The organism is Cupriavidus sp. YAF13 (assembly GCF_052113425.1).
Classification (GTDB): domain Bacteria; phylum Pseudomonadota; class Gammaproteobacteria; order Burkholderiales; family Burkholderiaceae; genus Cupriavidus.
Genome location: NZ_JBFRDD010000027.1, coordinates 1 through 57,232 on the forward strand (window position 1 = coordinate 1; position 57,232 = coordinate 57,232).

General features: G+C 66.4%; 50 protein-coding genes and 3 pseudogenes (1 of these 53 cut by a window edge). 25 read left to right on the plus strand and 28 right to left on the minus strand.

The features are described 5' to 3' along the window. A partial coding sequence (locus AB4061_RS21235) for an acyl-CoA dehydrogenase family protein (RefSeq protein ID WP_441637212.1) occupies positions 1-353 on the minus strand: 353 nt, incomplete at its 3' end. A 323-nt stretch (positions 354-676) separates the two neighbouring features. Between AB4061_RS21235 and AB4061_RS21240 the strand changes: the two genes are divergently transcribed. Then, entirely contained in the window at positions 677-2,308 is a 1,632-nt protein-coding gene (locus AB4061_RS21240; RefSeq protein ID WP_441637214.1) for a 3-(methylthio)propionyl-CoA ligase, read from the plus strand. Between the two features lie 9 nt (positions 2,309-2,317). Here AB4061_RS21240 and AB4061_RS21245 read toward each other — a convergent pair whose 3' ends face one another. From AB4061_RS21245 to AB4061_RS21285, 9 genes are all read right to left on the minus strand, one after another. Next, positions 2,318-3,289, minus strand: coding sequence for an AraC family transcriptional regulator (locus tag AB4061_RS21245; RefSeq protein WP_441637374.1), 972 nt, complete (start codon positions 3,287-3,289; stop codon positions 2,318-2,320). 402 nt (positions 3,290-3,691) lie between these two features. Beyond that, positions 3,692-4,030, minus strand: coding sequence for a hypothetical protein (locus AB4061_RS21250; RefSeq protein WP_441637216.1), 339 nt, complete (start codon positions 4,028-4,030; stop codon positions 3,692-3,694). A 360-nt stretch (positions 4,031-4,390) separates the two neighbouring features. Then, a complete protein-coding gene (locus AB4061_RS21255; RefSeq protein ID WP_441637376.1) occupies positions 4,391-5,143 on the minus strand; it encodes an ABC transporter permease in 753 nt (250 codons plus the stop codon). 38 nt (positions 5,144-5,181) lie between these two features. Beyond that, entirely contained in the window at positions 5,182-6,372 is a 1,191-nt protein-coding gene (locus tag AB4061_RS21260) for an ABC transporter substrate-binding protein (RefSeq protein ID WP_441637218.1), read from the minus strand. Positions 6,373-6,415: 43 nt separating this feature from the next. Next, positions 6,416-7,258 carry an ABC transporter ATP-binding protein gene (locus AB4061_RS21265; RefSeq protein WP_441637220.1) on the minus strand — a complete coding sequence of 281 codons (843 nt, stop codon included), beginning with the start codon at positions 7,256-7,258 and terminating at the stop codon, positions 6,416-6,418. Further along, positions 7,255-8,364 (minus strand): acyl-CoA dehydrogenase family protein, encoded by a 1,110-nt coding sequence (locus AB4061_RS21270; RefSeq protein WP_441637223.1) that lies wholly within the window; start codon positions 8,362-8,364, stop codon positions 7,255-7,257. The genes AB4061_RS21265 and AB4061_RS21270 overlap by 4 nt, the downstream gene beginning before the upstream one ends. Before the next feature lie 26 nt (positions 8,365-8,390). Then, a complete protein-coding gene (locus tag AB4061_RS21275) occupies positions 8,391-8,951 on the minus strand; it encodes a carboxymuconolactone decarboxylase family protein (protein ID WP_441637225.1) in 561 nt (186 codons plus the stop codon). A 139-nt stretch (positions 8,952-9,090) separates the two neighbouring features. Then, positions 9,091-10,035, minus strand: a complete 945-nt coding sequence (locus tag AB4061_RS21280; protein WP_441637227.1) for a cupin domain-containing protein — start codon at positions 10,033-10,035, stop codon at positions 9,091-9,093. Between the two features lie 656 nt (positions 10,036-10,691). Then, on the minus strand, positions 10,692-11,618 hold the full coding sequence (locus AB4061_RS21285; RefSeq protein WP_441637229.1) for a LysR family transcriptional regulator: 927 nt from the start codon (positions 11,616-11,618) through the stop codon (positions 10,692-10,694). A 114-nt stretch (positions 11,619-11,732) separates the two neighbouring features. Here AB4061_RS21285 and AB4061_RS21290 point away from each other — a divergent pair, with 114 nt between their 5' ends. Genes AB4061_RS21290 through AB4061_RS21305 form a run of 4 tightly spaced genes read left to right on the plus strand, consistent with a single transcriptional unit; the run spans position 11,733 to position 15,271 of the window. Beyond that, positions 11,733-12,203: a hypothetical protein gene (locus tag AB4061_RS21290; RefSeq protein WP_441637231.1), complete on the plus strand. Its 471-nt coding sequence runs from the start codon at positions 11,733-11,735 to the stop codon at positions 12,201-12,203. Continuing rightward, positions 12,200-12,649, plus strand: a complete 450-nt coding sequence (locus AB4061_RS21295; protein WP_441637233.1) for a hypothetical protein — start codon at positions 12,200-12,202, stop codon at positions 12,647-12,649. The genes AB4061_RS21290 and AB4061_RS21295 overlap by 4 nt, the downstream gene beginning before the upstream one ends. Positions 12,650-12,692: 43 nt before the next feature. Then, positions 12,693-13,643 (plus strand): Bug family tripartite tricarboxylate transporter substrate binding protein, encoded by a 951-nt coding sequence (locus AB4061_RS21300; RefSeq protein WP_441637235.1) that lies wholly within the window; start codon positions 12,693-12,695, stop codon positions 13,641-13,643. A 32-nt stretch (positions 13,644-13,675) separates the two neighbouring features. Next, the gene (locus tag AB4061_RS21305) at positions 13,676-15,271 is read left to right on the plus strand and encodes a gamma-glutamyltransferase family protein (RefSeq protein ID WP_441637237.1); all 1,596 of its coding nucleotides are present in this window, start codon (positions 13,676-13,678) and stop codon (positions 15,269-15,271) included. A gap of 808 nt (positions 15,272-16,079) precedes the next feature. On the opposite strand, the gene AB4061_RS21310 is transcribed toward AB4061_RS21305, so the two are convergent. Then, positions 16,080-17,690 (minus strand): IclR family transcriptional regulator domain-containing protein, encoded by a 1,611-nt coding sequence (locus tag AB4061_RS21310; RefSeq protein ID WP_441637239.1) that lies wholly within the window; start codon positions 17,688-17,690, stop codon positions 16,080-16,082. A gap of 187 nt (positions 17,691-17,877) precedes the next feature. Here AB4061_RS21310 and AB4061_RS21315 point away from each other — a divergent pair, with 187 nt between their 5' ends. The 5 genes from AB4061_RS21315 to AB4061_RS21335 all read left to right on the plus strand — a co-directional run bounded on the left by AB4061_RS21315 (position 17,878) and on the right by AB4061_RS21335 (position 22,225). Beyond that, a complete protein-coding gene (locus AB4061_RS21315; protein WP_441637241.1) occupies positions 17,878-18,699 on the plus strand; it encodes a ribonuclease activity regulator RraA in 822 nt (273 codons plus the stop codon). Between the two features lie 27 nt (positions 18,700-18,726). After that, positions 18,727-19,179, plus strand: coding sequence for a nuclear transport factor 2 family protein (locus tag AB4061_RS21320; protein ID WP_441637243.1), 453 nt, complete (start codon positions 18,727-18,729; stop codon positions 19,177-19,179). After that, positions 19,176-20,681 carry an aldehyde dehydrogenase (NADP(+)) gene (locus tag AB4061_RS21325; RefSeq protein WP_441637245.1) on the plus strand — a complete coding sequence of 502 codons (1,506 nt, stop codon included), beginning with the start codon at positions 19,176-19,178 and terminating at the stop codon, positions 20,679-20,681. Before AB4061_RS21320 ends, AB4061_RS21325 begins: the two co-directional genes overlap by 4 nt. Further along, the gene (locus tag AB4061_RS21330) at positions 20,675-20,980 is read left to right on the plus strand and encodes a Dabb family protein (RefSeq protein ID WP_441637247.1); all 306 of its coding nucleotides are present in this window, start codon (positions 20,675-20,677) and stop codon (positions 20,978-20,980) included. The genes AB4061_RS21325 and AB4061_RS21330 overlap by 7 nt, the downstream gene beginning before the upstream one ends. Before the next feature lie 231 nt (positions 20,981-21,211). Beyond that, entirely contained in the window at positions 21,212-22,225 is a 1,014-nt protein-coding gene (locus AB4061_RS21335) for an SMP-30/gluconolactonase/LRE family protein (RefSeq protein ID WP_441637249.1), read from the plus strand. Between the two features lie 83 nt (positions 22,226-22,308). Here the strand turns inward: AB4061_RS21335 and AB4061_RS21340 are convergent, their stop codons facing one another. The 4 genes from AB4061_RS21340 to AB4061_RS21355 are packed head-to-tail and all read right to left on the minus strand — an operon-like array spanning position 22,309 to position 27,690. After that, positions 22,309-23,490, minus strand: a complete 1,182-nt coding sequence (locus tag AB4061_RS21340; RefSeq protein ID WP_441637251.1) for an L-talarate/galactarate dehydratase — start codon at positions 23,488-23,490, stop codon at positions 22,309-22,311. Positions 23,491-23,542: 52 nt separating this feature from the next. After that, positions 23,543-24,526: a Bug family tripartite tricarboxylate transporter substrate binding protein gene (locus AB4061_RS21345; protein ID WP_441637253.1), complete on the minus strand. Its 984-nt coding sequence runs from the start codon at positions 24,524-24,526 to the stop codon at positions 23,543-23,545. 57 nt (positions 24,527-24,583) lie between these two features. Beyond that, positions 24,584-26,128, minus strand: a complete 1,545-nt coding sequence (locus AB4061_RS21350; RefSeq protein ID WP_441637255.1) for a UxaA family hydrolase — start codon at positions 26,126-26,128, stop codon at positions 24,584-24,586. Positions 26,129-26,151: 23 nt separating this feature from the next. After that, entirely contained in the window at positions 26,152-27,690 is a 1,539-nt protein-coding gene (locus tag AB4061_RS21355; protein WP_441637257.1) for a UxaA family hydrolase, read from the minus strand. Positions 27,691-27,940: 250 nt separating this feature from the next. On the opposite strand from AB4061_RS21355, the gene AB4061_RS21360 reads away from it, so the two are divergent. Both AB4061_RS21360 and AB4061_RS21365 read left to right on the plus strand, forming a co-directional pair. Beyond that, positions 27,941-28,987 (plus strand): LacI family DNA-binding transcriptional regulator, encoded by a 1,047-nt coding sequence (locus AB4061_RS21360; protein ID WP_441637259.1) that lies wholly within the window; start codon positions 27,941-27,943, stop codon positions 28,985-28,987. A gap of 8 nt (positions 28,988-28,995) precedes the next feature. Next, the gene (locus tag AB4061_RS21365) at positions 28,996-30,039 is read left to right on the plus strand and encodes a LacI family DNA-binding transcriptional regulator (RefSeq protein WP_441637261.1); all 1,044 of its coding nucleotides are present in this window, start codon (positions 28,996-28,998) and stop codon (positions 30,037-30,039) included. 151 nt (positions 30,040-30,190) lie between these two features. Here the strand turns inward: AB4061_RS21365 and araD are convergent, their stop codons facing one another. Together araD and AB4061_RS21375 are read right to left on the minus strand one after the other, a co-directional pair. Further along, entirely contained in the window at positions 30,191-31,933 is a 1,743-nt protein-coding gene (gene araD / locus AB4061_RS21370; RefSeq protein ID WP_441637263.1) for an L-arabinonate dehydratase, read from the minus strand. An 18-nt stretch (positions 31,934-31,951) separates the two neighbouring features. Further along, positions 31,952-33,040, minus strand: a complete 1,089-nt coding sequence (locus AB4061_RS21375; RefSeq protein ID WP_441637265.1) for a mannonate dehydratase — start codon at positions 33,038-33,040, stop codon at positions 31,952-31,954. Between the two features lie 432 nt (positions 33,041-33,472). Between AB4061_RS21375 and AB4061_RS21380 the strand changes: the two genes are divergently transcribed. Beyond that, a complete protein-coding gene (locus AB4061_RS21380; protein ID WP_441637267.1) occupies positions 33,473-34,873 on the plus strand; it encodes an MFS transporter in 1,401 nt (466 codons plus the stop codon). A gap of 80 nt (positions 34,874-34,953) precedes the next feature. On the opposite strand, the gene AB4061_RS21385 is transcribed toward AB4061_RS21380, so the two are convergent. Both AB4061_RS21385 and AB4061_RS21390 read right to left on the minus strand, forming a co-directional pair. Further along, positions 34,954-35,556 carry a nitroreductase family protein gene (locus tag AB4061_RS21385; protein WP_441637269.1) on the minus strand — a complete coding sequence of 201 codons (603 nt, stop codon included), beginning with the start codon at positions 35,554-35,556 and terminating at the stop codon, positions 34,954-34,956. A 329-nt stretch (positions 35,557-35,885) separates the two neighbouring features. Continuing rightward, positions 35,886-36,335 carry a thiolase C-terminal domain-containing protein gene (locus tag AB4061_RS21390; protein ID WP_441637271.1) on the minus strand — a complete coding sequence of 150 codons (450 nt, stop codon included), beginning with the start codon at positions 36,333-36,335 and terminating at the stop codon, positions 35,886-35,888. 284 nt (positions 36,336-36,619) lie between these two features. On the opposite strand from AB4061_RS21390, the pseudogene AB4061_RS21395 reads away from it, so the two are divergent. Beyond that, positions 36,620-37,312, plus strand: a pseudogene (locus AB4061_RS21395) (zinc-binding dehydrogenase); the annotation flags it as partial. Positions 37,313-37,410: 98 nt separating this feature from the next. Then, positions 37,411-38,358 carry a PDR/VanB family oxidoreductase gene (locus tag AB4061_RS21400; protein WP_441637273.1) on the plus strand — a complete coding sequence of 316 codons (948 nt, stop codon included), beginning with the start codon at positions 37,411-37,413 and terminating at the stop codon, positions 38,356-38,358. Positions 38,359-38,648: 290 nt separating this feature from the next. On the opposite strand, the pseudogene AB4061_RS21405 reads toward AB4061_RS21400, so the two are convergent. The 6 genes and pseudogenes from AB4061_RS21405 to AB4061_RS21430 form a co-directional block, all read right to left on the minus strand. Beyond that, positions 38,649-39,549: pseudogene (locus AB4061_RS21405) on the minus strand (Ldh family oxidoreductase). Between the two features lie 71 nt (positions 39,550-39,620). After that, positions 39,621-40,496, minus strand: coding sequence for a transporter substrate-binding domain-containing protein (locus tag AB4061_RS21410; RefSeq protein ID WP_441637275.1), 876 nt, complete (start codon positions 40,494-40,496; stop codon positions 39,621-39,623). Between the two features lie 203 nt (positions 40,497-40,699). Continuing rightward, positions 40,700-41,512 (minus strand): ABC transporter ATP-binding protein, encoded by an 813-nt coding sequence (locus AB4061_RS21415; RefSeq protein WP_441637277.1) that lies wholly within the window; start codon positions 41,510-41,512, stop codon positions 40,700-40,702. An 11-nt stretch (positions 41,513-41,523) separates the two neighbouring features. Further along, positions 41,524-42,390 (minus strand): ABC transporter permease, encoded by an 867-nt coding sequence (locus AB4061_RS21420; protein WP_441637279.1) that lies wholly within the window; start codon positions 42,388-42,390, stop codon positions 41,524-41,526. A gap of 2 nt (positions 42,391-42,392) precedes the next feature. Then, positions 42,393-43,412: an aliphatic sulfonate ABC transporter substrate-binding protein gene (locus tag AB4061_RS21425; protein ID WP_441637281.1), complete on the minus strand. Its 1,020-nt coding sequence runs from the start codon at positions 43,410-43,412 to the stop codon at positions 42,393-42,395. A gap of 2 nt (positions 43,413-43,414) precedes the next feature. Further along, the gene (locus tag AB4061_RS21430; protein ID WP_441637283.1) at positions 43,415-43,885 is read right to left on the minus strand and encodes a hypothetical protein; all 471 of its coding nucleotides are present in this window, start codon (positions 43,883-43,885) and stop codon (positions 43,415-43,417) included. Between the two features lie 282 nt (positions 43,886-44,167). Here AB4061_RS21430 and AB4061_RS21435 point away from each other — a divergent pair, with 282 nt between their 5' ends. Genes AB4061_RS21435 through AB4061_RS21480 form a run of 10 tightly spaced genes read left to right on the plus strand, consistent with a single transcriptional unit; the run spans position 44,168 to position 56,125 of the window. Then, a complete protein-coding gene (locus tag AB4061_RS21435; protein WP_441637285.1) occupies positions 44,168-45,922 on the plus strand; it encodes an ABC transporter ATP-binding protein in 1,755 nt (584 codons plus the stop codon). Positions 45,923-45,974: 52 nt separating this feature from the next. Beyond that, positions 45,975-47,672, plus strand: a complete 1,698-nt coding sequence (locus tag AB4061_RS21440) for an ABC transporter substrate-binding protein (protein WP_441637287.1) — start codon at positions 45,975-45,977, stop codon at positions 47,670-47,672. A gap of 13 nt (positions 47,673-47,685) precedes the next feature. Then, positions 47,686-48,693 carry an ABC transporter permease gene (locus AB4061_RS21445; RefSeq protein ID WP_441637289.1) on the plus strand — a complete coding sequence of 336 codons (1,008 nt, stop codon included), beginning with the start codon at positions 47,686-47,688 and terminating at the stop codon, positions 48,691-48,693. Next, entirely contained in the window at positions 48,690-49,532 is an 843-nt protein-coding gene (locus AB4061_RS21450; protein WP_441637291.1) for an ABC transporter permease, read from the plus strand. Before AB4061_RS21445 ends, AB4061_RS21450 begins: the two co-directional genes overlap by 4 nt. A gap of 53 nt (positions 49,533-49,585) precedes the next feature. Then, positions 49,586-50,845 (plus strand): SfnB family sulfur acquisition oxidoreductase, encoded by a 1,260-nt coding sequence (locus tag AB4061_RS21455; RefSeq protein WP_441637293.1) that lies wholly within the window; start codon positions 49,586-49,588, stop codon positions 50,843-50,845. 1 nt (position 50,846) lies between these two features. After that, positions 50,847-52,097 (plus strand): SfnB family sulfur acquisition oxidoreductase, encoded by a 1,251-nt coding sequence (locus AB4061_RS21460; RefSeq protein WP_441637295.1) that lies wholly within the window; start codon positions 50,847-50,849, stop codon positions 52,095-52,097. Then, complete coding sequence (locus tag AB4061_RS21465; protein ID WP_441637297.1) at positions 52,098-53,459, plus strand: LLM class flavin-dependent oxidoreductase; 1,362 nt, start codon at positions 52,098-52,100, stop codon at positions 53,457-53,459. A gap of 39 nt (positions 53,460-53,498) precedes the next feature. Next, on the plus strand, positions 53,499-54,308 hold the full coding sequence (locus AB4061_RS21470; protein ID WP_441637299.1) for a MetQ/NlpA family ABC transporter substrate-binding protein: 810 nt from the start codon (positions 53,499-53,501) through the stop codon (positions 54,306-54,308). A gap of 4 nt (positions 54,309-54,312) precedes the next feature. Continuing rightward, complete coding sequence (locus AB4061_RS21475) at positions 54,313-55,488, plus strand: methionine ABC transporter ATP-binding protein (RefSeq protein ID WP_441637301.1); 1,176 nt, start codon at positions 54,313-54,315, stop codon at positions 55,486-55,488. Then, a complete protein-coding gene (locus AB4061_RS21480; RefSeq protein ID WP_441637303.1) occupies positions 55,469-56,125 on the plus strand; it encodes a methionine ABC transporter permease in 657 nt (218 codons plus the stop codon). The genes AB4061_RS21475 and AB4061_RS21480 overlap by 20 nt, the downstream gene beginning before the upstream one ends. Before the next feature lie 42 nt (positions 56,126-56,167). Here the strand turns inward: AB4061_RS21480 and AB4061_RS21485 are convergent. The 3 genes and pseudogenes from AB4061_RS21485 to ssuD all read right to left on the minus strand — a co-directional run. Beyond that, positions 56,168-56,572 (minus strand): annotated as a pseudogene (locus AB4061_RS21485) (acyl-CoA dehydrogenase); the annotation flags it as partial. 24 nt (positions 56,573-56,596) lie between these two features. Next, positions 56,597-56,848: a hypothetical protein gene (locus AB4061_RS21490; protein WP_441637305.1), complete on the minus strand. Its 252-nt coding sequence runs from the start codon at positions 56,846-56,848 to the stop codon at positions 56,597-56,599. Positions 56,849-57,202: 354 nt separating this feature from the next. Next, positions 57,203-57,232 carry the final stretch of an FMNH2-dependent alkanesulfonate monooxygenase gene (gene ssuD / locus AB4061_RS21495; RefSeq protein ID WP_441637307.1) on the minus strand. 1,119 nt of this gene lie beyond the right edge of the window, so 30 of the gene's 1,149 nt are visible here — the last part of the coding sequence; its start codon lies off the right edge, out of view — the gene reads right to left on this strand; it ends in the stop codon at positions 57,203-57,205.

The window sequence follows — 57,232 nt, forward strand, 5'->3', positions numbered from 1 at the left end:
GCCGTGTTCAGCATCTCGTTGCAGGCGGTGGCGATCAACTTGGGCAAGCCCTGGCCGCCAAATTCCTGCGGATGCAGCACGCCCTGCCAGCCACCTTCGCCAAACTGGCGGAACGCGTCCTTGAAACCGGGCGTGGTGGTAACCACGCCGTCCTTCCAGCTGCTGGGATCGGTGTCGCCAATGCGGTTGAGCGGCGCCACCACTTGCTCGTTGAATTTGGCTGCCTCGTCGAGCACCGCCTGCGCCGTCTCCGGCGTGGCGTCCTCGAAGCCGGGCAGCTTGCTGACTGCGTCAAGATCAGCCAGTTCGTTCATCACGAACAGCATGTCCTTGAGCGGGGCACGGTAGGTCATTTTTTGGGGACTCCATTTTGGGGACAGGGCGCGGTGCATCTGGCCGGATGCCGGCACCGCATGGTCTGGGTACCGGATCGTAGCGCCCGCCGCGTCATGCGGGAATAACCAAACCTGCCCATTCATTGACAAAACCTGCCGCTTTGCGTCGCGCGGGTCGCCTGCCATGCACCCCAGTTCGATTGGCCGGATTTGTCACTAGTTCGGCCATTCCTGTCAGTGCCGGAGGTGGCGGGCACCTCTAGAATGCCTCGCAGCCGGCGTCGCCATGACCGTTGAATGCAACCGGCATAACGACAAACCGCCTGTCAGGAGACAAGACTATGGACCTGCTCGGTCAGATGATGTATGCGCCTTTGCAATTGTCCACGCTGCTGGAGCAGGCAGCGCGGCACTCCGGCACGGTGGAAATCGTATCCCGGCGCGTCGAGGGCGACATTCACCGCTATACCTACGGGGACTGCCATGTCCGCGCCATGCAACTGGCCAATGCGCTGACGGGCCGCGGCATCGTGGCGGGAGACCGCGTCGGCACGCTGGCGTGGAACGGCTATCGCCATATGGAGCTGTACTATGGCGTGACCGGCATTGGCGCGGTTTGTCATACCATCAACCCCCGCCTGTTCCCCGAACAGATCGCCTACATCATCAATCATGCCCGCGACCGCGTGGTCTGCTTTGATGCCTCGTTCCTGGGCTTGGTCGAGCAGATCGCGCCGCGATGTCCTCATGTCGAGTCATGGGTCATGCTGTGCGAGGCCACCAGCCTGCCTCAAGCACCGGCGCTGCCGCTCGAAAGCTATGAGGCCCTGATCGGCGGGCAGCCCGGCCATTTCAACTGGCCCCGCCTGGATGAGCAGCTGGCGGCGGTGCTTTGCTACACCTCCGGCACCACCGGCAACCCGAAGGGCGTCTTGTACTCGCACCGTTCGCTTTGCCTGATGGCCTATGCCTCGGCGCTGCCAGACGCGCTTTGCCTGCGTGCGTCGGACTCCGTGGTGCCTGTCGTGCCGATGTTCCACGTCAATGCCTGGGGGCTACCGTTCTCCGCGGCGCTGGTCGGGGCGAAACTGGTGCTTCCGGGTCCGGCGCTCGACGGCGCGTCCCTGTCGGCATTGTTCGACCAGGAAGGCGTGACGGTGTCGGCCGGCGTGCCCACGGTCTGGCTCGGCCTGGCCGACCATATGCGCCGCACGGGCAAGCGCTGCAACAGCCTGGAGCGTGTCATCGTGGGCGGCGCGGCATGCCCGCCGCAACTGGCCAGGGCGCTGGGCGAACTGGGCATCAAGTCGGTACACGCCTGGGGCATGACCGAGCTGTCGCCGGTTGGCACTGTGTTTTCGCCCTCGCAGGGCTTCGCGCAAAAGCCGGAGCAGGAGCGCGCGCAGCTCGAGGCCAAGCAAGGCAGGGTCGTGCCGGGTGTCGAGATGAAGGTCGTCGACGCCGATGGTGCCGAGTTACCGTGGGACGGGCGCTCGGCGGGCGACCTGATGGTGCGCGGCCATTGGGTCGTGGAGCGCTACTTCGGCATGGAGGAAACCTGCCTGGAGAAAGATGGCTGGTTCGCCACCGGCGATGTCGCCACGATCGACGCCGACGGCTATATGCAGATCACGGATCGCAGCAAGGATGTGATCAAGTCCGGCGGCGAATGGATTTCCTCGATCGAACTGGAAGGCATCGCCGTTGCGCATCCGGAAATCGAACTGGCGGCCTGTATCGCCTGTGCCCATCCCAAGTGGGACGAACGCCCCCTGCTGGTCGCGGTAAGGCGCGCCGGCAGCACGCTCGATGCGCAACAACTACTAGCCTTCTATGAAGGCAAGGTGGCCAAATGGTGGATCCCGGACGATGTGGTGTTCGTGCCGGAACTGCCACTGACCGCGACCGGCAAGCTGCATAAGCTGGTGCTCAGGCAGCGTTTCAGCACCCATTACAGCGGTGCCGCCGCCTAGCCGGGCCGCTCAGGCCATGCCGCGGTAGGCCTTTGGCGTGCTGCCGGTCCAGTGCCGGAAGGCGCGGTGGAACGCGGTCGGGTTGTCAAAGCCGACGTCATAAGCGATTGCCGCGATGGCGTCGGGCGAACGCGTGAGCCGCTGGATCGCGATATCGCGCCGGACGTCGTCCTTGATCGCCTGGAACGTCGTGCCTTCGTCCGCAAGCCGGCGGCAAAGCGTGCGCACGGAATAGTGCAGGTCCTGGGCAACCACTTCCAGCGTCGGCATGGCGGGAAGGCAATCGGCGAGGAATTGCCTGACCCGGTGGCAAACCATCTGGTCGGCAAAGGAGACGAAGATCCAATCTTCCGGGGCGCGCGCCAGGAATCTCTGCAGGTCGGCCTTGCGTTGCCGCACGGGCATATCCAGGTAGGCCGCCTCGAAACGCATGCGTGTCTGTGCGCTACCGAACTGAACCGGCCCCGGAAAGAGAAAGAGGTAGTCCGTTGCGTGCGCGGGACGCGCAAAATCGAACTCCGCCGCGATCAGCGGGATCCGCTTCCCAACCAGCCATGACGCGATGCCGTGCACCAGCTTCATGATAAGTTCGCGACCGAGTTCGGTCACGCTGGGGCCCGCCGGATCCACCACCATGGCAACCCAGGCGCCTTCGCCGTCGCGGCCCGAATCCAGCCGGAAATCATCCAGGATCAGGTGGAAGAACTGGCCGAACCGGTGCAGCGCGACTTCCAGCCGCGGGGCGTCGAGCAGGCTCAGGCAAAGGTATTTCAGCGTGCCGTTGCGCAAGGGGCGGCTGAAGATGCCCGGCATTTCGTCGTCCAGTTCGGTCGCGAGCAGGCGATATAGCGTGGAGAACTGCTCCTCGGTCACGCGGGAGCCAGGGCGGCGCAGCAAGCCGTGGGGGATGCCAGAGCACTCCGCCAGCCGCTCAATGGCGGCGGGATCGGCACCCGACAGGAAGCCGTTGACCAGCGAAATGGGAACCGTGCCAGAAATATGACTCAAGGGTGCGTCGACGTCCGGACCGCAACGTCATTTCCGGTGTGACCAGGGGGCATTTATTTTGTCATAAGCTGGACTGGCTCGTCACTTTTTTGGCTTTCCGACGATGAGGGCTCTGTCGCAGTCAGGGAGCGAGGCAAGCAGCGCCCCTGGGGTACAGCTGGCTTATGCTGCCAGTGATTAAAATTGCTCTGCAGCGGACGGATTGGTCCCTTCGCTGCGCCACAGTATCAGCACCGAATCGGATGGACCCGTTAAGGCGGCCCCGCCCTCCTGCCAGCGGGTCAAATTTGCTTGATTATCACCGCAAGTGATTAATTGCATCCCTTGAGAGCGGATATGGATTGCGAACACCGTCGCGCGGGCTCAAATCCTGGCTCAATCTAGCGCAGCGCGAATGAGTTTCTGCACAAGCAATTCATGTTGCTCCAACGCCTCATCAAGCGTGCAGGCTCCATAGCTCTCGTTTTCGTCCGCCACCTTCCCGACAACACGAGTCACGAACAGTGGCGTGTCCCTATGTGCTCGCTCAGACACTCCGCGGAAGCGGGTGGTGACCACGACGCCGCAGTCTTCCAACAGCGTGCGGCGGAAGATCAGTTCGTTTTCAGCCATCCAGCGCGACCACTCGCCCTGGTCCAACACCTGGACAGGCCGGTTCTTCGCATCCAGGATATAGAAACGACTCCATCTGGGTGGTACCGATCGGGATCTCATAGGAAAATGATCGGGGGCGTCGCAGCCCGTCGATACTGAATGATCTTCCTAAAGGGTAGTGGAGAACATGCCCCCACCGAACACTCACAGAGGATATTCGGCACGCTCCCGTGCATCTTATTCGATAGGCGCATGGCTCGGGACAAGTGACCATCATCGAAGCGGATGTGCTGCGAGCACGGGTCCGTACAGGATGTGCCTAGCAACCCGAGCCCGAGGGAAGCCACCGGAGCGCTAGCTTGCGCACCTTCCCCGGCTGCGCGAGGATTTCCTGGCGCCCCTTGATAGTTGATCTGTCACTGATTGAGATGGCGGCCACCACGAGGCAGCGGGGCTCCTCCCCCGCCCCGCACTGGTCTGCTATGCAGGAGCCCACCAACGCTGCAGCCAGCGCGCGCAGCTATCGAGTAGGAAACCCAGCAGCCCGATCATCAGCACGGTGGCAAGCAACTCCGAGTACGCCAGCCGATCGCGCGTATCAAGGATGAAGTAGCCCAGGCCGGCATTCACCCCCAGCATTTCAGCCGGCACCAGCACAATCCATACGACGCCGATCGACAGCCGCAGCCCGGTCAACACGCTGCCCACTACGCCCGGTAGCACCACCCGCATCAGCATCTCCCAGCGCGTGGCGGCCAGGCTGCGGGCGAGCGTGATCCAGCGGGGGTCAAGGTTGCGCACCCCGGCGGCGGTATTGAGCAGAATGGGCCAGACTCCGGCGAAGGCCAGCAGGAACAGCACCGGGCGGTCGCCCACGCCCAGCACCATCACGACCACGGGCATCCAGGATAGCGGCGAGATCATGCGCAGGAACTGGAATGCCGGCGACACGGCGGCATCCACCAGCGCCGCTCCGCCAACCAGCAAGCCCAGCGGCACGCCCACGGCAAGTGCCATCCCCAGTCCCAGCAACACGCGCCGCAGGCTCACCAACGTATTCTGGGCAAAATCGGGCTGGCACAGTAGTTCCGCCACGCTGGCCAACGTGGCGCCCGGCGTGAAGCGCGTGGCCAGCCCTTGTGCCTGCCCGGCACCAGTGGTCAGCCACCACAGCAGGAGCAGCACCGCCAGGCCGGCCAGTCCCGGCCACAGCCGCGCCGCCACCGAGCGCATCATGCCGCTGGCGGACCAGGCATCGTTGGCAGGCTCGTTCACGCTGCAATCTCCTCCTGCCGCAAGAAGCCCTCGCCGAAGCCGAAGGCCTTGAGCCCACCCACCTCGGCCAGGCTGCGGCGCACGAAGCGATCGTCCACCAGCTCACGCGCGGCGCGCTGCGGCTCCAGCCCGGCCAGGAAGGCACTATTGCCCTCGATCAGCGTGCCCTTGAGCCGGCGCACGAGTTCTTCCGTGTAACTGGGGTAGGGATAGGGCTGGAAATCGATGCGCTTGTCGTTCCAGTCGGCATGATGAATGGCGCCGCTGGCCAGATAGCGGGCACGCTCGCCCGCATCGGGAACCAGCACCCGGCGCAACGCGTCCAGCGTGTGTGGCGTGTAGCGGTTGGCGCCATCCTTGGACAGGAGCGCGGCCGCCTCGGCGCGGTTGTCCTGAGTCCAGCGCTGCGCCTTGACAATGGCATTGACAACCTTCTGCGCCCACACCGGGCGCCGCTCCAGATCCTGCTGGTGCATGAACACCACGCAGCAGGCATGATTGCGCCACACGTCGCCAGTGAAGCGCAGTATCTTGCCGATCTTCATCGTCTCCGCTGCGGCGTTGAACGGCTCGGCTACGATATAGCCCTCGATCTGGCGTGAGGCCAACGCGGGCGGCATATCGGATGGCGCCATCACCACCAAGTTGACCTCATTGGACGCCAGCGCCCCGCTCTTGCGGCTCACCGGCACCAGGCCGTCCTTCTTCAGCATCGTCTGCAGCACGACGTTGTGAATCGAATACCAGAACGGGATCGCTACCGTCTTGCCACCCAGGTCGCGCAGCGATCCGACCTGCGGCGCCACCGTCAACCCGGAGCCTCCGACGTGATTCCACGCCACCACCTTGGCGGGAACCTGGCTGCCAAAGCGCGCCCAGACGGTCATCGGCGACAGCAGATGCACCACATTGACCTGGCCGGAAATGAAGGCCTCCACCAACTGTGCCCAGCTGCGCAGCAGCGTGGGCTTCTCGGCTTGAATGCCTTCCTTGTCGAAATAGCCATTGTTGTGCGCCACCAGCAGTGGCGTAGCATCGGTAATCGGCAGGTAGCCGATGCGCACAGGTGCATCCGGCTCGCTGGCCGCGCGTGCGTTCAGTGCATTGAGCAGCGGCAGAGCACCGCCAGCGGTAAAAAGCGCGGAGAGCTTCAGCAGCTCGCGCCGGGACATCGGAACCTGGCACATCGTTGACCTCGTCTTGGTGTTTCGTGGTGTGTGTCGCGCTGCCTCAAATGGTGGCGGTCTGGTGCTGCGGCGCTGGATGCGCTGCCAACGCGGTGGAAGTCCTGCCGCCGGGCCGCAGCAGGCTGCGCAGTGCCCGTACGATCTCCACGCGTAGGGCACCCAGGGCCTCGACCTCCGCCTCCCGCGGATGGGGCAACGCGATGCGCCATTCGCGCAGCACGCTGGCCGGCTCGCCGGGCGCGGCCCCCAATAGGACGATGCGGTCGGACAACAGCAGCGCCTCGTCAATGTCGTGGGTGATCAGTAGCGTCGCCGGGCCGTACTCGCGTACCATGCGCAGCAGCAGCGCCTGCATGTCGGAGCGCGTGATCTCGTCCAGCGCGCCGAAAGGTTCGTCGAGCAGCAGTGCCAGCGGTTGGCGCGCCAGACAGCGCGCCAGGGCCACCCGCTGCGCCATGCCGCCGGACAATTGCGCGGGAAAGAGGTGCTGCGCATGGCTCAGCCCGACGGCAGCCAATGTGCGCGCCACACGCTGATGACGCCCTGCGCACGCCAAGGCTGGCTGATGCCGAAAGTCCAGGCCGAACCCCACGTTGCGCGCCACGGAAAGCCATGGCAGCAGGCAGGCATCCTGGAATGCCACGGCAATGCGTGGATGCGGTGCGTCCAGCACCTCCCCCTGCATGCGCACCCAGCCTCGCGTGGCCGGCTGCAGGCCGGCCAACAGGCGCAGCACACTGGACTTGCCGGCGCCGCTTGGGCCGATCACCGACACCACCTCGCCGGCTGCCAGCCGCAGGTCCACCCCACGCAGCACCGTGCGCGACGCCGCGCCGCTGCCGTAGACCAGCGTCAGGCCCTGCCCTTCCAGCAGCGCTCCGCTCATGCCGCCACCCGGGGGCCTAGCACCGCTTGCCTCGCCAGCTCGGTCTTCAGTTGCACCAGGCTGGGCGTGACGATGGGCAGGAACGCCGCCTCGCGCCAGCGCCGCGCAAAGCCATTGGTACGCGCGTGCAGGTAGGCTGCACCGCCGCGCGCTTGCAACTCCAGTTGCATCGCCGACGCGGCCAGCTCCACCAGGCGAATACGGATGCCAAACAGCGTGCGGGGAGCAGCGAGGAAGTCGCCGACTCCCAGTCCATCATGCAGCGTGCGTGTCTCGCCGACGAGCGCGGCGGCAAGCGCATCGAGTTCTTCATCCAGTACGGAACGACCGCTTTCGACACCGTCGCGTGCCGCCGCAATGCCGCGCCGGGCCAGACCGATCGCCAGGCCGCACTGCAGGCCCAGGAAGGCCGGCCGTACACGCGGCAAGAACTGGTGCGCGTCTTCATGCAGCAACCAGCCGGCATCCAGTGCGACGCCGTCGAAGCGCACCGACGCGGTATGACTGCTGCGCAGGCCGATCAGGTCCAGGTCTTCGCTGCGCGCCACACCCGGCAGGCCCGAAGGAATGGCATAGACGGCGGCACATCCGCCGGATGCGCTGGCCGCAGTCACTGCCACCGCAAAGCCCGCGGGATGCAGATTGGTGGCCCAAGGCACCACGCCATCGATCAGCCAGACGTTGCCCGCCTCGCCGCCGCGCGCGGTCACCTGTAGCGATTCGATGCCGCCAAGGAACTTCATGGCATTGGATAGCCCGGTGGCGCCGGCAAGGCGGCCATCCAGCAGCGCGCGCAGGCAGCGCTGCGCCAGTGCGCGGTTGGGTGTCTGCAGCAGGTATTCGACGAAAGCGCGCTGGCCCCACAACACGAATGCCGCCGTCTGCGAATACTCGGCCACTGCCGCCACTGCCTCGACAGCATCCGAGAGGGTGCCACCATTGCCGCCCAGGATCTGCGGCACGCCGACGCCGAATAGGCCGGCCTGAGCCAGGCGTGGCAGTACCTCGCCCGGGTCGACGGTGCCGTTGTCCAGCCCGTCGGCATGGGCGGCCAGCCATTGCGCCAGATCCGGCGGCAGCACGCTTGAGAATGTGGAGAAAGTCATCGGCGTTCCTCTGCGATTCAGTGACGTCAGGCCGCGGCAGGTGTCCACCGGTACGCTTCCAACTCGGGGTTCAAGGGTGTCTGCGCCAGGCTGTTGCCGAAGTTGCACAGCGTGGCCAGGCTCACGCCCAGCACCACATCCAGTGTCTGCGCCGCGGTGAAGCCTGCTGCCAGGAAGGCATCGAACGCGTCCTGCGGCACCGCGCCGCGCATGCTGATCACGGCGCGGGTGAAGTCGGCCAGTGCCTCCAGCCGGGCTTCGGGCAACGCGGCCTGGGCGCGCAATGCGCCCACCGTGTCAGCATCCAGCTTGGCCTTCTTCACCGCGATTGCCGTATGGCCGGCCACGCAGAAGCCGCAGCCATGCGTGGTGGCAGCGGTGAGCTGCACCACCTCTCGCTCGGCCAGTGTCAGTGAGCCGCGGCTATTGATCTCCGACACGGTCAGGTAGGCCTCCAGCGCCGCCGGCGCGTTGGACAGTGCGGCGATCAGGTTGGGCAGGTAGCCGTTGTTGGCGATGGCGCGCGCCACCAGAGGGCGGCTGGCTTCGGGGGCGGTCTCGGCGGATTGCAGCGGGATACGGTTCATGGCGTCACGTTGGGATTAGGTGGAACACCAGCCGATTTTGCGACGAGTGGCTGCCAGGCGCCATGCGCGAGCGTCGCGATTCCCTGCCATTTCGTCTGCGTTTCGCTGGCCGGTGCGCCATGCCCGCCCAGGGGGAGTGCTACGACAGCGACAGCCGCTGCCCCTGTCGCCGCATGGCTCCCGGCTGCAAGCCGGTTACCTTCTTGAAAGCGCGCGCGAAGGCCGCCTCCGAGCGATAACCAACACGCTCGGCCGCCTGGGCGATGCTGCATCGGCTGCCCAACAGCTGCTCGGCCACTTTCATCCGCAGCAACAGCAGGAAGGCAGCCGGCGACTGCCCGCTAGCCTCGACAAAGCGTTTGCAGAAGGTGGCGCGGGACATATGCACCAACGCCGCCATGGCCTCCACCGTCCACGCCCGTTCAGGATGCCGGATCAGCGCCAGCATCAGGCCCGAGAACTCAGCGCTGCGCAACAGCGGCCACAGCCCCTGCGCCACGTCGTCGCGCGCGGCGAGGTGGCGCACCACATAAAAGAACAGCAGATCGATCAGCCGCGCGATCAGCGGCGAAGGCTCGCTGCCGCCACGCCGTGCCTCGGCGAGGATCAGATCAAACAAGGCGCGGGTGGCAGCCAATCCGTCATCGGCATCGTCACGCTCGCCGCCCTCGCCTCGTAATACCAAGTAGTCGGGGAACGGTGCCAGCAGCACCTCGCTCAGGCCGGGGCGGAAATCGAAGAAGCCGCAGGCGAGTCCGGTCGAGGACAGCGATGGCGGCAAGAGCGCATCCAATGACAACATCTCGCTGTCTGCCACGCAGGCCTGCGGCTCGGCGTGTGGCCCCAGATGGTGTGGCACGTCGCGTAGGAAAAACACTGCATCGCCTGCCCGCAGCTGCACGGGGGCCATATCGCCGGGCAGGTGCAACCAGCAGTCGCCATGCAGCACCAGATGAAACCCTGCACGCAAGCGTCCAGCAACCGAGGCGCGCCAGTTGCCACAATACTGCCCTAAGTGAAAGAGGGTGGTCTCGAGTTCGAGGCTGCTCAGAACCCAATGGACCACGCGATCCGTGTGGTTCATGACGTGCTACAAAGTTTGCCGCGAAGACGAGCGCAGCATGCCTGCCGAACATAACGCAGGCGCCGTGCGGCACGGAAGGTACTTATACGTATTTGCTTATGCGGACTAGCGATAAGGCCAGCTTCGAATTCGAAATCAGAGTTGGCTAGAGAGCCGAAGCCCGGTGTATTCCATACTCCGCCCCTAGTACACACCCGTCCGAGTAAGCGTCTACACAAGTATTCGTAGGAACGTCGTGGGGAGGCCATGCTGGAATCGGCGCTGGAGCGCTTTCCGATTCCAATCGCTCGCGGCGCTGGACGATGCGATCGTTGCTTAGGCGGCGCCGCTAACACTCGGCGTTTCCCTGAGCAGTATCGTGATTCCGAGTGATCCTGCTGGCGGTGAGATTGAGCTGCCGACGTTGCTTGCCGGCGCGCTGCCATTCTCGCCGGGGAAGGAAGAGCCAAGGAAGAAACTATGAGCAGCAAAAATCGCCACTACTTCATGTTCCACTGTGGGTCGATCGGGCCGTGCCGCGCGCCTGTACCTCGACGACACCGTCCCCACCGAACCGCTGCTCTCCCCGCCCTACGCCGACCTGGTCGCGCTGGCCGCGAGCCGAGTTGCACGTCAGACGCGGCGTGCCGCATGCGTGGCGGCGCGCTCTGCCATCATCACGTTGCCATAGGCGCATGCAGAGAACACTCTCCCGCAAGTGACCGCTTAGCCACCGCCCCGAACGCCCCCACCAGTGCATTCTCCGTGTTGGTCAGCGAGGCCATCACCAGGGGATATCGCAACGAAGTACGGGATTCCGTCACGTCGATATAGACCACGCCCAGTGCCTGCACCCTTGTCATGGCCCTGGGCACAATGGCAATGCCCAAGTTCCCGGCAACCAGCGTGATGATGGTCTGCATCTGTGACGCTTCCTGAACCACGCGCGGAAAAAATCCCGCGCGCTGGCAAGCCGCCAGAATTACCCCCGAGTAGCCCGGCCCTTCCGCGAAGGGGAACGCGACGAAGGCTTCGGCCTTCAGCTCTTCCAGTCGCAGGCGCTTGCGCCTGGCCAGCGCATGCGCCGCCGGAACGGCGACCACCAGTGTTTCCTCGCACAGGATATCCAGGCTCAGGTCCCTGGGCTCATACACCGGCGGCACCACGATGGCGACATCCGTATCGCCGCGCCGCAGCAGCTCCAGCTGTTTGCCGCTGCTCTCGCCTGTCAGGATCAGCTTGACCGCGGGGTACTCCTGCTGGAATCGCCTGAGGATGTCCGGCAGCACGTCAAGCGCCGCGCTCGGTACGAACGAAAGCCGCAAGGTCCCGAACATGCCGCTAGCCGCACGCCGCGCCGATTCGACCGCGATCTCGGCCTGGGCAATCGTCCTGCGCGCCTCCACCAGGAAGACTTCCCCGGCCGGGGTCAACCGCACCATATGCCGGTTCCTCTCAAGCAGTTCGGTGCCAATGGTTTCTTCCAGCTTCTTGATGGCCACTGTCAGGGGCGGCTGGGACATGTGCAACGCCTCGGCCGCGCGCCGGAAGCTCAGCAGCTCGGCCACGGCGACAAACTGTTGAAACTGGCGCAAGTCGGTCACGGTGATTCACTTTATGTATCAAGGACAGCTTTGAATAGTATTTGGAATATCAGGGCTTTGCAAACTACAGTGAGCCCATAGAGCAAAAACGCAATAGCCCCACAGGACCACACAATGCGCCCCTCCCTGCTTGAAGAACTCACTCCCGTTCCAAACCCGTACCCCATCGTCTCCACCCTGGCCTACGAAGATGTCTGGGGCCTTTGCGAGCAGGCCCGTGCGCTGGCGTGGGACCCGACGCAGATCGACTACTCGGACTTGGAGCAGGCCGACATTCCTGCGGAAGTGCGCGAGGCTGGCGGCGAGTGGTGGAGCCTGCGCGCCTGGATGGAGCACGGCGCCATTCCCTACGGCGCCGAGCGCTTGCGCGATGCGATCTTCGAGCACCAGCCGTTCGAGGTGAAGCAGCACGTCGTCAACTTCATCGCCGAGGAACTGCGCCACCACGAGGCCTCGTTCCGCGTAGCGCGTGCCATATCCGGCTACCAGGAGTCGCCGCGTTCGGACTACTTCCGCGCCATCATCCCCCGCTTCCACGATGAGCGCGATGAGAAGCAGATGAGCTTTTCGCCGGCCTGGCGGTGAACACCTTGTTCGAGCAGCTATCCGGCGAACTGCTGCAGGCCCGCTACGAGAACGCGCGCTTTACGTCCATTAGGACGGCCTGCAAGCTGATCCTGCGCGACGAGGCGCGGCATATCCAATTCGGACGCATCATCATGCGGCGTTTCTTCTCGGAAATATCGGCGGACGACAAGGCGCTGCTCGGGCAGAAATTCGCCAAGAAGCTGCGCGGCAGCCTGCTCAATGGGGTCTACGCTGTCGTCAACCTGCCAGAGGACGAGCAGCGGCGCGCGGGCCGGGCACGCGCCCTCGCTGCCGAATACGGCCTGGGCGCCACGCATCCCGAGCAAGAGATGGCGATCATTAAGCGCTCGCTGGATGAGATCCGCGAAGACGTCGGCTGCCATGGCGTGGAGATCCCGGCGATTGCCGAAGTCGACGAAGGCAAAGCCCCGCTGCTGTCCTGAGCGTTCCGCGCCGACCGCGCGTCATTCTTCCTCTGCCTTGCTTATGCTGACATCTCTTTACCGGCTGCTTGCACTCGCCGTAGCAAGCACCACACTGGCCTTGCCAGTGCCCGCCGTCGCGCAAGTTTTTCCGGACCGCGCCATTCACCTCGTCGTGCCCTATCCGCCTGGCGGCACCGCCGATATCCTGGCCAGGTTGCTCGCGCAGCGGCTCGCCGAACGGGTGGGCAAACCTGTGGTGGTGGACAACCGCGCGGGTGCCGGCACCGCCATCGGGAGCAAGTTCGTGGCCCAGGCAGCACCCGACGGCTATACGCTTCTGATGGGCACGGTCAGCTCACATGCGATGAACCCCGCGCTCAATCGTGGCGTGGGCTATGATCCGCTCAAGGACTTCACGCCGATCTCCCGCGTGGCATCCGTGCCGTTTGTCGTGCTGGAGAACCCGTCCGTGCCGGCAAAAACCATGGGCGAACTGATCGCACTGGCGAAAGCCCGCCCCGGCCAGATCACCTATGCATCGGCTGGCGCCGGCACTTCGAACCACCTCGCGGGCGAGCTGTTGGCCAAGGCCGCCAACATCCAGCTGCTCCACGTCCCATACAAGGGTAGCGCGCCTGCCCTGGCCGACCTGCTTGGCGGCCAGGTCAACCTGATGTTCGACCTTCAGGTCACCGCCAAGGCCCAGATCCAGGCCGGCACCGTCCGCGCCCTGGCCGTCACAGGAGCGCACCGCAGCAGCTTGCTGCCGGGCTTGCCCACGGTCGCCGAGTCTGGCGTGCAGGGCTTCGATGTGACCGCCTGGTTTGGAATCTTCGGGCCGGCCGCCATGCCCGCCCCCGTTGTGGAGTCCTCAACCGCCATCTCGTCGCTGTCCTCAAGTCCCCTGAGGTGCGCCAGCAGTTCGCCGCGCAGGGTGCCGAAATCGAATGGAGCAGCCCCGAGGCGTTCAATATCTTCGTGCAAAGCGAGTACACCAAATGGGGCGGCTTGATCCAGAGCAAGCACCTGGCGGCGCAGTAGCCCATGCACGCCCCATCCGCCTCCGCCCCCGAGCGTTACCCATCCTTCAAGGCTGCCGTGCATGGCAGCGAGATGGTCATCGCATCCCAACCGCTGGCCGCGCAAGCGGGGCTCGACATCCTCGCGTGCGGTGGCAATGCGGTGGACGCCGCCATCGCTGCGGCAGCCGCCATCGCGGTGGTCGAGCCTACCAACAACTCGATCGGTGGCGACGCATTCGCCCAGGTCTTCGCTGGCGGCAAGCTGTATGGCCTCAATGCCAGCGGCCGGGCACCGATGGGTATCGACGTCGCTCGTCTTGCCAGGCTGCCCGCGATGCCGCAGCGCGGATGGGATAGCGTCACCGTTCCCGGCGCCGTCTCGGCCTGGACCGCGCTGGTCATGCGCTTTGGCCGGCTCGATCTCGCTACCGTGCTGGAGCCCGCGATGCGCTACGCACGAGCCGGCTTCCACGTCTCTCCCGGTGTCGCGCAGAAGTGGCGGGAACAGGTGCCCAAGCTGCGCAGCCAGCCGGGCTTCGAGGCGGTGTTTCTCCCCGGCGGCGCAGCGCCCGTGGCCGGGGCGCTGTTCCTGCAGCCGACGCTTGCGCAGACGCTCGAACGCGTGGCGCGCACCAATGGCAAGGACTTCTACACCGGCGAGACCGCCAGGCGAATCGCCACGTTCGCCCGCGAAACAGGCGGTGCCCTTAGCGCCGAGGACTTACGCCTGCACGCACCCGAGTGGGTCGATGCCATACAGGCGCCCTACGGCACGCTACAGGTAAGCGAGCTGCCGCCAAACGGCCAGGGCGCGGTGGCACTGTTTGCGCTGGGCGTGCTCGCGCATCACGATGTCGCGCGCTTGCCGGCCGACTCGGCGGCCTCGCTGCATCTCCAGATCGAGGCCATCAAACTGGCGTTTGCCGAAGTCGGGCCGTTGATCGGCGATACGGACTACGCAATCGGGCAGGTACGCGACCGCTTGCAAGCCCCCTGCCTTCAGGCCGCCGCGGCACGCATCAATATGCGGCAAGCTTCGGATTTCGGCCACACGTTCGGACCACTGGCGGGCACGGTCTACCTTGCGGCAGGCGACCGCGATGGCATGATGGTCTCGCTGATCCAGTCTAACTACATGGGATTCGGCTCGGGGATCGTGGTGCCCGACGCCGGTGTTTCGCTGCAGAATCGCGGCGCATGCTTTTCCACCGATGCCGGTTCCCCGTCTTTCCTCAGGCCCGGCAAGCGGCCCTTCCATACCATCCTGCCGGGATTCGCCTTTGCCGGCGACGGCGAGCCGATTGCCTTCGGCGCGACCGGCGGCACATTCCAGCCGCAGGGCCACGTCCAGATGATGGTGCGCCTGGACGATTACGCGCAGAGCCCGCAGGCCATTGTCGATGCACCGCGCTTCAAGGTCGGGCCGGGGCGGCAGGTGGTGCTGGAACCCGGTTTTCCTGCCGATACCGTCTCGGGCCTCGCCGCCCTGGGCCACCACGTGGTCGCCAGAACCGAGAGCACCTGGGACTTCGGGGGCATGCAGATCCTGCTCAGGAAGCGTGGCTCGTATGTCGGCGCCAGCGATTCCCGCAGGGATAGCCATATCGCGGTCAGATAGGGGCTGCTGTCTGGTGGGAGGTGCCCCACGTGGATCTGGCGGGTCAGCATGCGGGACACATTACACAGGCCGGTGCGAAACGGGCACAGGGACTACAAGCCCAACGTGCGGCGCGCGCGTTATCTCAGCCAGCGACTGCGCCGAATCCCAACTGATTTGTCGTGGGGTGCGTGCACCTGCGCGCGTGTAGTGCGCTGCCGAAGCGCGATCCGGGCATCGCATCCCTGCACTCGACGACTGGAATCCATTGCTCCTTGTTGAGCTGCCGCGGACACCATCGCAGCTACCGCCGTCGCGCTCTGCGCTTCCTGCTCCAGGCCTTGCCCTACGCGYCTCTGGCCGCCGACATTTCCTGTTACGGGTTGGGGTGCGATTAATTGCATTTAAGCTGAAGGCAGCACTGTCATCGTAAAACAACCCCTTCAATTCGCCTGCCGCCTTTGTACTCATCGTTGATGGATTGAGCCACGTGCGCGCTGTTGATCGCGGATAGAGGTCTCGGGTGCGTGAACAAGCCCAGATCGGATGCCTGTGCGAAATCGGCTTCGCGCGCGAACACACTGGCCATGATGACAAGTGGGCCGTGTTTCCCTGCCCTTCAACCCATGCCTGGATCAAGATGCGCATAGAACCTCTTCGCGAGAGTCTGTCGACAGATTCCCTTTCGCGACGGATTTCCCCATGCTTTTTGCTCATTCGCCAGCATGGACCTGGAACAAATAAAAAAACAACGCTCACATGGGAAGTGGGGAATGCGGCTATGAGATCCACCACTACAAGTTAGAAGGCACGCATGGTTTCGAGCCGCTCAGACCTTTACTTCAAACAAGCAGCCGGACTGCGGCGCCTTGGCCAGCGTCTCCAGCGGCACCTGCTGACGCGAGGAGGTGATATAGAGCGTGTCCAGGTTCGCGCCGCCGAGCGCCACATCGCTGGGACACGGCACGGGCATGCCCACCACGCGATCGAGCGTGCCGTCACGCGTGAAGCGCACCACGCTCCAGCCTTCGCTCAGCGCCGTCCAGATACCGCCGCTGGCGTCCAGCGCAAGCCCGCTCAGCTTGCCCGCGCCCGGTGGCATGCTGGCCAGCCGGCGCACCGCTGCGGAGCCGGGTTGCAGCATCAGGATGGCGCCGGAGGCGGGCGTGGTGGCGTAGAGCGTGTCGTCCGCCGCGCTCCAGCACAGCGCCTGCACGGCCTCGCCAATATGCCAGCGCACCTCGAGGCTGCCGTTGGCGTGCAGCAGGCCGACCGACGATCCGCCTTCAGCGGACGCCATGGCAGCCCACACCGCTTGCGCAGCTTGCGCGTCGTTGCCAGCATCGCCGCCATCGCAAAACGCCTGCAGTGGCGCGCGGGGCCAGCCCTCCAGCGGGCGGCGGCTGCCATCCGCCGCGATGGCGACCGCGCCATCGTCGTGCATGGCCCATACCTCCTCGCCGCGCAGCAGCATGCCCGTGATGGGCGCTTCCAGCCGCAGCAATTGTTCATCGCGCGCGGGGACTTGCATGGTGTCCAGCACGCGCACCGACGGGGCCAGCACGTCGGCCCAGTACAGCCGCTGGCGCCGCGCGCACCACAGCGGATGCCCGCCCTGGAAGGCCCACGGCCCAGGCACGGCAGTCACCGCGGCGTCTCCTGCCGGGGCGCGTACGCCTTCGAGCTGCGCGCCGATGCGGCGGGCGGCCTGCGCCACCTCGGGGCCGAGCAGCTCCAGCCGCGCGCGCGTGAGGCGATAGGCCGGGCCGGCCACGCTGATGGCGCCGCGCACCACGCCTTCGGGGTCGACGATGGGCGCGCCCACGCAGCGCACGCCCATCACGATTTCCTCGTCGTCGATGGCGTAGCCGCGCGCCGCGGTGATATTGAGCTCCGCGTTGAGGCGGCGGCGATCGGTGATGGTGAGCGGCGTGAGCGCCTTCAATGTCAGGTCGCGCACGATGGCATCGCGCGCCGGGCCTTCCATGGCCGACAGGATGGCCTTGCCCTGGCTGGTGCAGTGCATAGGCTTGCGCTGGCCCAGCACCGCTGCCGAGCGTTCACTGTGGGCGCCGTCGCAGCGCTCCAGCGAGATCACCTCCAGCCCGTCAAGCGTGGCGAGGTAGCAGGTCTCGCCGGTCAGGTCGCGCAGGCCGCGCATCTCGTGCGCGGCGGCGGCCACCAGGTCCGGCATGGTGTAGGCCTGGCGCGCCATCTCGAAGCAGCGAAAGCCCAGCCGGTACACCTTGCGCAGCGGATCGCGGCGCAGCATGCCGCGCGCCACCAGCGTGGCCAGCAGGCGGTACACCGTAGTGCGCGGCAGCGCGAGTTGCGCGGCCAGGTCGCTCTGGCTGACGCCGCCGGGGGTGGCGCCCACCGCTTCGAGCACGTCGATGGCTTTCTCGATTGCGCCGGTACCGTCACCGGGATTCACGGACATGGTGGCTTGTCTCAATATATGGAAAAAACGAAGGAGTCTGGCCGCGCCGCCCCTCTGGTGAGCATTTTAAGTTCTCGGGAAGTTCAATACCATGTAATCAGCCAGCACAGCTGACACGCGGCCAGGTTTGTCCCACCGATTGGGACAAGGGCCGCCCCGACCACTTGCAACCTGGACCGCGCGCATCATGAGCACCAACCCCACCCTCACGCCTCCCCCGCCCCTGGCCAATATCCCGCAACGCGCGCCCGCGCCGTTCGTGCCGGATTCGGTACTTGACCGCCTGGCCAAGGTGACCAGCGGCTCGCTGACCACGCAGCTCTACATCAAGGGCTTTCGCCAGCCGGTATTGCACGGCCTGACGCCGCTCAACCCCAAGGTCAAGCCCTTTGCCGGGCGCGCGTACACCATGCGCTTCATCCCGGCGCGCGAAGACATCGACATCTATGGCAACCTCACCACCGAGCCTTCCGCCGACAACCTGCAATGGGTGGGCGTGGAGCAGATTGAACCGGGCCATGTGCTGGTGATCGACAGCAACCGCGACGGCCGCGCCGCCTCCATGGGCAATATGCTGATCACGCGGATGATGATGYGCGGCGCCCGTGCGGTCATCACCGACGGCAGCTTCCGCGATGGCACCGAGCTCAGCCAGATGGATTTCCCGGTGTGGAGCACGGGCGTGACCGCCACTACGCGGCTGTCCTACCATCACGTGGCAGACCTGCAAGTCCCGATCGGCTGCGCCGGCGTGGCGATCTATCCTGGCGACGTAATCCACGGCGACGGCGACAACATCACCGTGATCCCCGCCCACCTGGCCGAGGAAATGGCCAGCCTGTGCGAGAAGCGCGACGACATCGAAGCCTACCTGGCGCTGCGCGTGCAGGCTGGCGAAGCGCTGTGGGGCCTCTACCCGCCTAGCGAAGCTACGCGCGCCCAGCATCGCGAATGGGTTGCCGCTGGCCGCCCGCCGATCGCGGCAGCCAAGCCCGCCGGCAGCCGCTGAATCCGCCCAACCGGATACCTAACCAAGATGACCAGCAAATTCACCCCTGAACAACACGCCGCGCTGATCCGCCGCTACTTCGACGCCTGCAACGCGGCCGACTACGACGCACTGATGGACTGCTTCACGCCGGACGCGGTGCACTACTTCCCCGCCGGCCTGCCCGAAGTGCCCTGGCGCACCGCTGACACCATCGCCAAAAAATGGATCTGGTGCGTGGAAACGCTCGGCTCGCAATGGACCATCGAGCGCCTCATCGTCAGCCATGACAGCCCGGAGGCGATGATCGAATGGACGCACTGGAAGAACAAGAGCGGCACCGCACTGCGCGGCGCCGAGTGGTACGACTTCGATCCGGAAACCGGCAAGATCGCCGAAATCCGTGCCTACTACGCTTCGCCCGCCGACAAGGCGACGCCCATCAATGAACTGGTGGCGTTCGACTACGCGGGCCGCGGCTATCACCTGAAGAGCGTATGACCATGTCCTCCCTGCTGCAATCCATCGACGCGCGCAGTGGCCAGCCCACCGGCGCAAGCTGGCCGGCCTCCACGCCGGCGCAGATCGACGCCACTGTCGCCGCCGCCGCTGCCGTGGCCGGCCAATGGGGCGCCAGCCCCGCCGCGCAACGCGCCGCCCTGCTGCGCGCGCTGGCCGCCGCGCTCGAAGCGGATCGCGAAACCCTGGTGCCGCTGGCCGACCGCGAGAGCGGTCTCGGCCTGCCACGCCTGAATGGCGAACTGGACCGCACCGCCTTCCAGCTGCGCGGCTTTGCCGATGTGCTGGAGCGCGGCGACGCGCACGCCAGCCTTGACGATCCCGCCGTCGCCGGCGCGCCACCCGCAGGGCGTCCGCGCCTGACGCGCGTGCGTGTGCCCGTGGGCCCGGTGGCGATGTTCTCCGCCAGCAATTTTCCGTTTGCGTTCTCGGTGCTCGGAGGCGACACCGCCGCCGCGCTAGCGGCTGGCTGCCCGGTGGTAGTGAAGGCGCATCCGGCGCATCCGGAACTGTCGCGCAAGACCGCTGCACTGGCGCAACGCGTGGTGGCCGGGCAAGGCCTGCCAGCCAGCATCTTCGGCTTTGTCGAAGGCGCTGGCATCGAGACCGGCGTGCGCCTGGTGCAAGCGGAGGCCATCGCAGCTGTGGCATTCACCGGCTCGTTCAAGGGCGGCACCGCGCTGGCCAAGGTGGCGGCTGAGCGAGCGCATCCGGTTCCGTTCTACGGCGAACTCGGCTCCGTCAATCCGCTCGTGGTATTGCCGGCCGCGCTGAGCGGCAACGGCGCCGCGCTGGCGCAAAACCTGGCCAGCTCGATCTGCCTGGGCAGCGGCCAGTTCTGCACCAGCCCCGGCGTGATCGTGGTCGGCAAGGACGCGGCCGCCGACGCCTTCGTCGGCGCGCTGGCCGGCGCCCTGCACGCGCTCGCGCCGCATGCCATGCTCAGTGCCGGCATTCGCGCCGCGTTTGACCAGGGCGTAGCGCGCTGGCGCGCGTCCGACAAGCTCAAGCCACTGCTTGGTGAAGTGGCGCGAGCGGACGCCGGCGGCCTGCCGCGCCCCTACCTCGCCGAGGTCGACGCCGCGGACTTTATCGCCGACCACAGCCTGCACGAAGAAGTCTTCGGCGCCGCCGCGCTGGTGGTGCGGATCGACTCGCCCGAGCAGGTGCAGCAAGTGCTGCGCGCCGTAGGCGGCTCGCTCACGGTAACGCTGTGGGGCGTGGATGCCGGCAGCGAAGCGCCGGACGCCGCCACGCTGGAACTCGTGCGCGCCGCCACCCAGGTGGCTGGGCGCGTGCTGTTTGCGGGCGTGCCCACCGGCGTGGCCGTGACCGCCGCCCAGCACCACGGCGGCCCCTTCCCCGCGTCGACGCAACCGTTTTCCACCTCGGTGGGCTACGCCGCGCTCGATCGCTTCCTGCGTCCGGTGGCGCTGCAAGATGCTCCAGCCTGGCTGATTGCGCGCGAGGGGGTGCCATGCTGAAGGCAAGAATGCGGCATATCGTGTTGTTCCGGCGCAAGCCGGATGTGCCCAAGGACGCCACGCTGGAAGCCGCGCTCGCCGCGCGCATGGCGGCCCTGGGCGCGCTGATCCCTGCCATACGGAGCTGGCGCTTTGCCGCAAATGAACTGGATCGCGCGATCTGCTGGGACTATGTGCTGGAGTCCGAGGTAGACGACAAGGCGGCGCTGGATGCTTATCTCTTCCATCCCTTGCACCAGGCGCTGGTGGCGGATCTGAAGCCCTATTTCGAGTGGGCTGCGGTGGATTACACGATTTGAGGCGGCGGGGTTTTCCCGCGCATCGGGCGCGACCGTCCCATTGGCTGGGAGTGCGCTGTCGATCCCGCCCCGCGAGCATCGCCAGCGCACCCAAAGCTTCCTATTGTATTGATTCCCGCAAGATCAACACAAAGGAGCCCGGGCATGGAGACACAAGCCGATTCGCACCAACCTGAGGAGCATCCGCTTCCGCTTCAGCAAGCCACTTCGCCTCGGCGTCGCGGCTTCCTGATGGGTAGCCTCGCACTGGCCGCCAGCGCTACCGCCGCTAATGCCACCGCGCAGTGGACGCCATCGCTGCGCTACCCTGACCCCAGCGTCGTCATCCTCGATCCGTCTTTCGCGAAGTACCGCCTGTTCAACGCCAGCGTGGAACAGCTCGCCACTGGCCTGCGCTGGGCCGAGGGCCCGGTGTGGATCGGCGACGGCGGCTACCTGCTTGTCAGCGACGTGGCGTCCAACCGCATCATGCGCTGGGACGAGGCCAGCGGCCAGCTCACGAGCTTCCGCGCGCCCGCCAACTATCCCAACGGCAACACGCGCGACCGCCAGGGCCGGCTGATCACCTGCGAAGGTGCCATCACGCGGCGCATCAGCCGTACCGAGCACAGTGGCAAAGTGGTCACGCTGGCCGACAACTTCGTAGGCAAGCCCTTCAACTCGCCGAACGACATTGTCTGCAAGTCCGATGGCTCCATCTGGTTCACCGACCCGCCCTTCCAGCTCAGCAACAACTACGAAGGCCGCATCGGCAAGCCAGAGCTGCCGCACGCGGTGTATCGCATCGACGGCGAGACCGGCAAGCTCACCCAGGTCATCAACGACGTGGCCGGGCCGAACGGCCTGTGCTTCTCGCCGGACGAGAAAACGCTCTATGTGATCGAAGGCCGTGCCCAGCCCAACCGGCTGGTGTGGGCCTACAGCGTCGGGCCCGATGGACGCCTGGCGAACCGCACCAAGCATATCGACGCCGACGGCCCCAGCGCGCTGGACGGCATCAAGTGCGACGAGGACGGCAACATCTGGGCTGGCTGGGGCAGCGGCGGCGCGCCTGGCGTGGACCCGGCACCGCTGGACGGCGTGATGGTGTTCAACCCCAAGGGCAAGCCCATTGGCCATGTCCGCCTACCGGAGCGCTGTGCCAACCTGTGCTTCGGCGGCTTGGAGAACAACCGGCTGTTCATGGCCAGCAGCCATTCCATTTACGCGCTGTACGTCAACACGCGTGGCGCTGGCGCGGCGTGACGCGAAGCGGGCGTTAAACGCAAGCGGCGCGCCCTGGAGCGCGCCGCTTGCGTATGGCTTAGTGCGCTATCGCTAACGACCGCCTACGGCCTCGCCCCAAACTCCACCTTGTCCGCCGTCCACGCCAGCGCCTGGTCGCTCAAGCTAAACCCAAGACCCGGCCGGCTCGGCACGATCATCCTGCCGTCGCGCAGTTCCAGCCGTTCGTTGAACATCGGCTCCAGCCATTCGAAATGCTCCAGCCACGGCTCCTGCGGATAGGCGGCAGCCAGGTGCAGGTGGATCTCCATGGCGAAGTGCGGCGCCAGCTTCAGGCCCTTGAAGTCCGCCAGGCTCATGATCTGCAGGAAGGGCGTGATACCGCCAACGCGCGGCGCGTCGGGCTGCACGAAATCGCTAGCATGCGCGGTGATGAGCTGTGCATGCTCGCCGAAGCTGGTGAGCATTTCGCCAGTGGCGACCGGCGTATCGAGCGAGGCGGCGAGCGCGGCGTGGCCCTCTATGTCGTAGGCGTCCAGCGGCTCTTCGATCCACGTCAGGTTGAACTGCTCGAGCACGCGGCCGAAGCGCTGCGCGGTGGTGCGGTCCCATTGCTGGTTGGCGTCCACCATGAAGGGGAAGTCGTCGCCCAGCAGTTCGCGCACCGCTTTGACGCGCTTGAGGTCGGTGGCGGTATCGGGCTGGCCGACCTTGATCTTGATGCCGCCGATGCCGTTGGCGCGGGAGGCGTCGACGTTCCTCAGCACCTGGTCCAGCGGCATCGACAGGTAGCCGCCCGAGGTGTTGTAGCAGCGCACGGAATCCCGGTGCGCGCCCAGCAGCTTGGCCAGCGGCAAGCCGGCACGCTTGGCCTTGAGATCCCATAGCGCGATATCGAACGGGGCGATGGCCTGGGTGGTCAGGCCGCTGCGGCCCATCGACGCGCCGGCCCACAGCAGCTTGTTCCAGATGCGGGCGATATCGTTTGGGTCCTCGCCGATCAGCTCCGGCGCGATCTCCCTGGCGTGGGCGTACATGCCGGGGCCGCCGGCACGCTTGGAATAGCCGAAGCCGATGCCTTCGTGTCCGTCGCGGGTACGGATCTCGGCGAAGATGAAGGCAATTTCGGTCAGCGGGCGCTGCCGCCCGGTCAGCACCTTGGCGTCGCTGATCGGGGCGGCCAGCGGCAGGTAGACCAGCGAGACCTTTACCCACGCGATACGGTCGCCCGAGGCTTGTGCCGACGGTACCAGCGCGGCGGTTGCTTGATGTGAAACATTGCTCATGAGTCGTCCTTGTCTGTCTCGAAGTCTGTCTTGCGGCCAGGCGCGTGCGCCATCATTCCGGCTTGATGCCGGCCTCCTTGATCACCTTGCCCCAGCGCTCGGTCTCGGACCGCACGAAGCGCGTGTAGTCCTGCGAACTGGATGCCACCACCACGAAGCCGTTGGCCTCCAGCTTGGCTCGGACTTCCGGCTGGCGGAACGCCTTCATCATCTCCGCCTCCAGCTTGTCGACGATGGCCTTTGGCGTGCCCTTGGGCGCGGACAGGCCAACCCACGACACCGCCGAAAAACCGGGATAGCCGGACTCCGCCACGGTCGGCACATCCGGGAACAGCGCGTTGCGCTGCGCGCTGGTGACCGCCAGCGCGCGCAGCTTGCCGGCTTTCACATAGGGCAGCACCGCGTCCTGGTTCACGAACATGGTGGGGATCTGGTTGGCCAGCACATCGGTCAGGGCCGGGCCACCGCCGCGGTAAGGAATGCCGACCATGTTCAGGCCCGCCGTCTGCTTGAGCAGCTCCATCGCCAGGTGGCCGGACGACGCGTTGGTCACGCCGTAGTTGACCTTGCCCGGGTTGGCCTTGACGTAGTCGACGAATTCCTTGAAGGTCTTGGCCGGAAAGGCGGGGTTGACCACCAGCACGTTGGGACCGGCAATCAGCTGCGAGATCTGGATGAAGTCGCGGCTGGAGTCATAGTTGGGCTTGGGCGACATGCCGTGCGCGATGGCGTTGCTGCCAATGCCGGAGAGCAGCAGCGTGTAGCCATCCGCGGGTGCCTTGGCAGCCTGCTCGGCACCGATGGTGCCGCCCGCGCCGCCCTTGTTCTCCACGATAAAAGGCTGCTTGAGCGCTTTGCCGAGTTGCTCGGCGATCAGCCGGCCCATGATATCGCTGGTGCCGCCGGCAGGGAACGGCACGATCATGCGCACGGGCTTGGTCGGCCAGGTGTCGCCCTGCGCGTTCGCGGTGGCCATGATGCCTGCGAGCGCCAGTGCGCAACCGGCTAGAAACGTTCTTTTGCTGATGCTGGTCATGCTGTGTCTCCTGGATTTCTTTTAATGAGATGCGCAAAAAGCAAGAACTGCAGGGGATCAATCCACCACCCCGATCGGCCAGGGCACGAACTCGTTCAGCCCGACCCCGAGCGCTTCGCTGCAGGTCTTCTCGCCGGAGGCGTGGCGCAGGATCTGCGCGAAGATCCGCTGGCCCATCTGTTCGATGGTGGCATCGCCGTCGATCACCACGCCGCAGTTGATATCCATGTCCTTGACCATGCGCTGGTACATCGGCGTGTTGCTGGCCAGCTTGATGGTGGGCGCGGGCACCGAGCCGAAGCAGGAGCCGCGCCCGGTGGTGAAGCAGATCAGGTTGGCGCCGCCGGCGATCTGGCCGGTAGCGGAGACCGGGTCGTAGCCCGGCGTGTCCATGAACACCAGGCCGTGCTGCGTCACCGGCTCGGCGTATTTGTAGACCTCCATCAGCGGCGCGTTGCCGCCCTTCTTGGCGCCCCYGAGGCTTTTCTCCAGCACGTTGGCCAGGCCGCCCGCGTTGTTGCCGGGGCTAACGCGGCCGTTGATCTGCGTGTCGCGGCCCTTGTTGTACTCGAGCCACCAGTTGATGCGGTCCACCAGCTTCTGGCCTACCTCGGGCGTGACCGCGCGCGCAGTCAGGGTCTGCTCCACGCCGAAGATCTCCGAGGTTTCCGAGAGGATCGCGGTGCCGCCGTGGCGCACCAGGATCTCCATCGCCGCACCCAGCGCGGGATTGGCCGAGAGGCCGGAGAAGCCATCGGAGCCGCCGCATTGCAGGCCGACGGTGATGTGCTCCGCCGAAGCCGGCTCGCGCATGACGGCGTTGGCCGTGGCGAGCATCTGCTGCACCAGCGCGATACCGGCCTCGATGGCGCGGCGCGTGCCGCCGGCGTCTTCGATCACCAACGTCTTCAGCATCGGGCCGGGCTGCAAGCCCTGGTCGGCCAGGAAGGCGGGCAACGCGTTGTGCTCGTGCCCCAGCGCAATCACCAGCGCGCCCGCGGTGTTGGGATGGCGGATATAGCCGCCGAGCGTGCGGCGCAGCAGGTCCATCGGCTCGCCGCTCATTTCCATGCCGCTGCCCTGCTCGTGCACATAAGGCACCACGCCATCGACATTGGGAAAATCCACCATGCGCTGGCCGTCGAACCAGTTGGCGATCTTGCGCGCCACCGTGGCGCCGCTATGGCACACCAGGAACACGCCGATGTAATTGCGCGTGGCCACGCGGCCGTCCGCGCGCACGATGCCCATGAACTGCGCGCGCTGCGCCGGCGGCACGTATTCCGTGGGCTGGTAGTCCTGGCCGTGGCGATAGTCCTTTACCAGGTCGCCGAAGGCGATGTTATGGCTGTGCATCCAGGTGCCGGGCGGCAGGTCCTCGGCCGCGAAGCCGATCACCGTGTTGTACTTGAGCACCGGCTCACCCTTGGCGATAAAGCGCGCGGCCACCTTGTGGCCGGACGGCACGAGCTGCAGCGTGACGAGGCTTTCGCTGGGTACGGTGGTGCCTGCCGGCACTTCCATGCGCGCCACCACCACATTGTCCTTGGGGTCAAGGCGGATAAAGGGATTGCGCGCGTTGTCCTGCATGGTGGGATTCATCTTGTTGTCCTTTGCGAGTTCGTTCAGGCGAGCACGCCGATGGGCCAGGGCACGAACTCGTTCTCGCCCACCCCCAGCGCTTCGCTGCAGGTCTTCTCGCCGGAGGCATGGCGCAGCATCTGCGCGAAGATGCGTTGCCCCATCTGCGCCACCGTGGCCTCGCCGTCCGCCACCGGGCCGCAATCGATATCGAGGTCATCCTCCATGCGTGTGAAGGTGCGCGTGTTGGAGGCCAGCTTGATGGTGGGCGCAGGCAGCGCGCCAAAGCCGGAGCCGGTGCCGGTGGTCAGGCAGATCAGGTTGGCGCCGCCGGCGATCTGGCCGGTAGCGGAAACGGCTTCATAGCTGGGCGCATCCATGAACACCAGGCCGCGCGCCGTGACAGGACGCGCGTACTCGTAGACCGCCGTCACCGGCGAGCTGCCGGCGCGGCGCACGCCGCTGGCGGCCTTCTCCAGCGCGTTGCTCAAGCCGCTGGCGCCGCCGTCGGCCCGCACGCGGCGGTTGAGCTGGGTATCGCGCCCCGCGTGGTACTGGCGCCACCAGGCGATGCGCTGCGCGAGCTGGCCAGCCACCTCGGGCGTGGCGGCACGGGACGTGAAGCGCTGCCCCAGGCTCACCAGATCCACGGTTTCCGACAGGATCGCGGTGCCGCCCTGCGCTACCAGCAGGTCCACCGCCGCGCCCAGCGCGGGGTTGGCCGAAACGGCACAAAAGCCGTCCGGCCCGGCGGATTGCAGGCCCACCACCAAGTGCTCCGCCGAAACCGGCTGGCGCACATGCGCGTTGGCCGCCGGCAGCATCTGCTGGACGATGGCGATGCCCGCCTCGATGGTGTTGGCGGTGCCGCCGATCTCCTGCATCACCAATGTCTTCAGGGCGGGGCCAACGGCAAGTTGCTCCTGCTCCAGGAAGCCGTAGATATTGTTGCGCTCGCAGCCCAGCGCGATCACCAGCGCGCCGGCGATGTTGGGATGACGGATGGTGCCCGACAAGGTGCGGCGCAGCAGGTCCATCGGCTCGCCGGTCATCTCCATGCCGCAGCCGATTTCGTGCACGAAGGGCACCACGCCGTCGACGTTGGGATACGCGGCCAGGCGCGGCACGGTGAACCAGTCGGCCACTCTGCGCGCGGCGGTGGCGCCACAATTGCCCACCACGAACACACCGATGTAGTTGCGCGTGGCAACGCGCCCGTCGGCACGCACGAAGCCCTGGAAGGTGGCGCCCTGCGCGGCGGGCACGGCTTGCAGCGATGGGGTCGCGCGGACGACCTCGCCTTGCGCACCGCTGGCAGCAGCATCCACCGCCAGATTGTGCGCATGCACCCAGGCGCCGGCGGGCACGTCTTCGGCGGCGCGCCCGATGGCGATGCCGCCCTTGATCACCAGCTCGCCTTTGCGGATGGCACGCGCGGCGAGCTTGTGGCCTGCGGGGATGTCCTGCAATGCGTTGGCGCCGGCTTCCGGCAGGGCCGTGCCTGCGGCGATCTGCGTACGCGCCAGCACGACGTTGTCGGGCTCGGCCAGCCGGACGGTGAGCTTGGATTGGGACTGGTTCATGGTGTCTCGATGAGGCTTGGCGCAGCGTTTTGCCGAACGATGGCGGGCGGCGGCGCGCTCTTATGGATGCGCTTCCATTTTTCGGGATGGTGGCCGACAATACAAGCCTGCCCGGCGCCACCGGGACAGCGGTTTCCCATGATCTGGGACAAAGCCGCAGGTGAATGCGCACTGAAGTGATTCGCACCGATCAAATCAGGGAAAACGCGTAGCGGACGGCGCCGCCCCACCCAACACCGATACCAAGGCAATGGCAACCAGCAAGCCCGCGTCCTCACGGCAAGATGACCCTGCCCCGGGCGGCGGCCGCATGGTCGACGTGGCCCGCATGGCCGGCGTATCGCGCGTGACGGTCTCGCGCGCCATCAGCCATCCACACCAGGTCTCTCCCGCCACACTGGCCGCAGTGCGGGACGCCATCGCCAAGCTGGGATACGTGCCCAACCTGAACGCCGGCAGCCTGGCCTCGCGGCGCTCGCGCATCGTCGGCGCCATTGTGCCGACGCTGTCCAACGCGTGGTTTGCCGAGACCATGGACGGGCTGGGCGAAGTGCTGGAGGACGGCGGCTACCAGTTGCTGCTGGGCCAGACACGCTACCGGCAAACGCAGGAGGAGAACCTGATCGACGCCTTTATCGGCCGGCAAGTGGACGCAATGGTGCTGACGGGCGTGAGCCACACTGGCACGGTGCGCGCCAAGCTGCGCCGCTGCGCAATGCCGGTGGTGGAAACGTGGGATCTCACCGACGACCCCATCGACATGGTGGCGGGCTTCTCCAACCGGGCAGCGGGCGCCGCCGTAGCCGGGCACCTGCTGGCGCGCGGGCACCGCCATCTCGCCTTTATCGGCGCCGAGGAAGATCGGGCGCTCAAGCGGCTGGCAGGCTACAGGGAGACGATCGCCGCGCAAGGCCTGCCCGATGTGGTGGTGCGCACGGTCGAGCCACCCTCCACCATGCTTGACGGCGCCCGCGGCCTCGTCGAACTGGTGCGGCAAAACCCGCAGCTGCAAGCCGTGTACTGCAGCAACGACACCCTCGGCGTGGGCGCGCTGCTGGCCTGCCGCGAACAGGGCTGGGCCGTGCCGGCGCGCATGGCGGTGGTGGGGTTCTCCGACCTGGCCATCGCGGCGGCCAGCGTGCCGGCGCTGAGCAGCGTCAAGGTGCCGTCGCATGAGATGGGCAGGCGTGCCGGGCAGATGTTGCTGGCGCGCCTTGGCGCACCGGGTAGCGCGCTGGGGCGCGAATCCCGCATCGTCGATCTCGGCTTCAGCGTGGTCGCGCGCGAAAGCAGTTGAACCCCGCCATGAAGCACAGCAAACCCTCCGCCCTGCAACCGCAAACGCGACCCGGCGCCGTGCGCATGTCGGACGTGGCCCGCGCCGCTGGCGTGGCGAGCGTGACGGTATCGCGCGTGATCAACCACCCCGACACGGTGGCGCCGGCCACGCGCGAACTGGTGCAAGCCACCATCCGGCAACTCGGCTATGTGCCGGACCTGACCGCCGGCAGCCTGGCCTCCGCCCGCTCGAAGATCGTCGGTGCCATCGTGCCCACGCTGTCCAACGCGTGGTTCGCCGACACCATGGATGGCCTGGCCGCCGCGCTGGCGCCGCAGGGCTACCAGTTGATGCTGGCGCAGTCGAGCTATCACCCGCGCGAAGAGGCAGGCCTGGTCGACGCCTTTCTCGGCCGGCGCGTGGACGCCATCGTGCTCACCGGCGTGAGCCACGAAAAAAGCGTGCGCGACAAGCTGCGCCGGCTCGGCCTGCCGGTGGTGGAAACCTGGGACCTGACCGACGATCCGATCGACATGGCGGTAGGCTTCTCCAACGCGGGGGTGGGTGCCGCGGTGGCGCAATACCTGTGCGAGCGCGGGCACAAGCGCATCGGCTTTATCGGCGCGGATGAGTTGCGCGCACGCAAGCGGCTCGACGGCTTGCAAGCGCGCCTCGCCGAGCTTGGCATGGCGCCTGCCGAGGTGGACCTGCTGCCACCCCCCTCCACCATCGACGCCGGCGCGCAAGCATTGACGCGGCTGCTGGAACGCGCCCCGCGCATCCAGGCCGTCTTCTGCAGCAACGACATCCTGGGCGTGGGCGCGCTGCTGGCATGCCGGCAGCACGGCTGGCAAGTGCCGGGCCGTATCGCCGTGGTGGGCTTCTCCGACCTGGCGATAGCGGCGGCCAGCTATCCCACGCTGACCACCGTGCAGGTGCGGCCGCGCGAGCTCGGCCGCCACGCCGGCGAGGTCTTGCTGCGCCGGCTGCAAGGCGCAGCGCGGCCCGGCCGGCGCGCACAGCGGGTAATGGACCTGGGCTTTCGCATCGTGCCGCGCGAGAGTGCATAAGCGCATCGATCTGGATCAACGTGGCAGCGCGCGCCGAGAGCCGGGAAATCGTGATCGGCGCCTACACCAATACCCAGGACTTCGCGATGCTGCATATCGGAGAGCGCACGCCGACCATGCTGGCAATTGACCGCACCGCAGCCGGCATCGCTCAATATATATCCGGCTCCGGCGTCGGCTCCGTCCCCCGCAGCAACGTGAAGTCACACCCTTCATCCGCCTGCGTCACCTGCTGCGCAAAGATCGCGCCGTAGCCTCGCTGGTAACGCGGCGGCGGCGGCACCCATGCGGCGCGGCGGCGTTCCAGCTCCGCATCGTCCACCAGCAACGCCAGCTTGCGCGCCGGAATGTCCAGCTCGATCAGGTCGCCCGTACGCATGAGCGCCAATGGCCCGCCAACAAACGATTCCGGCGCCACATGCAGCACGCACGCGCCGAAGCTGGTGCCGCTCATGCGCGCATCGCTGATGCGCACCATGTCGCGCACGCCTTGTTGCAGCAGTTTCCTGGGGATCGGCAACTGGCCCCACTCCGGCATGCCCGGCCCGCCCAACGGCCCGGCGTTGCGCAGCACCAGCACGCTGTTGGCGTCGATATCGAGGTCGGGCGCGTCGATGCCGGCGTTCAGCGCTTCGTAGCTCTCGAACACTACCGCGCGGCCGGTATGGCGGTGCAGGTGCGGCTCGGCGGCGGCTGGCCTGATGACGGCGCCGTTGGGCGCGAGATTGCCGCGCAGCACGGCCAGGCTGCCGCCGCTCACCAGCGCGCGCTCAACCGGCAGGATCACGTCGTCGTCATGGACCGGAGCGCCGGCGATGTTGGCGCCTAACGTGCGGCCGTTGACGGTAAGCGCGTCCACCCGCAGCAGCGGGCGCAAGCGTTCCAGCAATCCACGCAAGCCACCCGCATAGAAGAAATCTTCCATCAAGTACTTGCCCGCAGGCCGCAGGTTGGCGATCAGCGGCGTGCTGGCGGCGAGCGCGTCGAAGCGCTGCAAATCCAGCGCCACGCCGGCGCGCCGCGCCATCGCCACCAGATGCACCAGCGCATTGGTGGAGCCGCCCAGCGCCAGCACGCACACCACGGCATTGTCGAAGGCCTCGGCGCTCAGCACCGTGGACGGCGTGAGGTCCTCCCACACCATCTCGACGATGCGGCGCCCGGTCTGCACCGCCATCTGCGCATGGCGCGAGTCCGGCGCGGGAATCGAGGCCGCGCCCGGCAAGGTCAGGCCCATGGCTTCGGCCGCGCTGGTCATGGTGGAGGCGGTGCCCATGGTCATGCAGTGCCCGGGCGAGCGGGCGATGCCGCCCAGCACCTCTTCCCATTCATCGTCCGTGATGGTGCCAGCGCGCAACTCGGCCCAGTTCTTGAACATGTCGGAGCCCGAACCGAGCGTCTTGCCGCCGGCATTGCCGCGCAGCATCGGCCCGGCCGGCATGAAAATGGCCGGCAGGTTCATCGAGGTGGCGCCCATGATCAGGCCGGGCGTGGTCTTGTCGCAGCCGCCCATCAGCACCACGCCATCCACCGGATAGGAGCGCAGCAGTTCCTCGGCTTCCATCGCCAGCAGGTTGCGGTACAGCAGCGCGCTGGGCTTCTGGAACGGCTCGGCCAGCGACATGGCTGGCATTTCCAACGGAAACCCGCCGGCCTGCCAGACCCCGCGTTTGACCTCCTCCGCGCGCGCCTTGAAGTGGGTATGGCAGGGGTTGATCTCGCTCCAGGTGTTGAGGATGGCGATGACCGGCTTGCCGCGATACTCCTCGGCGCCAAAGCCGATCTGCGCCATGCGCGAGCGGTGGTTGAACGTGCGCATCGACGCGTTGCCGAACCAGCGGTGCGAGCGCAGCATCTCGGGCGTCCTGCGGATGGGCTGCTGTGCCTCTGTCATGTTGGGCCGCCGCGATGCTTAGCCGCGCACCGGCGTGGACCACACGCCGGCCGCCTGCAACAGCCCGCGCGTATAGCCCAGCGCGAAGGACATGAAGCGCTCGCGGTTTTCGTCAAGGTCCGACACGGGCACATGGTCCGGGCACAGCGGGCCCTTGTAGCCGCCGCGCTGGTAAGCCTTGATGGCCTGGAACATGTCGACGTCGCCTTCATCCGGGAAGACTTCCTGGAAGTCGAGATAGCCGCCGCGGATATTGCGGAAGTGGACCATGAAGATGCGGCCAGTGGTGGCGAACTCCTCGATCACGGGGATCATCGCGCGGCCCGGCTCCTTGAACATCTCTGCGACGGTGCCCTGGCAGAAGTTCAGGCCGTGGTTGGCGCTCGGGCTGAGTGCGAGGAACTTGCGGATGCCGCCGGCGGAGCCAATCACGTGCTCGATGCCGTTGAGGCCACCCACCGGATAGGCGGGATCGTGCGGATGGCAGGCCAGGCGCACACCGGCGCGGTCGGCGGCGGGCACCAACCCTTCGACCAGGAATTCGATGGCGTCCCAGCCGGCCCTCTCAGTCACCGGGGGCACGTCGCGCGCCATTTTCTGGCCGCACAGCATGGCGGTCTCCGCGTCGCCTTCGTCCTGGTTGGTGGGGTATCCCACGCCCCAGTAGGAGTGCTTGCGGTCGTCGTCGGCCGAGTACTCGGCATAGACAAAGCCGGAGTTCTGCGCGCCGCCGCGTCCCGGCTTGAGGCCGGTGCGGGTGATGCCAACCATCTGCACGTTGTACTTGAGGCAGGTAATGCCTGCGTCTGCCGCCTTCTGGATGTTCTGCGCCAGCACATCGCGCTGCTTGCGCGCACTATCCAGGTCGACCAGCGAATCCAGCAGGATGGAGCCCACATCGAGCGCGAACACGTCGAGCTTCAGGCCGAAGCCCTCCACCCATTTGCGATAGGCAGTGAGCTTGCCGGCATCCCAGGCGCTGACGCCGCCGGGGGCCGACACCAGCGCGGTGCCGCGGTTGTCCAGCACCACGCTCTGGACCCCGAGCTGGGTGGACAGGCGCAGGCGGCGCTCGTCGGGGTTGAGTAGCTGTTCGCTGATGTACATGCTGCGTCTCCTGGATGCGAATGGGGCGCGGGCGTCCTGGCCGCCACGTCGCTCCACGCTGGAGCCGGGCATGTCCACCCGCGATGAACACGTGTCCATTCTTGGGTAAGCGCGGATGCGCCGCAAGCGCGGAACGCGGCTGGCGCACGGCGAACCCGTGCCTTGTCCCAGAGTGTGGGAAAAGCGGCGCAGCAGTAATCCACCCGTGCGGATGACTGCCAATCGGCCCACCGGGCAGGCCGAAGCCACACATTTCCACGGCATTTCCCAAGGGCTGGGACGTGGCCCACCCTGGTCACCGGGCGCCGCTATCTTGTTTCCCGGTCCTTCTCTAGCATGCTGTCCATACGCCCCGGCAGCACCCTGCCTCGGGGACGCGCCGCCATACAAGGCCCGGCGCCTTCGTGCCATCAAACAAGACTGGAGACCGCCATGTCAGTCGTCATGACATCCGCCACCCCGAACGCGGCGGGGTCCGCGTCCGCGGCCGCATCCGCCGCCACATCCACCGCACAGCCGACCGCAGCCGCTGTCGCCACCGGGCGCTACCGCTACCTGATGCTGGCCCTGATCACCATCGTGCTGGCGCTGAGCACCGGCGACCGCGCCACGTTGTCGGTGGCGGGCCCGCATATGGGCAAGGATCTCGGGCTCGATGCCGTGCAGATGGGCTGGCTGTTCTCTTCCTTCGCCTGGGCCTATGTGCTGAGCCAAGTGCCGGCCGGCTGGCTGGTGGACAAGATCGGCGCCAAGCAGGCCATCGGCCTCGGGCTGGTGCTGTGGTCGCTCACCACCTTGCTGATGAGCACGGTGCACTGGTTTGCCTTTGCCTTTGTCGCGCTGCTGGTGCTGCGCTTCCTGCTGGGCGCGATGGAGTCACCGGTAGGGCCATCATCAGGACGGGTGATCGCGGCGTGGTTTCCCTCCACCGAGCGCGGCGTGGCCGGCGCGATCTTCAATAGCGCGCAGTATCTGTCGCTAGTGGTGTTCACGCCGCTGATGGGCTGGCTCGATCATCGCTTCGGCTGGCAGCATATCTTCTCGGTCATGGGCGCGCTGGGGCTGCTGCTGGCATGGGCGTGGTACCGCCTTTACCACGCTCCCGCCGCGCATCCGCGCGTGACACAGGCCGAGATCGAATATATCGAGCAAGGCGGCGCGCTGGTGCATCTCGGCGGCAGGAGCGCCAAGGGCAGCAAGGGTCCAACGCTGGCGCAACTCGGCCAGCTGTTCCGCAGCCGCATGCTGGTGGGCATCTTTATCGCGCAGTACTGCATCAGCGCGATCACCTGGTTCTTTGTCTCGTGGTTTCCGAGCTACCTGGTGAACGGGCGCGGCTTCTCCATCCTGCAAGCGGGCTTTGTGGCCGCGGTGCCAGCCATCTTCGGCTTTGTCGGCGGCGTGTCCACCGGCTTCGTGTCGGACGCGCTGCTGCGCCGCACCGGCTCGCTGACGATGGCGCGCAAGCTGCCTATCACCATCGGCCTGCTGCTCAGCGCCACCATGATTGCCTGCAACTACGTGGACACCGACTGGATCGTGATCGCGCTGATGAGCGTGGCGTTCTTCGGCAAGGGTTTCGGCTCGCTGGGCTGGACCGTGGTGGCCGATACCGCGCCCGCGTCCATCGTGGGCAGCACCGGCGGCGTGTTCAACGCGGTGGGCAACATCGCCGGCATCGTCACGCCGATCGTGATCGGCTACATCGTGGCCGATACGCACTCCTTTAATGGCGCCCTGGTGTACGTCGGCGCGCATGGCCTGCTGGCCATCCTTAGCTACTGGCTGATCGTGGGCAAGATTGAACGGGCAGTATTGCCGGCCCAAGGCTGAGGGAGCCATGCGCGATAAGCGGTCGCCGGCACGGCAAGCTGGAGCCAGCGCACGAAGCCCCCGCCCAACGCACTGGCCGGTCAGCCTTCGAAACCGAATCTTCCCTCTGCGGCGATGGCCTTCATGGCCAGCCGTGAGCTAGGTGCTTCGCGTGACTGCAGGGATGCCGACAGAAAGCTCTTGTCTTCGCTGCGGCGGCCAATGGCAACCGCAGCCTGCACTGTGTAATCAGCCGGAATGCCAAGGCTGCTGCGTGCCAAATCCTTGTCGAAGCCGGCGATGCCATGGGCATGCCAGCCTAGCAGCGTGGCCTGCAAGGCGACGTAACCCCAAGCAGATCCCGTGTCGAACTCGTGACTTGCGTTGGGCGTGGGCGCCGCTGCACCTGGCACTAACGCGCTGTTGGCCGACGCGATGATCAGCAAGGCCGAAGCGCGCTGCGCCCAGCTCTGGTTGAAGACGTTGAGCGTGGCAAACAGCGGCTGCCAGGCCGGAGTGTCGGCCCTGGCGTAGATGAAACGCCAGGGCTGCAAATTGAAAGCCGAAGGCGCCCAGCGGCCTGCCTCGATGATGGCCAGCAATTCCTCCTCGCTGATGCTCTCACCCGTGAATGCACGGGGCGACCAGCGGTCGACGAAGATGGGGCTGACCCCGTATTCCGGTTGGCGGGTCGGTTCTGGCATAGAGAGACTCCTTTAATGTGACCGATATGGAAATGAAGCTGTTTGCCGCACCGGTCGCAGCTCGGTGCGCTGGCGGTGCGTATGCCCGTTCAGGCGTGAAATCTCATGCAAACGAGCACACTTCGCGCTCGACTCCACGATGCAAAGCACAAGGCCAAAAAGTAGATTTACCGGCCATCCTCGAGCGCGAACGCATTCACGAGCCTGCGTGCCTTGCGCCGCCAGAGCACCCAGGCCCGGTCGAGAGCCCAGCAGTTCGCGCCGCTGGCAGCCCGCCCAGAAGGCCGCGCTGTCTGGGTCCGGACGAACACCCGGTGGCAATGGAGACGTCATGCCCCCCTCCTTAGGATGAGCGCGCTGTCGCCGGATTCGCTGCCGACCAGCGCGAACTCGGCATTTCGCACCTGGCGACAACGGCAGCGGTCATAGTCGTGGCCGGTGCTGCACAGGTCGTCGCGCACGCCGCCCTCGCGCAGCTGTTGCACGGCCTCGACAACGTGGCCAAGACCCGCGATGTTGCCCTCTGACAAGTGGCCACCGTGAGTATTGGTCGGGATGGCCCCGTCAAGAGCCAGCTCGCCGCTTCGGACCCGCGCCGCGGCCTGACCCGGCGGCGCAAGGCCGAACTGCTCGATGTGCAACAGCGCCATGCCCGTGAAGGGATCGTAGATCTCGGCGACGTCGATGTCCTCCGCCCGAATGCCGGCCTTTCGGTAAAGCGACTGCGCCAGCGTTCCTGCATGCAGGTCCCAGTGATTTGGGCCGATCCGCGAACGCACCGGCGCACCAAGGGTACCCCCTCGATCGCTCGGATCGTGACCAGCGACGACCGCAGTTGCCGAGCGTCTTCCGTCGACGAGACGACGACGGCCATTGCACCGTCGTTCCATATGCTGCAGTCGAGCAGGCGAAACGGCTCAATGACCCACGGCGACTTCTGGTGGTCCTCAACCGTGATCACTTCGGTCATCAGCGCCTTGCGGTTGAGCCTGGCATTCGCCCGCTGCTGCACGGCCAGCTCGGCGAAATCACGGTTATGCAAGTTGTAGGCATGCATGTACGCGCTGACATCCTGCCAACCGGCTACCACGGTGCTGTGACCGCAGGTGTGCGTCCCGGCTCGACGGTTTATGTCGCCGGCGCTGGTCCGGTTGGTTTGGCAGCGGCTGCATCGGCTCGCCTGCTCGGCGCGGCTGTCACGATCGTCGGCGACGTCAACAAGGTTCGGCTGGCACACGCACGCAACGTCGGCTTTCACACGGTCGACCTTTCCGAAGACGCTTCGCTCGCCGACCAGATTGCGGCCGTCTTGGGGGAGCCTCAGGTGGATTGCGCTATCGACTGCGTTGGCTTCGAAGCTCGGGGTCACGGTCACAGCGGCTCGCATCAAGAAGCGCCTGCAGCGGTCCTCAATTCACTGATGGAGGTCACGCGGGCCGCAGGCAAGATTGGTATCCCCGGGCTGTACGTGACGGAAGATCCGGGCGCAACTGACGCAGCGGCGCAGCGCGGAAGCCTGTCCGTTCGATTTGGCCTTGGTTGGGCCAAGTCGCACAGCTTCTTCACAGGGCAAACGCCGGTCATGAAATACAACCGGAACCTGATGCAGGCCATTCTCTGGGATCGGATCAAGATTGCTGACATCGTCAACGTGCAGGTAATCACGCTCGACGAGGCGCCTCAAGGCTATCTGGAGTTTGATTCCGGCGTGCCGAAGAAGTTTGTCATCGACCCGCACGGGCTGCTCGCTAGCTAACAAGAACCCCCAAGGCGCCACGCGCCCAGGCGCGTGGCGCGGAGAACCCTTGATCGCGTGATCGAGGCAGAACGTGTCACGAGAATTGGCAGCCAATCATGAAAGTGAAGATATTGAAGAAGGTCGAAACGGCTACGGATATTTTCTCCTTCGAGCTTGTGGATCCCACCGGAAGACCCTTACCGGGGTTCTCCGCGGGATCGCATATCGACGTCCACGTCGGCAATGGGTTGGTACGGCAGTACTCCCTGAGTAACGATCCGCGCGATACGCACCGCTACGTCCTGGGCGTGCTGCGCGACCCGAATTCCCGCGGGGGATCGATCGCAATGCATGCACAGGCCGAAGGGGCGGAAATTGAGATCAGCCAACCCAGAAATCACTTTCCGCTCGCCAACGAAGCCAGGCACTCGATTCTTCTAGCCGGCGGTATCGGCGTAACGCCAATACTCTGCATGGCAGAGCGACTGGCTCATGTCGACGCATCGTTCGAGTTTCACTATTGCACGCGCGCGCCGGAAAGAACTGCCTTCCGTGAACAGTTGATGCGCCCTGGGATGAAGGACCGCGTCCGAGTCTACTTCGATACGGCTCCGCCCGAGGAGCGTATCGATCTGGAGGCGATTCTCGCGGACCCCGATGTGGACAAGCATGCCTATGTCTGCGGGCCCTCAGGCTTTGTCGATGCCGTGCTGTCGCGTGCGCGAAATGCCGGCTGGCCGGAATCCAACCTCCATCGCGAATACTTCAGCGCTCAGAAAGGAGCCATTGCAGGAAATAGCGCGTTTCAGGTCAGGCTGGCTAGCTCCGGAAGAGTCATAAACGTTAGAGCTGAACAAACCGTGGTGGAGGCGCTTGGTGCGTGCGGCATCGAGATCCAGACCTCGTGCGAGCAAGGCATATGCGGCACGTGTCTCACTCGCGTGCTGGAAGGAGACCCCGATCACCGCGACGCATACTTGACCGATGAGGAACGCACAGCAAACGACCAGTTCCTGCCATGCTGTTCACGCTCTAGAACCCCGATCCTGACGCTGGATCTGTAGATGCGGTGCCCTGGAGACGGCGGCTTTGATTCCGAAGCACTCTAGTTCCAGGGTTGAGGCCTCGGCGCTTGAGGCATCGTGTGGAGAAGCGCTTTAGCTGCGCGTCGAGCGCGCTCGGTGTTGAGTACCACTATTTCGGCGAATGGCGCCCACTAGTTGCGTTAGTGCGCGTGCTCCGCAATTGGGATGGCTGACACAAGACAGCAAACGACACATCTACTCCAGGCCGCCGGCCTTGGCAATAGCTTCCTGCCGAAGGCAGCACGGCTACTGCCTTGTAGCCATTCACCTCAATCGATGCGGATGTCGGCCCGCTGCGGAATGGCCCGCATCTGCGGCAACTCCCATTCGATCTGGGCCGACGCCGACACCGCATTGCCGTAGGCGGGCTCAAAACCGATCGCGGCCGAAGAAGGATGGATCGATTGCGATAACGTTGGCCGGATCGGACGGCCCGTGATCACGCTTGTGCAGCGGCGCGAAGGCACCCCGTTGAGGGTGCCGCCCAACACCTGCGCCAGCAGCGACAGGCCGTAGCCCTTGTGGCTGCCGCCGTCGGGGCTGCCACCCAGCGGCGTCAGGCCGCCATCGGTGCTGTCGAAGACCTGTGTCCTGGCGGCCTGGGGCTCGGTCACGGGCGCGCCCTGCCCGTCCACCACCCAGCCTGCGGGGACGGTCTGGCCGCGCAGGGCTTTCACCTTGACGCGGTTGGCCGCAGCCGTTGTGGTAGCCATATCGAGCACGAAGTCAGTATTGCGGGAGCCAACCGCCACCGGCGCAGCGAAGGCGATGGGATTGGTGCCCAGCACCGGCTCGGCCGCGCGCGTCGGAACCAGCAGGATGCCCTGGGCCAAACTGGTCACGAGACCGATCAGCCCTTGGCGCGAGGCGATCCGCGCATAGACGCCGGCGGCGCCGAAGTGGTGGGAGCGCGATGCCGAAGGCGCACGCCTTGTCCGCCGCGAGTTGCATGGCCCGCGTCGAAGCCGCATGCCCCAGCCCGGCGCCGCCGTCGAGGAGCGCCGTGGCCGACCCCTCGCGCAGCACACGGGACGGCGCGTCCAGCTTTAGACGGCCGTTGCGCAGCATGGTCTCGTATTGCGCCAGCATCGAGACGCCGTGCGATTCCACGCCGAGCAGGTCGGTCTCGACCATGAGGGCCGCGGTGATCCGCGCAGGCTCGCCGGGCATGCCCCACGCGGTCAGGATGGTCTCCGCCTGGTAGATGGCGCCGAAGAGCCGGTCGGGAAAGTTCTGCAAAATCACTTCCCGGGCTGCTCGAACGGCGCATGGTCGAACTCGCCCTGCTGCGCCTTCTGGTTGCGGGCCTTGATATAGGCATCCGGCACGCCATACTTGCGCGCGGTCCGCAGCAGCAGGCCCGAGCGGTGCCAGTCGCGAATGGCCTGGTCGACGAACGCCTGCGTATCAGCCTCGCCGCGCCGCATCCAGACCACAGTGGGGGACGGGATCAGTTGGTCCTGCGTGGCAAGCTCGTAGTCCTTCCATTCGGCTGCACCCTGGCCGTGCAGCGTCTGGTAGAGCGCCGGCTGAATGTGCACGGAGGCAGCGCAGGAGCCGCCCTTCAGGGCCAGCAACGATTCGGGAATACCACGCAGCCCCTTGACGATGGCGCCGTAGCTTTCCTGCAGCGGCCTGGCGAAATTGCTGCCTTGCGATACGCACGCGATCTTGCCGCGCAAATCTTCCCAGCGATGGATGCCGCTCGATCTGGCCACCATGGCGGCGCCACCGATGAGGTCATAGGGCGTCGGCGCGAAAGAGAGGATCTCGCTGCGCTCCTGTGTCCACTGGATATTGGCGATCAACAGGTCCACCTTGCCGGTATTGAGAAACTGCACGCGCGTGTTGGCGGTAACGGATACGGTCTCTAGTTTCACCCCCAGGCGCCTCGCAATATCGCTCGCCAGGTCGGTCTGGTAACCGCCAACCTTGCCGCTAGCAGTGTCCATGAAGCCAAACGGCGGACTTGCGCCGTCGATGCCGACACTGATCCTGCCGCGCTGCTTGATCTTGTCGAGCGTGGCATCGGCATGGGCGGTGTCCGCCGCCAGGCAAATCAGGGCGCCGGCGGCGGCGATTCGGGGAAAAGACGGGAAGCGGAAGACGGAATTCATGCGGGCCGCACGGCGAGGCAAGTGGAAAGGGAGCGGGCATCTTGCTGGATTGCGCGCGACCACAAGAAAGGGTTTCGGATATGGATATGCGTGGTTCCAGGCGGGGCCCCGGATAGCACTCAGCTTGTCCAAGCCGCGCGCACCCGGCGTGCAGGCGAAAGCTCGGCCGCAATCACCGAAACAGACAAGCGCGGCGTGGAGTGTCAATCCGTGATGGGTCGACAGTCCATTTGCGCCAGGACATCCTCGCGCAGCCGGGCAAGGCGCGGATGTTGGCGCTGCCGCAGGCTTGCGGGGCCGCCAGGTACAGCCGGCACAGGCCCGACTCGTGGCACATCCACCTTGATGGCAGCCACGATGCGCCCCGGATCCGCATCCATCAGCAGTACCCGATCACTCAGGTAGAGCGCTTCGTCCACGTCGTGCGTCACCAGCAGCAAGGTAGTGCCATGGCGCGCCGTCAGCTGAAGTAGCAAATCCTGCAAGCGCATGCGGGTGAAAGGGTCAAGCGCGCTGAAGGGTTCGTCTAACAGCAACAAGCGGGGCTCGGTGAACAAGCCGCGCGCGATGGCCACGCGCTGCGCCATGCCGCCCGACAGCGCCTTGGGATACATGGCTGCGGCATGCGCAAGGCCGACCTCGCCCAGCAAAGCGGCAACGCGCCCGTGGCGCAGCGCCGCGGCCTTATCTAGGCCGGCGGCAAAGCCGACGTTCTCTGCCACGGTCAGCCACGGTAGCAGCCGCGGCTCCTGAAACACGAAACCGCTGCGGCCAGCGTGAGCCGCGGGCGCCTCGCCATGCACCGCCACGCGGCCGGCAAAGCCAGGCTCCAGCCCCGCCACGAGCCGCAGCAGCGTGCTCTTTCCGCATCCGCTGGGTCCCAGCACCGCCAGCACCTCACCGCACCCGACCTCGAACCGCATCGCACCTAGCACGCGCCGCTCGCCAAAGCACAGCGCATCCACGCGCACGGACACAAGCGGCCCTTCCTCCCCGACTCCGGCAACGACCGACATGTCAGCGCTCATCACAACACCGCGCTGTCGCGCCAAGCCAGGCTGCGCGCTTCCAGCCAGCGCAGCAAGCCGTCGCTGAGCTTGCCGATCACGGCCAGGATCAGGATGGCGACGATGACGATATCGGCCCGGCCGGTTTCGCGGCCGTCGCTGAGCAGATAGCCTAATCCGCGCGTGGCGGCGATCAGTTCGGCCGCCACCAGGAACATCCACGCCAGGCTCAGGCCCGTGCGCAGTCCGGTAAACAAATGCGGCAGCATAGCCGGCAGCAGGATGCGCCGCGCCATAGCCGCCCTGCCCAGTCCCGCCATGATGCCCACCTCCACCAGCTTGCGGTCCACGTTGCGGATGCCTGCCTGTGTGCCCAGATAGACGGGAAAGAAGGCGCCGATAGCGATCAGCGTGATCTTCGGTGCTTCGTCGATGCCCAGCCACAACAGCAGCAGCGGCACCCACGCCAGCGACGGTATCGCGCGCAGCGCCTGCAAGGTCGGGTCGAACAGCGCCTCCAGCAGACGGCTGAGCGCCACCAGCATGCCGGCGGCGACACCCAGGAGCGCGCCCAGCGCAAAACCCGCCAGCACCCGTGCGGCACTGATACCCACATGGGCAGGCAATGCCTGGTCGAACAACAGCTCGCGCAGCGTCAGCGCCAGCTCGGTGGGCGGCGGCAACAGGTTGGCGGCGATCCAGCCGATCCGCACCGCGCCCTGCCATAGCAACAACGCGGCCACCGGCACCAGCAGGCCCAGCCAGCGACGTCCCAGGCCGCCGCCACGCGGATTGGGTGCGGCGGTGGCTTTAGTGCTGTTGCTGTTGCCCTGGGCTGCGGGCGTGGCAGCCAGCGTTGCGCGCGTGGCCGGTGCGTTCGTCGCCATCGTCAGCGCACTACCGTGCGTGCATAGCGTGGCTCGATCAGCGCCTTCACCACCTTGCCCACATCGGTGCCGGGCTTGACCAACGACTCCTGTGTCAGGATGGGCGCGGCCGACGTCAGAGCCTGCACCAGTTGCGGCGACGGCACGGGCTGCGTGAAGTCATTGCGCAGCAACTGCACCTTGATCACCGCCAGCGGCAACTTGCTTTCCTCGGAGACGATCTTCGCGGTCTCGGCGGGATTGGCGGCGATCCATGCACGCGCCTTCTCGTAGGCGGCCAGCACGCGCTCTACCGCTCGCGGGTATTTTTCGGCGAAGGCCTCGTTGACGTTGAGCAGCCCGTAGGTGTTGTAGGCCACGTTGCGGTACAGCAGCCGCGAGCCGGACTCCAGCTCGCTGGCTGCCATCAACGGATCCAGTCCGGCCCAGGCATCCACCCTGCCCTGCTCCAGCGCGGCCCGGCCATCAGCGTGCTGCAGGCTGACGATTTCTACATCCGACTTGCGCAGGCCGGCGTCGTGCAGGCTACGTAGCAGGAACAGATAGGGATCGGTACCCTTGGTGGCCGCAACCTTCTTGCCCGTGAGGTCCGCCACCGTGCGGATCGGCGAATCCTTGGGCACCAGTAGTGCGGTCCACTCCGGCCGGCTGTACAGGTAGACGCCCTTGATCGGGTTGCCATTGGCGCGCCCCAGCACCGCGGCCAGGCCTGCGGTGGAACCGAAGTCGATACTGTTGCTGTTGAGAAATTCGAGCGCGCGGTTGCTGCCCTGGCTGAGCACCCAGCGCACGCTGACCTTGTCGGCCTTCAGCGACTCTTCCAGCCAGCCGAAGCGCTTGAGTACCAGGCTGGGCGGAGAGTAGTAAGCGTAGTCCAGGCGGATCTCGCGCGGCAGCGCATCCTTCGACTCCTGGGCGTGCGCGGCGGCTGGCAAGCCAATGCACACGGCGATGGCCAGCGCCGGCGCCATGCATGCCACGCGCACGGAGATGAGGGAACTCGAGGCAACACGGGCAAGCATGCTCAGCAGACGGGCAATGGGACGCATAGGCAGAGGTGTGATGGAGACAGCGGTTGAGGATGGCAGGCATGCCATGCCAGCGTGGTACCAGCGGCATATTCTAGGAGCGCGCGCGCGCCAGAACAAAGAAGCAATGCGCAGATGGATAGACGTCCGCTGCCCTCCCCGGCCGTGCCGGGCCGGTCTGCTATGCCGGCGCCCACCCGCGAGGACGCGAGGCAGCCCGTGTCCTGCGACGGCTGCAGCGCGTGGAAGCCGGCGTACTCGGCGGAAGAAAGCGCCGGCCCCGTGTGGCGCGAAGACACCAGCTGCAGTCCGGGGGCGGCCTCGGTGCGGCCAATCTGGCGCAGCGCGGCAAGACGCTCGGGCAGGTGATCGCGCGCGAACGCCAGCGTGACGCAATCGATGGCGGCGACGTCCACTGTGCCGTTGGCCACCGCGTCGAGCGATGCAAGATGCGAGCCGGTGCGCACCGTGCCAGAGCAGATTGCACGCCACGCAATATTGGGGCGCCGTGCACTGCCCCTCCGACAGAGCTTCGGACTCCTCGCCGAGCCAACTGGCATCAGTTGTGCCGCTAGGCATTCGCTCGATAGCGTACTTCTGTGGCGAGCACAAACACAGAACCGAGTAAGCATCTACGCAAAAATTCGTGGGAAGGTACCGGGGCACCGTGCTGCAATACGCGAATGGTCTACTTAGCGCATCCAGCCTCCAGGCCGGGCAGCCACGCTGCTCCATCGCCCTCCGCAGTCATGCACACCGGCGCACAGGCCCGCACGGGAACCCTGCAGCCATTGCTAAACATCCACGGCCTCAACGTGCACTTTCCCGGCCATCATGTGCTGCAAGACCTGAACCTGCAGGTCGCTGCAGGAGAGATGCTGGCGCTAGTCGGCGAATCCGGCTGCGGAAAATCGACGACGGCCTTGGCGCTGATGCGCCTGCTTCCTGCGCATGCGCGGCTGTCCGGCACAGTCAGCTTCGATGGACTGGACCTGCTTGCGCTGCGCGAGGCGGAGATGAGCGCCACGCGGGGACGCGCTGTGTCGATGATCTTCCAGGAGCCGATGACTTCGCTGAACCCGGTGCTAAGCATCGGCCAGCAGGTCGCCGAGGCCTTGACGCTACACGAGCCGCTGTCGCGCCGCGCAGCACGGGCGCAGGCCATCGAACTTCTAAACCTGGTCCAACTGCCCGACCCCGCGCGCCGCTTCGATGCGTATCCACACCAGTTCTCCGGCGGGCAGCGCCAGCGCGTGATGATTGCCATGGCGGTGGCCTGCAAACCGCGCCTGCTGATCGCGGACGAGCCCACCACCGCGCTGGACGTGACCATCCAGGCGCAGATCCTCGAGTTGATCGATAGTCTGCGCCATGAACTCGGCATGGCCGTGCTGCTAATCACACACGACCTGGGCGTAGTGGCCCAGTATGCAGACCGCGTTGCGGTGATGTACGGCGGGCGCAAGCTAGAAGAAGGCGTCACGCAGAGCGTATTCGCCACGCCCCGACACGCATACACGCGTGGCCTGCTTAGCGCATCGCTCCACGTCGCGCAGGGCCTGCACTACACCACCGACCGGCTGGCCGAGCTCCGCGCTGATGGTCAAAATGGTTTCCAGCTTGTCAAGCCGACGGTAGCGCCTTCCGCAGCCGCGCTGCGCACGCCGGCCGCCAATGCTGCTCCGCTGCTCTCTGTTCAAGGCCTGCGCGTCTCATACACCAGCGGCGAGCATCGGGTGAGCGCGGTCGACGACGTCTCGCTCGACATTGCCGCCGGCGAAACACTCGGACTGGTGGGGGAATCTGGCTGCGGCAAGTCCAGCCTGTCGCGCGCCATCCTGCGGCTGGCACCTGCCGACGCTGGCCGCGTCTCGTTTGCCGGACAGGACTTGCTAGCACTGGCGCCCGCCGCGCTGCTGCCCTGGCGCCGCCGCGTGCAGCTGATCTTCCAGGACCCCTACGGTTCACTCAACCCGCGCCACCGCGTGGAAGACATCCTTGGCCATGCCCTGGCCATCCATGGCGTGCGCGAGCGTGCCGAACGCACGCACCGCATCGACGCCATCCTCGACGACGTCGGGCTGGGCACGCGCGCGCGCAGCCGCTACCCGCACGAGTTCTCGGGCGGGCAGCGCCAGCGCATCGCAATTGCACGCGCGCTAGTGCTGCGCCCTGAGCTGGTGATCTGCGACGAGCCCGTATCCGCACTGGACGTTTCCATCCAGGCGCAGATCCTGAACCTGCTGGTCGACCTGAAAGCAGAGCACGGCCTGACCTACCTGTTCATCTCGCACGACCTGTCGGTCGTGCGCTATATCGCCGACCGTGTGTGCGTGATGCAGGCGGGCCGGATCGTCGAATCAGGTGATTCCGAGACCATCTGGACGCGCCCGCAACATCCCTACACCCGCGCCCTGCTGGCGGCCGTGCCCGGCCATGCCCGGCCGAGCTGTCCTCCGGACGCTGCCGCTCAAGCGCCACTGCCTGCCCCCGCGCACAGCTGAACTCTCGCAGTCTCTCTCCGCAGTTACCGCATCACCGAAACCTCAACGCCCCATGAACGAACACGATTTTCCCTTTGCCAAGCCGGACCCCCTTGCCCTGGACAAAGCTGCCCCGCATAGCGCGCAACGCCGTCAACTACTTGGCGCCACCGGCGCCCTGCTTGCCGGCGGTCTGTTTGGCGGCCTGCTGCCCGAGGCCAGCGCACTGACCAAGCCGCTGCCGAATACCGAAGACGGCGCTCAGCGCGGCGGCTCTCTCGATGCCGTGGTCCACCCCGAGCCACCCACGCTGGCATTTTTCATCAACACCTCCACACCGGGCCGCACCGTAGTCAGCAAGATCTTCGACGGCCTCCTGGACTACGGCCCCGACCTCAAGCCGCGCCCGCAACTCGCGGAGAGCGTCGACGTCTCATCCGATGGCCTCACCGTGCGGCTCAAGCTGCGCAAGAACGTGCTGTGGCACGACGGCAAGCCCTTCACCGCCGCCGACGTGAAATTCTCCGCCGAGGAAATCTGGCGCAAGCACGCGCCTACCGCGCGCCGCGTATTCCAGCACCTGCGCAAGGTCGATACGCCGGACAGCCATACCGTGGTGCTTACGCTCGGCAAGCCGACCCCGGTGATCCTGAACGCGCTCGACGTGGTGGCCGCGCCGATCCTGCCCAAGCACCTGTACGAAGGCACGGATATCCCGAACAATCCGTACAACAACAAGCCGGTCGGCACCGGCCCGTTTGTCTTCAAGGAGTGGGTGCGCGGCCAGCACATCGCGCTGGAGCGCTTCGACAAATACTGGGCGCCGGGGTTGCCCTACCTCGACAAGCTCACCTTCAAGATCATCCCGGATGTGGCCGGCCGCGCCACCGCGCTGGAAACCGGCGCGGTGCAATACGGCGAGCGCAACCCGGTGACCTTTGCCGACGCCGACCGCCTGGCCAAGTCGCCTAACCTGGTGGTCAGCACCGAGGGCTACAACGGCTTTGCCGGTTGGCTCTGGCTGATTCCCAACCTGCGCGACCCGATCATCGGCAACCTCAAGGTGCGCGAGGCCATCCTGTACGCAATCAACCGCGATGCGCTGGCCAAGACGGTGTGGGGCGGCTACGCGGTGCCTGCCACTGGGCCGGTGTCCTCGCTGCTCAAGACCTTCTATACCAAGGACACTGAGCAATACCCGTTCGACCGCAAGAAGGCCGAGGCCCTGCTCGACCAGGCCGGCTTCCCGCGCAAGGCGGATGGGTTCCGCTTCAAGCTCAACCATGACTTCATCCCCTTTGGTGACGATTACCGCCGCACCGGCGAGTTCGTGCGCCAGTCTCTGCGCGCCGTCGGCATCGATGTGAACCTGCGCGGCCAGGACCTGCCTACCTGGACCAAGAACGTGTTCACCGACTACAACTACCAGCTGGTCAGTTCCTGGGGCATCAACTGGCAGGACCCGCAGATCGGCGTGGAGCAGCATTACTGGTCCAAGGCGGAATCCAAGGGCACGCCTTGGCAGAACGCCTCCGGCTATGCCAGCCCCGAGGCCGACAAGCTGATCGAAGCAGCACAGGTCGAGCGTGACCCGGCCAAGCGCGTGCAGCTCTACCAGGATTTCCAGAAGCTGGCGCAGAAGGACCTGGCGCTGCTGAACCTGTTCGAGTTCCGCTGGTTCGGCGTCTGGGACAAGCGCCTGCGCAACGTCACGGATACTTTCGACCACAGCCAGAACAATTTCGCCCGCGTCTGGCTCAGCGCCAAGTGAGGAGGCCGTGCGCATGATCCGACGCCTGCTTCGCCGCCTGCTGCAACTCGTTGGCGTAATCGTCGCTACCGCCGTGCTCAACTTCGCGCTGCTCAAGGCGCTGCCCGGCGACCTGGTGGATGTGATCGCCAGCGAAAGCGGCAGCGTGCCGCCGGAGTACGTGACGCAGTTGCGCCAGCTCTATGGGCTGGACCGCAGCCTGCCGGAGCAGTTGGTAAGCTATCTTGGCCGCATCGCGCATGGCGACCTGGGCTACTCGTTCCGCTTCGGCGAGCCGGTGCTCGATCTCGTGCTCAGCCGGCTGGGGCCCACGCTAGCGCTCGTCGGCGCCGCGCTACTGCTGTCCACGGTCGTCGGCGTGCTGCTGGGCGTGGCGGCGGCAAGGCGCCCGCATGGCCTGACCGACACGGTGCTGTCCGCGCTGGCCACGGTGGGCTACTCAGCGCCGATGTTCTGGACCTCGCTGATGCTGATCGTGCTGTTTGGCGTGCAGCTGGAATGGCTGCCGATCGGCGGGCTGCGCGAAGTCAATGCGGGCTACCACGGCCCGCGGCTGTTGCTCGACTACGCCCATCACCTGGTGCTGCCGGTGCTGACGCTGGCGATCTACTACGTGGCGGTGTACGCGAGGCTGGCGCGTGCGTCGATGATCGAGACGCTGGCCGAGGACTTTATCCGCACCGCCCGTGCCAAGGGTGCGCGCGAGGCGCGGGTGATCTTCGGCCACGCCTTGCGCAACGCCTTGCTGCCGGTGATCACCATGCTGGGCGTGCAAAGCAGCGCCCTGCTGGGCGGGTCGATCGTGGTGGAAACGGTGTTCGCCTGGCCCGGGCTGGGCCAGCTCTCCTTCGAGGCAATCAGGAGCCGCGATATCCCGGTGCTGCTGGCCGTGCTGATTTTCAGCGGCGTGCTGGTGGTACTGGCCAACCTGCTGGTGGACATGGCGCAGGCCGTGCTTGACCCGCGCGTGCGGGCCGGCAAGGCACCCGTGTCTTCAGCGCCACAAGGAGGCGCCGCATGAAGCGCTGGTACCTGCAACCTTCCATCTGGCTCGGCGGTGCCATCCTGCTGGTGGTCTTCGCCGCGGCGGCGCTGGCTGGCGTGGTGTTCCCGGCGGATCCGCTCGATATGGTGGGCGCGCCCTTCGTCTGGCCCGGCGCGGATCCGGCCATGCCGCTCGGCACCGACCTGATGGGCCGCGACCTGCTGGCCGGGCTAGCTCACGGCGCGCGGGTGTCACTGCTGGTTGGCGTGTCGTCGGCCGCGGTAGCGCTGGCGATCGGCGTCACGATCGGCGCGGCGGCGGGCTTCTACCGCGGCGCCGTGGATGCGGTACTCAGCCGCATCACCGAGTTCTTCCAGACCATCCCCGCCTTCCTGCTGGCGATTATCCTGGTTGCGGTGCTCAAGCCCAGCCTCGGCACCATCGTGTTCGCGCTCGGCGTGACCTCATGGACCAGCGTCGCCCGGCTGGTCCGCGCGGAGTTCCTGACCCTGCGCGAACGCGAATACGTGCGCGCCGCCGTGGCGGTGGGCGCCAGCAACGCCCACCTGATCTTTCGCGAGATCCTGCCCAATGCCTGGACCCCGATCATCGTCTCCACCGGCCTGCTGGTGGCCAACTCGATCCTTTCCGAAGCGGGCTTGGCCTTTCTCGGACTGGGCGATCCCAACGTGGTGAGCTGGGGTTCGATGATCGGCCTGGGCCGCGATGCGTTGCGCACCGGCTGGTACATGACCGCCATCCCCGGCCTCGCCGTGGTGCTCACCGTCCTCTCGCTCAACCTGCTCAGCGACGGCCTGCAGGCCGCGCTCAACCCGCGGCTGCGCCGCGTGCGCCGGGCTGCTCCACCGGCCTGAACCGCAGACTCGAACCGCCGGCCTGAACCGCGCGAACCCTACACACGACAGCCATGACCAAACTGAACGATCTCCCCGCCACACCGATTCCCGCGCCACCGGCACGATTGCCGGACCCAGCACGCGTGCGCCGCATCGCCAGCGATGCCGAGGCACTGCAGGCCGCCCACGATCTCGCCGCGGTGTTCGCCGACGGCGCCTCCGAACGGGATCGCGAACGCCGCCTGCCCTGGGACGAGCTGGACCGCTGGTCCGAGAGCGGCCTGGGTGGCATCACCGTGCCGCGCGAGTACGGTGGCGCCGATGTGTCCTACACGACGCTGGCCGAGGTCTTCGTCATCCTTTGCGCCGCCGACCCGGCGCTCGGCCAGATCCCGCAAAACCATTTCGGATTGCTGGGCGTACTGCGCGAAATCGGCAGCGAACCGCAGAAGCGCCGCTTCTACGGCGAGGTACTGACCGGCGCGCGCCTGGGCAACGCCGGCCCGGAGCGCCGCTCCGAGAGCAGCCAGACCATCCTGCAAGGCACCACGCGCCTCACCGGAACCGCCCAAGGCCTCCGGCTGAACGGGCACCGCTTCTATTCCACCGGGGCGCTGTTCGCGCATCGCGTTCCCGCACGAGCGCTCGACGACCAGGGCCGCAGCGTGCAGGTGTGGACGCCGCGCGAGGTACGTGGCCTGAGTATCGTCGACGACTGGTCCTCCTTCGGCCAGCGCACCACGGCCAGCGGCAGCGTGGTCTTCGACAACGTCCCGGTGGCGCCCGAGGACGTGCTGCCGATCTGGCAACTGGCCGAGCGGCCGGGCCTGTACGGCCCCACCTCGCAACTGATCCAGGCCGCCATCGACCAGGGCATCGCCGAGGCCACGCTGGCCGATGCCATCGCCTTCGTCCGTCAGTACGCCCGCCCGTGGATCGACTCCGGCCTGGAGCACGCCACGCAAGACCCCTACATCATCCAGGACGTGGGCCGCCTGCAGATCGACGTGCACGCCGCGCGCGAAGTGCTGCTCGAAGCCGGGCGCACGCTTGACACCATCGCCGCTGGGCCGCTGGATGCTGAGGCCAGCGCGCGTGCCTCCGTCGCGGTGGCCGAGGCCAAGGTGCTGACCACCGAGATCGCGCTGGAAGCCAGCCAGAAGCTGTTTGAACTCGCCGGCTCGTCCGCCACGCGCGCCAAGCACAACCTGGACCGCCACTGGCGCAACGCGCGCACCCACACGCTGCACGACCCGGTGCGCTGGAAGACCCACCTGATCGGCAACTACCACCTTAACCACGTGCTGCCCGCGCGCCACTCCTGGAACTGATATGTCCGTGCTCCTCTCCCCGGTTCCCACCGATAGCCGGCCCGCGCCTGCCGCACCGCCCGCCCAGCCACCCGAACTGATCCGCGACGATGCGCACGCCATCCTGACGGCTCGCCAGCTCACAGTCCGCTTTGCCCCCGAGGCTGCATTGCGCGACCGCGAGCGACGCCTGCCCTGGGCCGAGCTGGACGCCTTCAGCGCCAGCGGACTGTGGGGCATCACGGTGCCGCGCGAGTACGGCGGCCCCGGCGTGTCCAACGTCACGCTGGCCGAGGTCATTGCCACCATCGCCGCCGCCGACGGCTCGCTCGGGCAGATCCCGCAGAACCATTTTTACGCGCTGGAGGTGCTTCGCGTGGGTGGCAGCGAGGCGCAAAAGCGCTTCTTCTACGAGCGCGCACTCGCCGGCGAGCGCTTTGGCAATGCCCTTGCCGAGATCGGCCACAAGGATTTCAAGCGCCGCACCCGGCTTACGCCGGACGGCGACGGCTGGCGCGTGGACGGCAAGAAGTTCTACTGCACCGGCGCGCTGTACGCCCACTGGATCCCGACGCTGGTGGTGGCCGAGGAGCAAGGCCGCGAGGTCACCTACTTGGCCTTTGTGCCACGCCGCGCCGAAGGCGTGTCCGTCGTCGACGACTGGGACGGCTTCGGCCAGCGCGTCACCGGCAGCGGCTCGGTGTCCTTCGACAATGTCCGGGTCGAGGCGGAGTGGGTGGTGCCCTTCCTGGCCTCCTTCGAGCAACCGACCACGATCGGCCCGGTGGCGCAGATCCTGCACGCGGCGATCGACCTGGGCATCGGCCGCGGCGCCTTCGAATCCACCCTGCCCTTCGTGCGCGAACGCGCCCGCCCCTGGGTGGACGCGGGCGTGGAACGCGCCAGCGACGACCCCCTCACCATCCACCAGGTGGGCGAGGTCTCGGTAAGGCTGCGCGCCGCCGAAGCGCTGGTGCGCCGCGCCGGGCGCATCGTCGATGCCGCCCAGGCGGCCCCCACCGAGCGCAGCGTGGCCGAGGCCTCAATCGCCGTGGCCGAGGCACGCGCGCTGACCACTACGGCATCGCTGCTGGCGGGCAGCAAGCTGTTCGAGCTAGGCGGCACCGCGGCCACGCTCGACCACCTCGGCCTGGATCGCTTCTGGCGCAACGCTCGCACCCACACCCTGCACGACCCGGTGCGCTGGAAGTATCACGCCGTCGGCAACTTCTACCTTAACGACCGGCTCCCCACCCGGCATGGAGCGCTGTAAATGGCACGCAAGGAAATCCTGCTGAACGCCTTCAACATGAACTGCGTCGGGCATATCAACCACGGCCTGTGGACGCACCCGCGCGACCGCGCGACCGACTACAACACGCTGGAGTACTGGACTAGCCAGGCGCGCACGCTGGAGCGCGGCTTGTTTGACGGGCTCTTCATCGCCGATATCGTCGGCGTCTACGATGTCTACCAGGGCAATGTGGACGTGACGCTGCGCGAGTCGATCCAGCTGCCGGTCAACGATCCGTTGTTGCTGGTGCCTGCGATGGCCGCCGTCACGCAGCACCTCGGCTTCGGCGTCACCGTGAACCTGACCTACGAGCAGCCCTACCTGCTGGCACGCCGCTTCTCCACGCTGGATCACCTGACGCGCGGACGCGTCGGCTGGAACATCGTCACCGGCTACCTGGACAGCGCCGCGCGCGCCATGGGCCTCGCCGGCCAGATCGCGCACGACGAACGCTACGACCGCGCGGACGAATACCTGGACGTGCTCTACAAGCTCTGGGAAGGCAGCTGGGAAGACGATGCGGTGCAGCGCGACAAGGCCACCCGCGTGTTCACCGATCCGCGCAAGGTGCATAAAATCAGGCACGAGGGCAAGTACTACAAGGTCGATGGCTATCACCTGGCCGAGCCCTCGCCACAGCGCACGCCGGTGCTGTTCCAGGCCGGCAGCTCCGGGCGCGGCCAGCAGTTCGCCGCGCGCCATGCCGAGTGCGTGTTTATCTCGCCGCCCAGCAAGGATGCCGCCCGCAATACCGTGAGGGCGCTGCGCGAGCAACTGGTGGCCGCCGGCCGCAGGCCGGATGACATCAAGATCTTCGCCGGCACCGCCGTCGTACCAGGCAAGACCGCCGCCGAAGCCCGCCAAAAGTACGCCGAGTACAAGGACTACGCCAGCCGCGAAGCCGGGCTGGCGCACTTCGCCGCGAGCACTGGCGTGGACTTCGGCCGCTATGACCTCGACGCGCCGGTTGACTACGGTGGCGGCAACGCCATCGAGTCGGCCACGCGCACCGCGCAGCAGCATGGGTGGACCCGGCGCAAGCTGCTGGAGCTGTTCGAGCTCGGTGGCCGCTATCCCGCCATCGTGGGCGACGCGCAGCAGATTGCGGATGAACTGCAATCCTGGGTGGGGGAAACCGGCATCGACGGCTTCAACCTCAGCCGCACCGTGGTGCCGGAGAGCTACGAGGACTTCGTGGACCTGGTGGTGCCCGAGTTACAGAACCGCGGCATCTACAAGACAGCCTATGCCCAAGGCAGCCTGCGCAAGAAGCTGTTCGCCGAAGACGACCGGCTGCCGGCGCGGCACGCGGCGGCGCGATTTCGCAGTAGCCAGGGCTGAGCCCCGTAGACATCAACCACTCTGAAGGCATCGAAGATCATGAAACTGAAACGACTATTGTTGGCCGGCATCTCCACCTTCGCCCTGGCCGCAGCGGCGCATGCCGCGCCACTCAAGATCGGTGTCACGCCCGGCTCCCTGGCGGACTCTGTCGAAGTAGCCGCAGCCGAAGCGCGCAAGCAAGGACTCGACGTCAAGGTGGTGGAACTGACCGACTGGACCACGCCGAACGTCGCCCTGGCAGCCGGCGACCTCGACCTGAACTACTTCCAGCACCAGGCTTTCCTCGACAACGCCGTCAAGGAGCGCGGTTATGCGTTCAAAAGCGTGGCGGTCGGCGTGCTGCCCAACATCGGCCTGTACTCGAACCACGTCAAGCGCTTTGAGGACATCAAGGAAGGCGCCCGCATCGGCGTGGCCAATGACCCGGTCAACCAGGGCCGCGGCCTGCTGTTGCTGCAAAAGGCGGGGCTGATCAAGCTGCGCGACGGCGTAGGCGCGCGCGGCGGGGTGGACGACGTCGTGGGCAACCCGAAGAAACTCAAGTTCGTCGAGATCGAAGGCCCGCAGCTGGTGCGCGCGCTGGATGACGTGGACCTGGCACAAGGCTATCCGGCGCACTTCGTCAACGCGGGCAAGCCGCAGATCGCCGGCGCCGGGCTGCTCTACTCCGGCGTGGACGACCTCTACTTCGCGATCCGCTTCGTCAGCCGACAGGACAACGCCAGCGACCCGCGTGTCGCCCGCTTCGTCAAGATCTACCAGGAATCGCCGGCGGTGCGGCAGCAACTGAAGAGATCCTTCGCCAATAACGACAAGCTTTATAGCCTGCCGTGGCTGAAGCAGTGACGCCATGGACTCCCTAAGCTCCCTAGGCTCTCCAAGCGCCCTCCATCGGCATGAGCACATCGCGCCGGCACCCTCGCCCGGCGAGCACGCCGCGGTGGGCGGGCGCGCCCCATCAAGGCCTGGGCCGTCCGGCGTGGGCTCGGTTGCATTCGCGCATCTGGGCAAAGTGTACCGCTCGCCGGCTGGCGATGTCCACGCGCTGCATGACATCGACGTGGAGATTCCCGCTGGCGGGATCTTCGGCATCATCGGCCGCAGCGGCGCCGGCAAGTCCAGCCTGCTGCGCACCATCAACCGGCTGGAGCGGCCCACCACCGGCCGCGTGCTGGTGGATGGCCACGACATCAGCGCGCTCGACGAGCGCGGCCTCGTCAGCCTGCGCCGGCGGATCGGCATGATCTTCCAGCATTTCAACCTGCTGTCCGCCAAGACCGTCTGGGACAACGTGGCCCTGCCGCTGAAGGTGGCCGGTGTGCCCCGCGCGGAAATCGCGCAACGGGTGGAAGAACTGCTGGCGCTGGTCGGGCTGGAAGACAAGCATCGCGCGTATCCCGGGCGGCTTTCGGGCGGCCAGAAGCAGCGCGTGGGTATCGCCCGCGCGCTGGTGCACCGGCCAGAGATCCTGCTGTGCGACGAAGCCACCTCCGCGCTGGACCCGGAAACCACGCACGCCATTCTGGCGCTGCTGCGCGATATCCATCGTCGCTTCGGGCTGACCGTCGTGCTGATCACGCACGAGATGCGGGTGATCCGCGAGATTTGCGACAACGTGCTGGTGCTCGAACGTGGCCGGATGGCCGAGCAAGGTCCTGTGTGGCAAGTGTTCGGCAACCCCGGCCACGACGCTACCCGTGCCCTGCTGCGGCCGCTGCAGACGGGCTTGCCGGATGACCTGGCGCGGCTGCTGCAACCCAAGCCCCCCGCGCACGGCGCGTTCGAGCAACTGATCGAACTGCATTTCACGGGCATCGGCGATACGGCGCCCGAGCTGGCCCGCATCGCCACGGCGCTGGGGGGCCGTGCCCGGCTGCTGCACGCCGGCGTGGACCGCATCCAGGGCCATACCCAGGGCCGCCTGCTGCTGGCCGCCGCGGGTGCCGGCCTGTCGCCCGAGATGCTGGCCTCCCAACAACTGTCCCAATACACCAAGGTCCTCGGCTATGTCCCCGCTAACCATTGAACGCATCTGGCTAGGCCTGTTCGACACCCTCACCATGGTGGGCGCGTCCGCATTGATCGCGGTGTTAGCCGGCATCCCGCTCGCCCTGGTGCTGGTATTGACGTCGCCCGGTGGCGTGCTCGAATCTCCGCGGCTGCATCGCGCGCTGGGCAGCGTCATCAACGGATTCCGCGCCACGCCTTTTATCGTGCTGCTGGTGGCGCTGCTGCCGTTCACGCGGCTGGTGGTGGGCGCTACCATCGGCGTTTGGGCGGCCGTGGTGCCGCTGGCGATCAGCGCCACGCCGTTCTTTGCCCGCATCGCGGAAATCAGCCTGCGCGAAGTGGACCGCGGCCTGGTCGAAGCGGCGCAGGCAATGGGCTGCCAGCGCTGGCATATCATCTGGCACGTGCTATTGCCGGAAGCATTGCCGGGGATCATTGGCGGCTTCACGATTACCGTGGTGTCCTTGATCGGCGCGTCGGCAATGGCGGGGGCGGTGGGCGCCGGCGGGCTCGGGGATATTGCAATCCGCTATGGCTACCAGCGGTTCGACACGACCGTGATGGTGGTGGTGATCGTGCTGCTGATCGGGCTGGTCAGCACGATCCAGTGGGCAGGCGACCGCTGCGTGCGGCTTCTCAAAACCCGTGGATAGGCCGGGGCGGGCAATACTGCCCGCCCGTCCCGTGCGTCGCGTTCAGGCAGCCTTCGCCCCAACCGACCAGTAGTAGGCCGGCGCGGTGCCATTGATGGCGTGATCCTCAATCACCCTTGCCTTGTAAAGGGTCGGGTTATGCGAGGCCAGCGTGCGGGCATTGCGCCAATGGCGATCCAGCCGACGGTCCTCATCCAGCGCGGAGGCGCCGCCGATATCGACCAGCCGTGTAGCCGCCGCCAGTACCTGGTCCGCCACGACAACCTGCGCCTTGGCGGCACGCAACTCGACATCGTCCAGCAAGCTTGCTGGCACGGCTTCACCCCGCTGCCGCAGGCGATCGATCTCGTCAAGGCCTTGCGCTACGGCGGCGACGGTGGCGGCGGTGGCGGCAAATGCCGCGCCGGCCAGGTGGCCCGCCACTTGCTGCACCAGCGGATCTTCCGCGGGCGTGCGTCCGCTGCCATGGCTCTAGACGCGCTTGCACGCGCGCACAAAGGCAGCGGCGTCGCGCTCGATGGCCCGGGCGATGCCGGCGAGCGTCGCCAGGTGCACCAGCTGGACGTAAGCCGTGATGGACGTGGGCACATTGCGCGGGAAGCTCAGCACCTGTTCGCTGGACACCGCAACGTCGCGGAAGCGCGTGGTGCCGGAGCCCGTGAAGCGCTGGCCAAAACCCCGCCAGTCATCGATGCGGTCGATGCCCGGCGCATTGGCCGGCACCGATCGAGTGGAAACGGGCGGAGAGTTCCGCCTGGGAAGGATTGAGTTCTGGCATGAGTTTGTTATCCGGGTTCAGATGACGATGGCAAACACACGAGGCTCGCCAGCGGCAGCTTCGGGGTCGTCCGGCGCGGACCCGGATGCGCACCACGGCCGGCATCTCGGACCAGCTTGCGCCCAGCCCGCCAAGCTCGACGAGAATGGCCAGGGCCAGCAGCCGGCTCTCCCGCAACGCATCGCGCTCGGCCTTGGGCGGTGCCGCCTTCGACGTTGCACTCCACCGCGCTCTGCGCGAAGTCGCGCGCCAGCGCCTGCGCCGTGCGTTGCGGGTCCAGCGGTACCCGGCGCTCAGGCTCATGCCGACGCCTTGCTGCCCGGCAGCAC

Coding starts and splice junctions, on each gene's coding strand:
- AB4061_RS21240 (WP_441637214.1), top strand. CDS start 677: ATGGACCTGCTCGGTCAGATGATGTATGCGCCTTTGCAATTGTCCACG.
- AB4061_RS21250 (WP_441637216.1), bottom strand. CDS start 4,030: ATGAGATCCCGATCGGTACCACCCAGATGGAGTCGTTTCTATATCCTG.
- AB4061_RS21255 (WP_441637376.1), bottom strand. CDS start 5,143: ATGCGCTCGGTGGCGGCGCGGCTGTGGCCGGGACTGGCCGGCCTGGCG.
- AB4061_RS21260 (WP_441637218.1), bottom strand. CDS start 6,372: ATGTGCCAGGTTCCGATGTCCCGGCGCGAGCTGCTGAAGCTCTCCGCG.
- AB4061_RS21265 (WP_441637220.1), bottom strand. CDS start 7,258: ATGAGCGGAGCGCTGCTGGAAGGGCAGGGCCTGACGCTGGTCTACGGC.
- AB4061_RS21270 (WP_441637223.1), bottom strand. CDS start 8,364: ATGACTTTCTCCACATTCTCAAGCGTGCTGCCGCCGGATCTGGCGCAA.
- AB4061_RS21275 (WP_441637225.1), bottom strand. CDS start 8,951: ATGAACCGTATCCCGCTGCAATCCGCCGAGACCGCCCCCGAAGCCAGC.
- AB4061_RS21280 (WP_441637227.1), bottom strand. CDS start 10,035: ATGAACCACACGGATCGCGTGGTCCATTGGGTTCTGAGCAGCCTCGAA.
- AB4061_RS21290 (WP_441637231.1), top strand. CDS start 11,733: ATGCGCCCCTCCCTGCTTGAAGAACTCACTCCCGTTCCAAACCCGTAC.
- AB4061_RS21300 (WP_441637235.1), top strand. CDS start 12,693: ATGCTGACATCTCTTTACCGGCTGCTTGCACTCGCCGTAGCAAGCACC.
- AB4061_RS21305 (WP_441637237.1), top strand. CDS start 13,676: ATGCACGCCCCATCCGCCTCCGCCCCCGAGCGTTACCCATCCTTCAAG.
- AB4061_RS21310 (WP_441637239.1), bottom strand. CDS start 17,690: ATGTCCGTGAATCCCGGTGACGGTACCGGCGCAATCGAGAAAGCCATC.
- AB4061_RS21320 (WP_441637243.1), top strand. CDS start 18,727: ATGACCAGCAAATTCACCCCTGAACAACACGCCGCGCTGATCCGCCGC.
- AB4061_RS21325 (WP_441637245.1), top strand. CDS start 19,176: ATGACCATGTCCTCCCTGCTGCAATCCATCGACGCGCGCAGTGGCCAG.
- AB4061_RS21330 (WP_441637247.1), top strand. CDS start 20,675: ATGCTGAAGGCAAGAATGCGGCATATCGTGTTGTTCCGGCGCAAGCCG.
- AB4061_RS21335 (WP_441637249.1), top strand. CDS start 21,212: ATGGGTAGCCTCGCACTGGCCGCCAGCGCTACCGCCGCTAATGCCACC.
- AB4061_RS21340 (WP_441637251.1), bottom strand. CDS start 23,490: ATGAGCAATGTTTCACATCAAGCAACCGCCGCGCTGGTACCGTCGGCA.
- AB4061_RS21345 (WP_441637253.1), bottom strand. CDS start 24,526: ATGACCAGCATCAGCAAAAGAACGTTTCTAGCCGGTTGCGCACTGGCG.
- AB4061_RS21355 (WP_441637257.1), bottom strand. CDS start 27,690: ATGAACCAGTCCCAATCCAAGCTCACCGTCCGGCTGGCCGAGCCCGAC.
- AB4061_RS21360 (WP_441637259.1), top strand. CDS start 27,941: ATGGCAACCAGCAAGCCCGCGTCCTCACGGCAAGATGACCCTGCCCCG.
- AB4061_RS21365 (WP_441637261.1), top strand. CDS start 28,996: ATGAAGCACAGCAAACCCTCCGCCCTGCAACCGCAAACGCGACCCGGC.
- araD (WP_441637263.1), bottom strand. CDS start 31,933: ATGACAGAGGCACAGCAGCCCATCCGCAGGACGCCCGAGATGCTGCGC.
- AB4061_RS21375 (WP_441637265.1), bottom strand. CDS start 33,040: ATGTACATCAGCGAACAGCTACTCAACCCCGACGAGCGCCGCCTGCGC.
- AB4061_RS21380 (WP_441637267.1), top strand. CDS start 33,473: ATGTCAGTCGTCATGACATCCGCCACCCCGAACGCGGCGGGGTCCGCG.
- AB4061_RS21385 (WP_441637269.1), bottom strand. CDS start 35,556: ATGCCAGAACCGACCCGCCAACCGGAATACGGGGTCAGCCCCATCTTC.
- AB4061_RS21400 (WP_441637273.1), top strand. CDS start 37,411: ATGAAAGTGAAGATATTGAAGAAGGTCGAAACGGCTACGGATATTTTC.
- AB4061_RS21410 (WP_441637275.1), bottom strand. CDS start 40,496: ATGAATTCCGTCTTCCGCTTCCCGTCTTTTCCCCGAATCGCCGCCGCC.
- AB4061_RS21415 (WP_441637277.1), bottom strand. CDS start 41,512: ATGTCGGTCGTTGCCGGAGTCGGGGAGGAAGGGCCGCTTGTGTCCGTG.
- AB4061_RS21420 (WP_441637279.1), bottom strand. CDS start 42,390: ATGGCGACGAACGCACCGGCCACGCGCGCAACGCTGGCTGCCACGCCC.
- AB4061_RS21425 (WP_441637281.1), bottom strand. CDS start 43,412: ATGCTTGCCCGTGTTGCCTCGAGTTCCCTCATCTCCGTGCGCGTGGCA.
- AB4061_RS21435 (WP_441637285.1), top strand. CDS start 44,168: ATGCACACCGGCGCACAGGCCCGCACGGGAACCCTGCAGCCATTGCTA.
- AB4061_RS21440 (WP_441637287.1), top strand. CDS start 45,975: ATGAACGAACACGATTTTCCCTTTGCCAAGCCGGACCCCCTTGCCCTG.
- AB4061_RS21445 (WP_441637289.1), top strand. CDS start 47,686: ATGATCCGACGCCTGCTTCGCCGCCTGCTGCAACTCGTTGGCGTAATC.
- AB4061_RS21450 (WP_441637291.1), top strand. CDS start 48,690: ATGAAGCGCTGGTACCTGCAACCTTCCATCTGGCTCGGCGGTGCCATC.
- AB4061_RS21455 (WP_441637293.1), top strand. CDS start 49,586: ATGACCAAACTGAACGATCTCCCCGCCACACCGATTCCCGCGCCACCG.
- AB4061_RS21460 (WP_441637295.1), top strand. CDS start 50,847: ATGTCCGTGCTCCTCTCCCCGGTTCCCACCGATAGCCGGCCCGCGCCT.
- AB4061_RS21465 (WP_441637297.1), top strand. CDS start 52,098: ATGGCACGCAAGGAAATCCTGCTGAACGCCTTCAACATGAACTGCGTC.
- AB4061_RS21470 (WP_441637299.1), top strand. CDS start 53,499: ATGAAACTGAAACGACTATTGTTGGCCGGCATCTCCACCTTCGCCCTG.
- AB4061_RS21475 (WP_441637301.1), top strand. CDS start 54,313: ATGGACTCCCTAAGCTCCCTAGGCTCTCCAAGCGCCCTCCATCGGCAT.
- AB4061_RS21480 (WP_441637303.1), top strand. CDS start 55,469: ATGTCCCCGCTAACCATTGAACGCATCTGGCTAGGCCTGTTCGACACC.